At 53.6% G+C, this 57,671-nt stretch carries 51 protein-coding genes (1 of these 51 running past the window's edge); 22 read left to right on the forward strand and 29 right to left on the reverse strand.

What is annotated here, in order from left to right; all coding sequences use genetic code 11:
- Nucleotides 1-241, forward strand: a 241-nt coding sequence (locus KDM89_RS05340) for a hypothetical protein (RefSeq protein WP_212686911.1), incomplete at its 5' end; no start/stop codon positions are given.
- 287 nt (nt 242-528) lie between these two features.
- The gene (locus KDM89_RS05345) at nt 529-765 is read left to right on the forward strand and encodes a hypothetical protein (protein WP_212686912.1); all 237 of its coding nucleotides are present in this window, start codon (nt 529-531) and stop codon (nt 763-765) included.
- A gap of 470 nt (nt 766-1,235) precedes the next feature.
- Here the strand turns inward: KDM89_RS05345 and KDM89_RS05350 are convergent, their stop codons facing one another.
- Complete coding sequence (locus KDM89_RS05350; protein ID WP_212686913.1) at nt 1,236-1,775, reverse strand: carboxymuconolactone decarboxylase family protein; 540 nt, start codon at nt 1,773-1,775, stop codon at nt 1,236-1,238.
- 173 nt (nt 1,776-1,948) lie between these two features.
- Between KDM89_RS05350 and KDM89_RS05355 the strand changes: the two genes are divergently transcribed.
- Both KDM89_RS05355 and KDM89_RS05360 read left to right on the forward strand, forming a co-directional pair.
- Nucleotides 1,949-2,824, forward strand: a complete 876-nt coding sequence (locus KDM89_RS05355) for an AraC family transcriptional regulator (RefSeq protein WP_212686914.1) — start codon at nt 1,949-1,951, stop codon at nt 2,822-2,824.
- A 164-nt stretch (nt 2,825-2,988) separates the two neighbouring features.
- Nucleotides 2,989-3,342 (forward strand): CZB domain-containing protein, encoded by a 354-nt coding sequence (locus KDM89_RS05360; RefSeq protein WP_212686915.1) that lies wholly within the window; start codon nt 2,989-2,991, stop codon nt 3,340-3,342.
- Between the two features lie 118 nt (nt 3,343-3,460).
- Here KDM89_RS05360 and KDM89_RS05365 read toward each other — a convergent pair whose 3' ends face one another.
- The 5 genes from KDM89_RS05365 to KDM89_RS05385 all read right to left on the reverse strand — a co-directional run bounded on the left by KDM89_RS05365 (nt 3,461) and on the right by KDM89_RS05385 (nt 11,512).
- Nucleotides 3,461-4,831 (reverse strand): jacalin-like lectin, encoded by a 1,371-nt coding sequence (locus KDM89_RS05365; protein WP_212686916.1) that lies wholly within the window; start codon nt 4,829-4,831, stop codon nt 3,461-3,463.
- Nucleotides 4,832-5,539: 708 nt separating this feature from the next.
- Nucleotides 5,540-7,084 carry a methyl-accepting chemotaxis protein gene (locus tag KDM89_RS05370; RefSeq protein ID WP_212686917.1) on the reverse strand — a complete coding sequence of 515 codons (1,545 nt, stop codon included), beginning with the start codon at nt 7,082-7,084 and terminating at the stop codon, nt 5,540-5,542.
- 566 nt (nt 7,085-7,650) lie between these two features.
- Entirely contained in the window at nt 7,651-8,538 is an 888-nt protein-coding gene (locus KDM89_RS05375; RefSeq protein ID WP_212686918.1) for an HvfC/BufC N-terminal domain-containing protein, read from the reverse strand.
- Nucleotides 8,520-9,473 carry an MNIO family bufferin maturase gene (bufB, locus tag KDM89_RS05380; RefSeq protein WP_230427693.1) on the reverse strand — a complete coding sequence of 318 codons (954 nt, stop codon included), beginning with the start codon at nt 9,471-9,473 and terminating at the stop codon, nt 8,520-8,522. The genes KDM89_RS05375 and bufB overlap by 19 nt, the downstream gene beginning before the upstream one ends.
- On the reverse strand, nt 9,473-11,512 hold the full coding sequence (locus tag KDM89_RS05385; protein ID WP_212686919.1) for a ferritin-like domain-containing protein: 2,040 nt from the start codon (nt 11,510-11,512) through the stop codon (nt 9,473-9,475). The genes bufB and KDM89_RS05385 overlap by 1 nt, the downstream gene beginning before the upstream one ends.
- A 584-nt stretch (nt 11,513-12,096) precedes the next feature.
- Here KDM89_RS05385 and KDM89_RS05390 point away from each other — a divergent pair.
- Entirely contained in the window at nt 12,097-12,432 is a 336-nt protein-coding gene (locus KDM89_RS05390; RefSeq protein WP_212686920.1) for a hypothetical protein, read from the forward strand.
- A 105-nt stretch (nt 12,433-12,537) separates the two neighbouring features.
- Here KDM89_RS05390 and KDM89_RS05395 read toward each other — a convergent pair whose 3' ends face one another.
- Both KDM89_RS05395 and KDM89_RS05400 read right to left on the reverse strand, forming a co-directional pair.
- Nucleotides 12,538-13,017, reverse strand: coding sequence for a hypothetical protein (locus KDM89_RS05395; RefSeq protein WP_212686921.1), 480 nt, complete (start codon nt 13,015-13,017; stop codon nt 12,538-12,540).
- Nucleotides 13,010-13,354: an NIPSNAP family protein gene (locus KDM89_RS05400; protein ID WP_212686922.1), complete on the reverse strand. Its 345-nt coding sequence runs from the start codon at nt 13,352-13,354 to the stop codon at nt 13,010-13,012. The genes KDM89_RS05395 and KDM89_RS05400 overlap by 8 nt, the downstream gene beginning before the upstream one ends.
- 116 nt (nt 13,355-13,470) lie before the next feature.
- Here KDM89_RS05400 and KDM89_RS05405 point away from each other — a divergent pair, with 116 nt between their 5' ends.
- Entirely contained in the window at nt 13,471-13,929 is a 459-nt protein-coding gene (locus tag KDM89_RS05405) for an Lrp/AsnC family transcriptional regulator (RefSeq protein ID WP_212686923.1), read from the forward strand.
- On the opposite strand, the gene KDM89_RS05410 is transcribed toward KDM89_RS05405, so the two are convergent.
- Nucleotides 13,920-14,318 carry a GFA family protein gene (locus KDM89_RS05410; protein ID WP_230427694.1) on the reverse strand — a complete coding sequence of 133 codons (399 nt, stop codon included), beginning with the start codon at nt 14,316-14,318 and terminating at the stop codon, nt 13,920-13,922. The two genes, KDM89_RS05405 and KDM89_RS05410, sit on opposite strands and share 10 nt — an antisense overlap.
- A gap of 58 nt (nt 14,319-14,376) precedes the next feature.
- The gene (locus KDM89_RS05415; RefSeq protein WP_212686924.1) at nt 14,377-16,290 is read right to left on the reverse strand and encodes a DUF3857 domain-containing transglutaminase family protein; all 1,914 of its coding nucleotides are present in this window, start codon (nt 16,288-16,290) and stop codon (nt 14,377-14,379) included.
- 770 nt (nt 16,291-17,060) lie between these two features.
- Between KDM89_RS05415 and KDM89_RS05420 the strand changes: the two genes are divergently transcribed.
- From KDM89_RS05420 to KDM89_RS05430, 3 genes are all read left to right on the forward strand, one after another.
- Nucleotides 17,061-17,645 (forward strand): O-methyltransferase, encoded by a 585-nt coding sequence (locus tag KDM89_RS05420; RefSeq protein ID WP_212686925.1) that lies wholly within the window; start codon nt 17,061-17,063, stop codon nt 17,643-17,645.
- 63 nt (nt 17,646-17,708) lie between these two features.
- Nucleotides 17,709-18,560: a hypothetical protein gene (locus tag KDM89_RS05425; protein ID WP_212686926.1), complete on the forward strand. Its 852-nt coding sequence runs from the start codon at nt 17,709-17,711 to the stop codon at nt 18,558-18,560.
- Between the two features lie 107 nt (nt 18,561-18,667).
- Nucleotides 18,668-19,162, forward strand: a complete 495-nt coding sequence (locus KDM89_RS05430) for a YfbM family protein (protein ID WP_212686927.1) — start codon at nt 18,668-18,670, stop codon at nt 19,160-19,162.
- Nucleotides 19,163-19,743: 581 nt separating this feature from the next.
- Here KDM89_RS05430 and KDM89_RS05435 read toward each other — a convergent pair.
- The 4 genes from KDM89_RS05435 to KDM89_RS05450 all read right to left on the reverse strand — a co-directional run bounded on the left by KDM89_RS05435 (nt 19,744) and on the right by KDM89_RS05450 (nt 26,257).
- Nucleotides 19,744-20,904, reverse strand: a complete 1,161-nt coding sequence (locus KDM89_RS05435) for a PepSY-associated TM helix domain-containing protein (protein ID WP_212686928.1) — start codon at nt 20,902-20,904, stop codon at nt 19,744-19,746.
- A gap of 81 nt (nt 20,905-20,985) precedes the next feature.
- Entirely contained in the window at nt 20,986-23,142 is a 2,157-nt protein-coding gene (locus KDM89_RS05440; RefSeq protein WP_212686929.1) for a TonB-dependent receptor, read from the reverse strand.
- 16 nt (nt 23,143-23,158) lie between these two features.
- Nucleotides 23,159-24,397: an MFS transporter gene (locus tag KDM89_RS05445; RefSeq protein ID WP_212686930.1), complete on the reverse strand. Its 1,239-nt coding sequence runs from the start codon at nt 24,395-24,397 to the stop codon at nt 23,159-23,161.
- A 3-nt stretch (nt 24,398-24,400) separates the two neighbouring features.
- A complete protein-coding gene (locus KDM89_RS05450; protein WP_212686931.1) occupies nt 24,401-26,257 on the reverse strand; it encodes an IucA/IucC family protein in 1,857 nt (618 codons plus the stop codon).
- 305 nt (nt 26,258-26,562) lie between these two features.
- Here KDM89_RS05450 and KDM89_RS05455 point away from each other — a divergent pair, with 305 nt between their 5' ends.
- The 3 genes from KDM89_RS05455 to KDM89_RS05465 all read left to right on the forward strand — a co-directional run bounded on the left by KDM89_RS05455 (nt 26,563) and on the right by KDM89_RS05465 (nt 30,089).
- Nucleotides 26,563-27,093, forward strand: coding sequence for a hypothetical protein (locus KDM89_RS05455; RefSeq protein ID WP_212686932.1), 531 nt, complete (start codon nt 26,563-26,565; stop codon nt 27,091-27,093).
- A 446-nt stretch (nt 27,094-27,539) separates the two neighbouring features.
- Nucleotides 27,540-29,168 carry a methyl-accepting chemotaxis protein gene (locus KDM89_RS22830; RefSeq protein ID WP_212686933.1) on the forward strand — a complete coding sequence of 543 codons (1,629 nt, stop codon included), beginning with the start codon at nt 27,540-27,542 and terminating at the stop codon, nt 29,166-29,168.
- A gap of 138 nt (nt 29,169-29,306) precedes the next feature.
- Nucleotides 29,307-30,089, forward strand: coding sequence for a DUF695 domain-containing protein (locus tag KDM89_RS05465; RefSeq protein WP_212686934.1), 783 nt, complete (start codon nt 29,307-29,309; stop codon nt 30,087-30,089).
- A 180-nt stretch (nt 30,090-30,269) separates the two neighbouring features.
- Here the strand turns inward: KDM89_RS05465 and KDM89_RS05470 are convergent, their stop codons facing one another.
- Genes KDM89_RS05470 through KDM89_RS05480 form a run of 3 tightly spaced genes read right to left on the reverse strand, consistent with a single transcriptional unit; the run spans nt 30,270 to nt 35,107 of the window.
- Entirely contained in the window at nt 30,270-33,413 is a 3,144-nt protein-coding gene (locus KDM89_RS05470) for an efflux RND transporter permease subunit (RefSeq protein WP_212686935.1), read from the reverse strand.
- Nucleotides 33,410-34,495, reverse strand: coding sequence for an efflux RND transporter periplasmic adaptor subunit (locus KDM89_RS05475; protein ID WP_212686936.1), 1,086 nt, complete (start codon nt 34,493-34,495; stop codon nt 33,410-33,412). Before KDM89_RS05475 ends, KDM89_RS05470 begins: the two co-directional genes overlap by 4 nt.
- Before the next feature lie 42 nt (nt 34,496-34,537).
- On the reverse strand, nt 34,538-35,107 hold the full coding sequence (locus KDM89_RS05480; protein ID WP_212686937.1) for a TetR/AcrR family transcriptional regulator: 570 nt from the start codon (nt 35,105-35,107) through the stop codon (nt 34,538-34,540).
- An 84-nt stretch (nt 35,108-35,191) separates the two neighbouring features.
- On the opposite strand from KDM89_RS05480, the gene KDM89_RS05485 reads away from it, so the two are divergent.
- On the forward strand, nt 35,192-36,631 hold the full coding sequence (locus KDM89_RS05485) for an efflux transporter outer membrane subunit (protein ID WP_212686938.1): 1,440 nt from the start codon (nt 35,192-35,194) through the stop codon (nt 36,629-36,631).
- A 355-nt stretch (nt 36,632-36,986) separates the two neighbouring features.
- Nucleotides 36,987-37,364 (forward strand): hypothetical protein, encoded by a 378-nt coding sequence (locus KDM89_RS05490; protein WP_212686939.1) that lies wholly within the window; start codon nt 36,987-36,989, stop codon nt 37,362-37,364.
- 14 nt (nt 37,365-37,378) lie between these two features.
- On the opposite strand, the gene KDM89_RS05495 is transcribed toward KDM89_RS05490, so the two are convergent.
- The gene (locus tag KDM89_RS05495; RefSeq protein WP_212686940.1) at nt 37,379-37,993 is read right to left on the reverse strand and encodes a hypothetical protein; all 615 of its coding nucleotides are present in this window, start codon (nt 37,991-37,993) and stop codon (nt 37,379-37,381) included.
- Nucleotides 37,994-38,399: 406 nt separating this feature from the next.
- Here KDM89_RS05495 and KDM89_RS05500 point away from each other — a divergent pair, with 406 nt between their 5' ends.
- A complete protein-coding gene (locus KDM89_RS05500) occupies nt 38,400-39,962 on the forward strand; it encodes a phage tail sheath family protein (RefSeq protein WP_212686941.1) in 1,563 nt (520 codons plus the stop codon).
- A 96-nt stretch (nt 39,963-40,058) separates the two neighbouring features.
- Here KDM89_RS05500 and KDM89_RS05505 read toward each other — a convergent pair whose 3' ends face one another.
- The 6 genes from KDM89_RS05505 to KDM89_RS05530 all read right to left on the reverse strand — a co-directional run bounded on the left by KDM89_RS05505 (nt 40,059) and on the right by KDM89_RS05530 (nt 47,810).
- Nucleotides 40,059-40,280, reverse strand: coding sequence for a hypothetical protein (locus KDM89_RS05505; protein WP_212686942.1), 222 nt, complete (start codon nt 40,278-40,280; stop codon nt 40,059-40,061).
- Between the two features lie 88 nt (nt 40,281-40,368).
- A complete protein-coding gene (locus KDM89_RS05510; protein WP_212686943.1) occupies nt 40,369-41,538 on the reverse strand; it encodes a vWA domain-containing protein in 1,170 nt (389 codons plus the stop codon).
- Complete coding sequence (locus tag KDM89_RS05515; RefSeq protein ID WP_212686944.1) at nt 41,535-43,853, reverse strand: DUF5682 family protein; 2,319 nt, start codon at nt 43,851-43,853, stop codon at nt 41,535-41,537. Before KDM89_RS05515 ends, KDM89_RS05510 begins: the two co-directional genes overlap by 4 nt.
- Before the next feature lie 11 nt (nt 43,854-43,864).
- Complete coding sequence (locus KDM89_RS05520; protein WP_212687184.1) at nt 43,865-44,944, reverse strand: ATP-binding protein; 1,080 nt, start codon at nt 44,942-44,944, stop codon at nt 43,865-43,867.
- Nucleotides 44,945-44,952: 8 nt separating this feature from the next.
- On the reverse strand, nt 44,953-46,482 hold the full coding sequence (locus KDM89_RS05525) for a DUF5691 domain-containing protein (RefSeq protein ID WP_212686945.1): 1,530 nt from the start codon (nt 46,480-46,482) through the stop codon (nt 44,953-44,955).
- Nucleotides 46,479-47,810 carry an SWIM zinc finger family protein gene (locus KDM89_RS05530; protein ID WP_212686946.1) on the reverse strand — a complete coding sequence of 444 codons (1,332 nt, stop codon included), beginning with the start codon at nt 47,808-47,810 and terminating at the stop codon, nt 46,479-46,481. Before KDM89_RS05530 ends, KDM89_RS05525 begins: the two co-directional genes overlap by 4 nt.
- A 445-nt stretch (nt 47,811-48,255) precedes the next feature.
- Here KDM89_RS05530 and KDM89_RS22715 point away from each other — a divergent pair, with 445 nt between their 5' ends.
- The 5 genes from KDM89_RS22715 (at nt 48,256) to KDM89_RS05550 (ending at nt 50,604) form a co-directional block, all read left to right on the forward strand.
- Nucleotides 48,256-48,387, forward strand: coding sequence for a hypothetical protein (locus KDM89_RS22715; protein WP_268977846.1), 132 nt, complete (start codon nt 48,256-48,258; stop codon nt 48,385-48,387).
- A 50-nt stretch (nt 48,388-48,437) separates the two neighbouring features.
- A protein-coding gene (locus tag KDM89_RS05535) for an IS3 family transposase (RefSeq protein WP_438947500.1) occupies nt 48,438-49,549 on the forward strand; the annotation gives its coding sequence in 2 pieces (ribosomal slippage) (nt 48,438-48,699 and nt 48,699-49,549; 1,113 coding nt in all).
- A 17-nt stretch (nt 49,550-49,566) separates the two neighbouring features.
- On the forward strand, nt 49,567-49,851 hold the full coding sequence (locus tag KDM89_RS05540; RefSeq protein ID WP_212686948.1) for an EndoU domain-containing protein: 285 nt from the start codon (nt 49,567-49,569) through the stop codon (nt 49,849-49,851).
- Nucleotides 49,848-50,231: a hypothetical protein gene (locus KDM89_RS05545; RefSeq protein ID WP_212686949.1), complete on the forward strand. Its 384-nt coding sequence runs from the start codon at nt 49,848-49,850 to the stop codon at nt 50,229-50,231. The genes KDM89_RS05540 and KDM89_RS05545 overlap by 4 nt, the downstream gene beginning before the upstream one ends.
- 178 nt (nt 50,232-50,409) lie before the next feature.
- Entirely contained in the window at nt 50,410-50,604 is a 195-nt protein-coding gene (locus KDM89_RS05550) for a hypothetical protein (RefSeq protein ID WP_212686950.1), read from the forward strand.
- A 61-nt stretch (nt 50,605-50,665) separates the two neighbouring features.
- Here the strand turns inward: KDM89_RS05550 and KDM89_RS05555 are convergent, their stop codons facing one another.
- From KDM89_RS05555 to KDM89_RS05565, 3 genes are all read right to left on the reverse strand, one after another.
- A complete protein-coding gene (locus KDM89_RS05555; RefSeq protein ID WP_212686951.1) occupies nt 50,666-51,784 on the reverse strand; it encodes an acyltransferase family protein in 1,119 nt (372 codons plus the stop codon).
- A 209-nt stretch (nt 51,785-51,993) separates the two neighbouring features.
- Nucleotides 51,994-53,259: a cation:dicarboxylate symporter family transporter gene (locus KDM89_RS05560; protein WP_212686952.1), complete on the reverse strand. Its 1,266-nt coding sequence runs from the start codon at nt 53,257-53,259 to the stop codon at nt 51,994-51,996.
- Nucleotides 53,259-54,176, reverse strand: coding sequence for a LysR substrate-binding domain-containing protein (locus tag KDM89_RS05565; RefSeq protein WP_212686953.1), 918 nt, complete (start codon nt 54,174-54,176; stop codon nt 53,259-53,261). Before KDM89_RS05565 ends, KDM89_RS05560 begins: the two co-directional genes overlap by 1 nt.
- Before the next feature lie 297 nt (nt 54,177-54,473).
- Here KDM89_RS05565 and KDM89_RS05575 point away from each other — a divergent pair, with 297 nt between their 5' ends.
- Both KDM89_RS05575 and tcuC read left to right on the forward strand, forming a co-directional pair.
- A complete protein-coding gene (locus tag KDM89_RS05575) occupies nt 54,474-55,259 on the forward strand; it encodes a substrate-binding domain-containing protein (RefSeq protein ID WP_212686955.1) in 786 nt (261 codons plus the stop codon).
- 101 nt (nt 55,260-55,360) lie between these two features.
- A complete protein-coding gene (tcuC, locus tag KDM89_RS05580) occupies nt 55,361-56,698 on the forward strand; it encodes an MFS transporter (RefSeq protein WP_212686956.1) in 1,338 nt (445 codons plus the stop codon).
- Between the two features lie 47 nt (nt 56,699-56,745).
- On the opposite strand, the gene KDM89_RS05585 is transcribed toward tcuC, so the two are convergent.
- Both KDM89_RS05585 and KDM89_RS05590 read right to left on the reverse strand, forming a co-directional pair.
- A complete protein-coding gene (locus KDM89_RS05585) occupies nt 56,746-57,213 on the reverse strand; it encodes a DUF3429 domain-containing protein (protein WP_212686957.1) in 468 nt (155 codons plus the stop codon).
- A 1-nt stretch (nt 57,214) separates the two neighbouring features.
- Nucleotides 57,215-57,671, reverse strand: the 3' portion of a protein-coding gene (locus KDM89_RS05590; protein WP_212686958.1) for a MerR family transcriptional regulator. Its footprint extends 542 nt past the window's final position; only the last 457 of its 999 coding nucleotides appear in the window; its start codon lies off the right edge, out of view; the stop codon is at nt 57,215-57,217.

A 57,671-nucleotide genomic window follows, 5' to 3' on the forward strand; every position in this document is an offset into this window, starting at 1 on the left:
GCGGGGGTTTTGCTTTGTGCGGTCGGAAAGCGGGAAAAGAACAAGAACTAAGCAAAGACCAGGTCAAAAACAAAAAGACAAAGACAAAGACAAAACAAACCCGGCTGCCGCCGGGTTTGTGCTTTGCAGATCAGAAAACAGGCAAAATGCGGTGTTCAGCACACCAGCTCCCCGCTCCACGGCAGAAATTCTGGCTCTCCGAAAACAGCCAATGCAGATATCTGCACAAAAAAATCTCTAAAATTGTATCGTCAGATCATCTGAATCAGGCAATGAGCACTGATCCCCTGCTAAAGTGAATTTCGCCGTAAAAGTAAGCCATGGCAACTTCTTCGGTAACGGTAGTTGATCCTCGATATCCCTATATCACAGAATTTGGTTTTACATTGTAGTAGGAGGCTACGCTGATGCCGTTTTACCAACATAGGTAAAAGTGAATTTTTACACGAATTTTGACGACTGGAACCTAATCTCTAAAAATTTCCCTGCGAAATCATCGGCATACTGAAGTTTTTACGGGAGGTCATTATGAGCACACAAGCGATTCACATTATTGGCATTGATCTTGGCAAGAACTGGTTTCACTTGGTTGGCATGGATGAGAAAGGCAAGCCGCTGTTACGTAAGAAACTTAATCGCACTCAACTTGCCGAATTTGCGACAACGGCATCAACGTGCATCGTTGCTATGGAATCCTGTCCTGGCTCGCAATATTGGGGTCGCAAATTTCAGAATGCAGGCCATACTGTTCGCGTGATTCGGTAATCATCCCGAAAATTACCGGGCGATAAAAATCGGAATTTTCTCGTACGATCAACGCATGAAATTCTTGATGAAAACTTGAAATTCAGCGACAGCCGGATATCGCCTATCTTAAAGTCGACAGAAGCAGGTGCACTTGTGCCTGAGCTGGCATTCCACGTGGGGAAACACATCCCGTCACCTCGCGGTCGCACGCATGACTATGAATCAAATGAGTTTTAAGCGCCGGAATTGCCTCAAATGCTGTGTTCTGCATAGCCATCCGGTGATCGTCGGCAGAAAGTCTGGCTCTTAGAAAATGCCAGATGATGATAACTGCACAGTAACTTCCTGCATTTTGGTCGGCGCCGATTACCGCAAGATTGGGGAAACACAGGAAACTTCGCCAAAAAAAGCCGGCTGTGCGCCGGCATTTTATGCGCTAGCCGTTTGCAGACAGATGCCCTGCAAACGGAGCTGTTCAGTACGGCTGATCAGCTGCGGAATGCCACGGCCGGGAAGTCCAGTGGCGTGTTGAAGGCGACGTTGACATAGTTAGTGAAGATATTGAGTGCGACATGTGCCAGTACTTCGACCACTTCCTGTTCGCTGTAACCGGCGTCACGGATTGCATTGATATCTGTATCGCTGACGGCTGCGCGCTGACGTACCAGTTTGACGGCGAATTGCAATGCTGCTGCAGTTTTAGGGTCGTCGGATAATCCCAGTTGTGCTTTGGCCATTGCTTCAGCGCTGACACCTGCATTTTTTCCGAGCAGGGTATGGGCAGCAAGACAGTAGTCGCATCGATTTGCTTCGGCCACCGCAACAGCAATCTGCTCGCTCAGTGCTGCGGGCAAAACGCCATTTCCTAACGCACCAAAACTACCCCACATACTGGCAAGTGCGGCAGGGGAATTGGCAACGGCGCGGAACATATTTGGTACAGCGCCGAATGCGCCATGTATTTGTTGCAGCAGCGCGGAACGGTCGGCGCTTGTTTCGTGCGGATTAATCAGAGAAATTCGTGTCATGTTAAGTTTCCTTTCAGGATATCAGTCAGGGAATACGGAACCACAATCTGAAGAAAGAGTTCCGGTAGCGTCGCTGTGAATTTCTGCAGAGCAGCGCCGACAGACAAAGTATTGCAGTTCGTTCAGGACGAATGGATTAAAATAGTCTTTATTACTTATCTAATCGTCCAAAAATGCCTGATCATGACTTTTCTCCGGATCGCCTTGGCGAGTTGCTGGACCAGTTCCGGATTCGCGCACGCTTGTTCCATGCAGGATCTCTGTGCGGACATCAGCATTTCGCCGCCGAGCCGGGGCGGGCATTTATGCATGTATTGCGGCACGGTGAATTAGAAGTTCAGCATCCCGGTGTGGATGGAAAGCTCACACAAGTACGCTTACAGGAACCAAGTTTGCTGTTTTATGCGAGACCGGTTGCCCATAGCTTCATTCATGCGCCGGAAGAAAGTGCCGACTTTGTTTGCGCCACACTGGAATTCGATGGTGGTGATGAAAACCCTTTGGTTCAGGCCTTACCGCCGGTGTTAATTCTTCCCTTAGCCCAGTGTCGCGGTCTGGAAAAGACACTGGAATTATTGTTCGCAGAAACCGAAGCCGTCGCTTGCGGATCAGCGTTGCTCGCGGGGCGTTTGTTTGAGGTATTGCTGGTGCAATTGTTGCGCTGGCTGCTGCAGTATCCGCAACAAGCTGGCATTCAGCGCGGTATGCTGGCCGGACTGGCAGATCCGCGGCTGGCAAAAGTCATTCTGGCGATGCACCGTGATCCTGCAGCAGACTGGACTCTTGAGCGCATGGCGGGCACGGCAGCGATGTCACGCAGCGCCTTTGCTGCCAGTTTTAAGACGATAACCGGTAGTACGCCGGCGGCATATCTGAGTGACTGGCGGCTGACACGTGCAATCAGCCTGATGCGTAGCGGCAAGCCGCTGGCGGTTGTTGCCGCCGCGTGCGGATTTGCCGGTCAGAGCAGTCTGAACAAGGCATTTCGTCTGCGTTACGGATGCGCGCCCGGCGCATGGCTCAGGCAACAACGTGAGCAGAAAACATGAGTTCGCTGGTTCAGTACAGATGCATTGCCATGAAATTCGCATAGTTTGCTTGAAATCAATCGTTCGCTACGGGAATTCAAAATGTCTGACATTCATGTCGGACATCTTCGATTATGATGAATTCAAATACACAGGCAGCAACTGTTTAACCAAAGGAGCAACCCATGGATTTAGAGCAAGCTATTGCAAAACATGCAGAGTGGAAAGTGAAGTTTCGTAAGGCAATTTCAGCAAAAGAACAGCTGGATGCAGATACCATCGGCAAAGATCATTGTTGTGATCTCGGTAAATGGTTGTACGCTGAATCCAAATCCAGAATCGGTGGACTGACCAGTTACCGCGACTGTGTATCTCGTCACGCCACCTTTCATACCGAAGCCGGAAAGATTGCAAAACTGATTAATAAAGGTTCCTATCAGGAGGCTGAAAAAGCCCTTGACGCGGGTACGCCATACGCCAGCGCTTCCAGTGCGGTCAGCCTGGCCATCAGTAAGCTCAAAAAAGAAGCCGGCACCTGAATATACAGGACGGTGACATTCAGGACTGGCTGATGACGGTAACAAGAAAATAAGCCGTTTTGCAGTGAAAAAAGGAGCGATGTTATGGCATCGCTCCTTTTTTTGCGGATTCAGCGTATCAGTTATAAACCGCTGTCAGGTTCACCACCTGCACGCCTTTTAACACGCCCTTCAGATTGGTGACACGTTCCGGCTGGGACTGATTCTGATAATAGACCAGCGCCGTCGCAGTCCACGGCACATCGTATTTATCCTGTTGTGCCACGCACGATGCAGTGATCGTGCTGTTGCCCGGTACTGTTGCGGAAAAAGTGAAGGCCGAGGTGTTGGTGACGCTTTGTGTCGACTGGGTCGCATAAGTCACACCCAGTTTGTAGCCGACGGTCAGTTCGCTTTTTTCAACGATAAAATTTGCACTCGTTTTAAAGGCAACCGATGCTTCATTGGTAATGCTGATATTGGTGGAGTCGGTATTGGTGTAAGAAATTGTCTGCGTCGTGGAAACCGTTTGCGGCTGGCTCTGATTGTTCGTCATTTTGATCGTTGCCAGTACGGTCGGTGTGGACGGCTGAACAAAGAAATTCTGTGTATCGAATTCCATCGACAGAATTTCGATGCGGGACGGAATCGCTTTGGCGAAGTAAACACCGGCTGCATCGATTTCAGCGCCGGAGCGGCCGAAGAACGATGCAATGACGCCATCAGCAGATTTCAGGCTGAACGGTGAGCCGCCACCGCCACCGTAAGCGATGGATTTACGACCAGTATTCAGGGTGAACTGAATCTGATCCAGACGTCCGCCGGAGCGGCCCGACACTTCTGTGATGAACTCATCGTCATTCAGTATAAATGCCGGATGATCGTCACCGCCATTGCCACCATGACTGTAGGTCACCGGTGAGCCTTGCGGACCCGCATATGTCACTTCCAGACGGTCAACTCGTGCGCCGGAGCGGACTTTTACTTGTTTGATTTTGCCCAGCAGATAACCGCTGACGGCCAGATCATCAAACACAGAGCCACCGTCGCCGCCCTGCAATGTGCTGCGGGTGTAGGTGCCCGGTGTTACCGGCGGTTTCGTACCGTAGGCAAAACCAATCGCATCAATGCGCGCACCGCTGCGACCGAAGAAATATTGCAGCACATCGCTGCCGAAACTGACGGAATGCGGGCTGCCGCCATTGCCACCGTAAGGGCCGTAGGTCACACCTTTGCTGGAGTGCAGTGTGATCTGATCCAGACGTGCACCGGAGCGCAGGTCAACGGAGGTGATGAATTCATCATCGCGCAGGGAAATAGTGGTCAGTGTGCCGCCGGTTCCGCCGTGGCTCAGATACTGGCCGTTTGCATAAGTGGTTGCAATTGCATCGACTTCCGCACCGTGGCGGATATGGATTTGAGTAATGCGTCCCCAGCTGGCGACGTCATGAGTATCTGTAAATTCGCTGCCGCCGTGACCACCAAAAACATCCGTATTCTTCGTTGTCATTTCATATTCCTCAGAGCAGTATCAGTAATCGGATAACTCCGGAGCGGAGTCGTATGCGAAAAGAATGCCCGGACCAGCGGCCCGGTCTGCCATGCCTCAACTCATGGCGAAGGCATAGTAGTTTATGAATTTTACTAATTCAATATAATTTGAGTTCGAAAAGAAAAATAATTTTTATTTACATATGATATAAAAAATTTTATCTGTAAATAGCATGTAAAGAAGGCCGCTTGAATGTCCGGTACTGCTGATGTCGTCCGGAATCATGTAAGCGCATACAGTTTTCTTGTTAGCGGGAGAGAAGAGGAAGGCAGCACAATGTTCCCATGTGCGACATGCGAAAACCGAAGAAAACGGAAGAAGAGGGGAAATGAGGGTGAAAACTATGCAAGGATCGCCATTCATTAAAACCGGAACCCCGGACTTTATGCCGACGACAGCCAGATCCCTGTGCAGAACACCGCATTTGGCGTGTTTTTTGCGTTTTTTATAGTTACCCGTTGTTGGTACGCTGACAACGACAGGCACTGGCGTTTGCCAGGCTTGCCGGAGGAAAGCTGATTTCGGAGGGATGAAACGAAAGGGGAAGGGATGCGGTGGGGATGAGGAAATATTCAGGCTATCGGCTGCAGTCAGACAGGCAGATAGCCAGACAGCAGCAACCGGATGCTTGCGTGCCGGACTGCTATCCGGCGACGCGATGCAGGCTTATCGGAAAACGGAAAGGGCATCGACCAGATAGCGCATCTGCGCATCCAGACTGGCAGCAGCGGCTGCGCTTTGCTCCACCAGTGCAGCGTTTTTCTGGGTAACGTCATCCATCTGGATCACCGCATCATTGACTGCGCCGATACCATCACTTTGCTCCCGTGTCGCGGTACTGAGCTGGGCGATCAGTGCGGAGATTTCTTTTGTCTGACGGATCATTTCCCGTATCGTATCGCCTGCCTCGGAGACCAGTCTGGTGCCGTCATCCACGGTGCTGACAGTATTTGAAATTAACTCTTTGATTTCCTTGGCAGCACCTGCACTGCGTTGTGCCAGCGCACGGACTTCCGATGCGACGACTGCGAATCCTCGTCCCTGCTCACCGGCGCGGGCGGCTTCAACTGCGGCGTTCAGCGCCAGAATATTGGTTTGAAACGCAATTCCATCGATGACGCTGATGATGTCGACGATTTTTTCAGATTGCGTTGAAATTGTTCCCATCGTGGCGATGACTTTTTCCATCGACTGACCGCCATTGGTCGCTGCGTTAATAGCGGTGGATGAAAGGCCGGTGGCATGGCGGGTTGTTTCGGCATTGCTCTGAATGGTGGCGGTCATCTGCTCCATCGATGACGCGGTCTGTTCCAGACTGGTTGCTGCCTGTTCTGTGCGGTTGCTGAGGTCCATATTGCCCAGCGCAATTTCATTGACTGCTTCACGGGCAGATTCGGCCTGAGAATTCACGTCATCCACCAGCCAGCGGAACATCAGCCCAAGCTGGCTGACGGTGCGCATTGTGATGCCCAGTTCATCGACCCGGTTAATATGAACGGCGCTCCGGTTGTTACCGGTGGCTACATCCAGTGCCAGCCGGTGAATTTTTTCAACCGGTGTGGCGATTTGCGCTTCCAGTGCGGCCGACAAGCCAGCGGCCAGCAGGCTGATCACTGCGATGAAGCCCGCCTGTGCCGTGTTAAAACCGTAAAATCCCAGCGAAGTCAGTACCATCAGCACCCATCCGGCAGCGATATTCAGGCGCAGGCGAGTCCGTAATTTGACAGTACGGAATGCGGACAGCCAGGCTTTCGCTCCGGTTCTGACCAGAATGCCTTTGTGCAGGCGAAAGCCGGTATCTTTGCCGCTGCGCATGTCCGCATAGAGTTTTTCGGCCTGCTGTACTTCTTTATCGCCGGGTTTGGTTCTGACCGACATATAGCCCTGATGCACGCCATTGCGGATCACAGGCACTGCGTTCGCGCGCACCCAGTAGTAATCGCCGTTTTTACGCCGGTTCTTTACCAGCGCTGTCCAGGGTTCACCTTGCTGTAAGGTTGCCCACATATCGGCGAATGCGGCAGGTGGCATATCCGGATGGCGCACCAGATTATGGGGCTGACCCCGCAGTTCTTCGAGTGTGAAACCGCTGGCGGCAACAAAGTCGGTGTTGGCATAGCGGATAATGCCTTTAGTGTCGGTGGTGGACATCAGCGTGGCTGCTTCAGACAAGTGATATGCCTGATTGGTAACTGGCTGGTTGATGCGCATGGTGTTTCCCCTGTTAGTACAGCTGTGATACGTGGCAGGAACAACAAATACGTGTGCAATCGAAAAGCATGACCGCCGGTGTTGCTGCAAATGTGGCAGCAAGTACAGCGGACAACCGGCTCAGAAACCTGATCTGCATCGCAGCAAGTCAGAAATAGCCGGAAAAACTGAAAATTATTAATATTAAAATTATTTGCTTCCTTACTTACGCCGGACTGACGAGGCGCAGACGATATGTAACGTATTGCAACGCCTCGCATTACGTCGCATCGCTTCAGCCAGAACTTCGACAGTCGCCGTGAACGGCTGGTCATATTTTCAGCCTAGTACAAGGGAAAAAATCAGAAAGGTCTTTAGTGAGCGGAATTGACGCTGGTTAAAAATGTGACAGGCAGGCCGTGCAGAAATCGTCATCCGGCATTTCCGGAGCGCCGCAGAATTCGCCGACGACCGCCGGATGCCTGTGCTGAATGCCGCATTCAGCCCATTTTCAGCGGGTTCCGGGGCGTTTTTAAGGAATGTTGCTGGTGTTATGTGAACCGGCTAACGGGGGCAAGCATTCACCGTTATGCCACCCGTGGCATGATCAGCGCCTGCGCTGCTGCGGTTGCACTCCACACGGCGATTTCCGCTTCCAGCTCCGCTGCAGAATGTTGCTCAGACAAATCCTGCAAGCTTAATTCCTGACCCTTATTTGCTGATAATGCTTGCAGATACAGATATTGCCAGCGCTCCAGTTCAAGCACCTGTACGCGGTAATGCTGACGTGTCAGCGCGATGCAGCTTGGTTCCGGTGCAGGTAAGGGAGGACAAGGAATCGCATCCGGATCAGACAATTGCATTTGTCTGGCAGCGATCCAGTAAGCACGTAAGGGGAACGGGGATTCCATCAGTTGCAGGCAGGGCGTGACTTCCCAGTCTTCAGGGCGGCGCAACAGGCCGGACAATGCGCCGAACGGCGTAATGTCTGGTTCAAAGCCAGCGGCTGATGCCGCAGTCTCGTTGATCAGACCGGCGGCGGTCTGACTGGACGGTTCCAGCCCCGGCGCACGCATCACGCGGTGCAAACCACGCTCCAGTCTGGCCAGCGCCACCGGAAAGGCCAGCGCGGGATCGGGTTGCGGCGCATTCTGCGGTTGCGTACGCTGCAAAAAATCTGCAAATCCTTCGCCGAAATCGTACAGAGACGGAGAACGGGAAGGGGATTGGCGGATATAGCGGCCGCAGAAGAAAGAAAAAAGCTCCGGCCCCATCAGCGCTGCTGTCAGCGGGTAATCGGCTTCCAGACATTCCTGCAAACGCAGCACATAAGCCCGCGAGTAAATGCTCAGCCGTTCGACTTCCTCACCCTCCGGCAAAATCAGCTGTTGCGGCGCAAATTCCTGCAGCGGCAGGCCGGAACCCAGTGCGTGCAGAAACCAGCTTTGCAGTACGGCTAAGGGAGGCTGGTGCATGCCGTTTCTCCGGTAATGGCGAATAATCCCTGCAGAGGATGAGAAACCCCGGCTGCCGACTGAATGCCCGTTGCCGGAATCTGCCCTTTCAGTACATGCTGCGCTTTACCCAGCTCTTCCAATATTACGGGATACGGCGGAATCGTGGCATCCCATTCCAGCAGCGTTGATACGCCACCAGTGCGCTGCATGGCCTGTGCATACAATTTCCACACAGCTTCCGGTACTGGCTGGTCATGGGTATCGATCAGGTAATCGCCGCAATCGGTCGGCCCTGCCAGATGAATTTGTACGATATGTTCAGCAGGCAGCGTATCGATGTATTCCTCTGCATCAAAACCGTGGTTATACGCAGAGACATACACATTGTTAACATCCAGCAGCAATCCGCAGCCGGTTTCAGCACACAAGCTTGCCAGAAACTGCGCTTCACTGAAGGTGGAATGGCGGAACTGCAGATAGGTACTCGGATTTTCCAGAATCAGCGGCCGCTCCAGAATATCCTGTACGGTATGGATACGTCGTATCACATGCTGCAGACTTTCTTCGTTCAGCGGTAAAGGCAGCAGATCATGGGTATTGATGCCTGCCACGCCGGTCCAGCATAAATGATCCGACACCCAGACAGCGTTTAATTCGCGCGACAGTTCTTTCAGTTTTTGCAGATACAGCATATTCAGCGGATCGGTGCTGCCGATCGACATCGATACGCCATGCATCACAATCGCACATTGTTCACGGATCTGATCCAGCACGTAGCGCGAGTGTCCGTAGTTATCAATATAATTTTCAGAAATAATTTCAAACCAGCCGACACCCGCACCATGTTCCAGAATATGGGCGAAGTGCGGATGCCGCAGCCCCACGCCGGGGCCCAGGTCAGGCAGACCCAGGCGCGGCGGGGCAAAGTCGTGTGCAGACTTTGCAGTCATCATCAGGTGGATGGCGGCATGGCGATACGCAAATCAGTCGGCGCGGGTTTGTCCGCAACCGGCAGGCCACGCTCCTTCATTACCCGCTGATAAGCTGCCCAGGCAATGTCATATACCGCATCACCGTTTGCAAAGTTCAGATTATCGGATGCCGGTAAAGGCTCTGATTTGTGTTCCGGTGTATCGGCAAAGTTATACAACTGCATAGCGCCGGACGACGGGAACAGTTGTGATGCGGAGATTGGCACCGCGCAGCCACCGAAGGATTTGCATTTGTTATCGCTGGGCGCACTGTACAGGCTGGCTGGCGGTTTCGGGCCGCCGCACAGATTTTGTCCGTGGACCGCTGTTGGTGCGGCTGCTTTTGCAGATTGCCCGCAACTGCTGCCGCCGCATGAACCGCCACCGGAATCCGGCTGGACGAAGCCACAGCCACCCTGTGCGTGACAACCATTGGAGCCGCGACAAGTGTGATACACCGCAATCGCTGCGCAATTCTGATCTTTCGCACCGGCATTCAGATCCATACCCTGACATGCGTGGTACAAGACAGCCGGATCAGGCAAAGGCACATCCACACTCAGATCCGGTGCTTTGCCGGTAATCGCCCAGCAGATCGAAATACGGTCACCCGAACCCACCATGGATGGATACGGGAAATCCTGTTTTTGATTTTGCCAGTAAGTATTCAGCACTGATGTGATGCCATAGATTGATCCGGCGGAAACCTGACTCAGGGTCTGATAGGTGGCTTTCGCCAGTTTCAGCCGGTTCAGCGCGCCTGCCACGTCTTCCGGTGCAGGAATATTCTTATGCGCAGTCTCTGCATGGTATTCATGGTTGGTCAGCATTTCTTTTGTCCATACATGACCGGCAGCATGCCATTGCTCCCAGGTGATCAGACGCTCACCCACGATCTCGCTCGTCGATTCGAGAATCGCTTTCACGGTCATAAACCGTTCATAGTGATCATATGCCGCACTGTCGAAACGGGCGACGGCTGTGGCAGATTCCACAGGCTTACCATCACCGTTGTAGGATGGATAATCCACTTTCAGTGCGCTGTCAGATTCGCGGTAATCCGGCTGAACCACTTTCAGTAAATGATGACGGCGGTAAAAGCCGATGCCGGTGGCGTTGCCTTCGCCCTGATCGGTGATCGCACACATCATATCAATCGCTTTGGTGTGCTGGTCGCTGAGTTTATCTTCCGGATCGAACAGGGTTTTGAATTTCGGATATTCCGCTTCAGGATGGGATCCGCCCGGGCCGGAACGCACGTTGAACATATCCTGTTGCACAGCGGTACGCACAAACAGTTTATCCCACAGCGTTTGTCCATCTGTGTATTCGATACTGATGTACTTTGCGTAGCATTCGTACATATAGCCGATTGTGCCGAACATCGGTAAATCTGTGAAACCCTTGGCCGGCGTCCAGCCAGCAAACGGGACTTGCGGAAAGTATTTGTGCGCATTGGCACGCAATTGTTCGCGTGCCTGTTTTTCCGGTTGTTCGATGGCCAGAAATAAGTCTGCCTGATTGTGATTCAGCGCTTCCAGATTGACGCGGACATGCTGATAGGAGTGCGTATCTTTCAGATTTACGATGCACGGAATTACAGAATTGTTTTCGCCGTAACAGGTCCAGCCGCGATTCTTATTTTGCAAACCGGAGCCACTGGTAAAGTCCGGCGTCACACCAATCGCCGTCGCCAGATTGGCTGCCATTTGCAAATGCAGCATTTCCTGAATGAACACGCTGAAAATGATATTAAAAGCTTTCTGGTTTGCGGTATGCGGACGCGCAGTCGGTGCCAGACCGGGCCATTCGCGGCCTTTATAGAACGTGTTGCCTTTGGAATTGATCTGATGCGTTCCCTGTATCGAATACATCGATGTCATATACAGCGGAATCGTAAACAATTCCACGCTGACCGCTGCCTGCGCAATCGCGCGCACAGCTGCTGTATCGGTGGCCAGTAAATCCAGCGGCCGGTTCTTGATCGCTTCCTGCGGTGCTTCGGGTAAGGCTGCGTACATAGAGTGTCTCCTTGACTGGCAAAAGGTGAATACAGCTGGCAAGACGTCTTAGCGATGCTTCAGCAACAGCGGATCTGAGTGTAATGTACACAGAAAAAAACTTTGTTAATTCACAAATTATGCGATTTCACATGCGTGAAATCTGTCATCATAAAACATGAACTTATTTTTAATTTACACGTTAAATAGTAAAAAAATCCGGATCAGAACAATCCCGTTTTCCTTGCAAGTGTTGTTTTGAAAAAATAAAAAATGAGAGCGTCCGGCACCCTGAAAGCAGATAACTTTCAGCATCCGTCTGTCCGGAAAATCCGGCAAATCCTTGCCGCTTACTTGCGGTGTTTAACGTGTCGCTTACGTGACAGAAAGCGGAAATATCCGTTTTCAAAACTGAGCTGGCTGCATAGCAAGTGTTGCGCGGCTTCGACAATCAAGACGGATTATGTTTCTATTGTGCAAGTTATAGTGAAATTTGATTATAAAATGCACAATTCGTGAATCAAATGATAAGGATGCAGGACATGAAGCGAATTTTTCAGGCAATCGCACTGACCGGCTTGTAGTCAGCGACTGCACAACTGAGTATGGCTGCGGATAATTACACGGATGCAATGGCGCAGGGAAAGGCCGATGCAACCAATCCGGCTACCCGCGCCTGGTATCTGAATGAAATGCGTCCGGCGTTTTCGCGTCTGGTCGGGCCTGCGCTGGTGGAATGTGTCGGAAAAACGAATTATTCGATGGCGAACGGCATTGGTCTGGTATTCAGCGTTACCCCGACAGGGGATGCAAAGCAGATTTTCTGGAAAGCTGAAAATAACTTTACCGGTTGTGTTGGTGAAAAAATCAAAACCCTGAAATTTCCGGCGTCCCCGGTGGATGAATTCTATTTCGGACTGGAAATCGGTGCTGCACAGTAAGCACGAATTCTCACCAATAGAAATACAGTAAGCTCCGCGCTGATGACTGGAAATTTATCTGATCTCAGCGCGCAGTGAATTTAAGGTGAGACAACGTGCGGCAGCTCAGTCCGCGCGGCTCATTTGCATAATCCAGTTGGTTTCCCAGTTTTTTCCCTGATCGTCAGACATCGCCTGTTCCCAGCGCGGTGTGTCGGTGTGGGTATCCGACCAGGTATAACGCACCAGTATCGGTTTACCGTCCAGGGTATCTTCACCGGTGAAAACACCTGTGCCATTCTCGAAGCGACCAACCACCGGTGGCTGTAAATAGCCGCGTGCATCCAGACCACCGCTCAGATTATCCAGCCAGTAAATTGACCATAACTGCGTGCGCGGATCAAAAATTCTCAGAGACATACCGGTAAAACCGGGTCGCCAGTCATCTGCCACAAAATCATCGTAGTTGCCGATACCGCCGGGCAGCGCCTTGTTGTGCTGCACTGCTGTGAAGCTTTCCCATTCCTGACATCCCTGCAGCCGCGCTTTCAAACGCTGGTTTTCCACCTTCCAGCGGCCAAGATAAAAATCGAAGTCTTTATTCATGATTTACCTTTGTAAAGATATTTGTTAACACTGAGCGCTGCTGCAAAAAATCCACCGAAGATTCGATGCAGTCAAGAATCGCAGCGCGTGGCCCCTCGCGCCATGCAGCACTGCTGTAAAACGCTTGCTGGCTTTGCTCACGGTCTGCCAGATCCTGATAAGCGCGTATCAGTACATAGTGTTCCGGCTTATCGAGTGATGCACCGACATAAACAACTTCGCATCCGCTGCTGCGCAGTAAAGGTAAGGATTGCTCCTGCATCAGTTTTTCAAACGTTTGTGCTTTGCCCGCATGCAGCCGGTAGCAACGCATTTCTATCAGTGGTTTTTCATGCATAGATGCTCCCTGTGAAAGCAATCATGGTAAAGTCAGCAGCGGTTTTCACCCATAGAAAAACCAAGGTTTTCGGCGGGTGCTGGCCGCAAAAATGAAAGAAAAACAGGAGACAGACTTTGAATTTTGAACTGGACGCGTATGACCGCAAAATTCTGGCGCTGATGCAGGAAGATGCGCGGCTCAGTTACTCAGAACTGGGGCGTCGCATACATCTGACTTCGCCGGCCGTAGCGGAGCGGATCAGACGACTGGAAGAGCAGGGTGTGATACGCGGTTATGGTGTGCAGCTGAACTTGCGTAAGCTGGGGTACAGCTTTGAAGCGCTGATTCAGGTCACGGTGCGCTCGCATGCGGAACTGGACAGCTGGGCGGAAAGCCATCCGGAGGTGCTGGCGGTACATGCCACCACCGGCACTTATTGTGCCTTGCTGCATGTGGCGCTGTGTTCGCCGGAACATTTACAGGCCATCCTGAAAGCACTGGGTGAGCTCGGAACCAGCACTACCTCAGTGGTGTTGTCCAGCCAGCATGAAACGCGGCCGCGTCTGCCTGCCGATCAGATTCGCTACGAATGATGTTCCACATCGCCGGGTATCGTCACCCAGCGATGTTTGCGCTCTTCATATACGGAAAACGCCGGTGGCGGAAATGCCGGATCGGCAAAAGCGCCAACCGGAATCGCGATATGCGGATCATCTTCCTGCCCGTGATAAAACACGGTGGCACCGCACTGCGCACAAAAATGAAAATCCACGGCATTGCCGTCATCTGAAATGCGGGTGTAGACGCGGCTTTCACCGCGAATCTGCACCTGCGCACGCGGAAACCGTGCCTGCATCCCGAACACGCTGCCGGTACGGCGCTGGCAGGCTAAGCAGTGGCAAACAGAAATCCTGACCGGATCACCGCTGGTGGTCGCTTGCAATTGCCCGCAACTGCAGGCAGCGTTTCTGGTTGTCATCATCGTTTTCCTTTGCCGGATTCAACGCCACGCCGTATTGCGTATTTGCATATGGGTATGCTTATGAGCTCTGCGGTTTTGCCGCTTTGGTCTTGATTTTATCTACAGTGCCGGAGCGCAGATACAGCACTCTTGCTTCCAGTGCTTTTTCGATCTGTTTCATGGCTTTTTGAAAGCGCGGATATTCTTCCGCAGCACACCATGAGCGATCTGAATCAATACCAAAATGGCGTTTCGTTACTATGGTTTGTCCGCGCTGTTCGTAACGAATATCTGCAAATACCGGGCCGCTGTTCAGGCGCACATTTTTCGGCAGATAAATTGCTTTCAGCGACGGTGCCAGCACCATTTCCGTTTCATCCCGGATTTCAAATGAATTGCATTTGAAGTCGGTGGAGCGCTGGCTTTCATTGTAGCGTTTCATAATGCCATCCAGATTCACCGGACCATCCAGTGCAGGCAGCATTAATACGGCGGCGGCTTCCGGCTGAGAAATCATATTATTCAGATTTTCTTCGAAACGATAATCAAAGCCGGATTTGTCCGCAGGCGCTTCGGCAATCAGTTCCGCCGAACCGGACAGCGTATTACTGTTCAGATAATTGCGCGCCCAGTTCGCCTCATTGCCGCGTCCTATGCCATCCAGAAATTCACGGTTAATCACAGCGGCAAGTCCTTTGCCGCCGATACGGGTTACCCGCTTCCATTCACCGTTAACACCAACAGTTGTTTTTGTCTGGCGAATCGCACTCAGATCGGCTGCGCGTAAGGCTGGAGTTTCTGTGACTTTTTCAAAGCCCTTGGTGATCAGTACCGGATGGCCACGGTCAAATTCCGGCAGCATGCCGAAAGGCGTGGTATCCGAGGTCGAATCCAGATACATATGCAGACCGGGCAGATAATTGATCGCGTGGTTAAACCAGAACACTGGTAGCGGTGGCAAGGTGTAATTGTCATTATCGGCATCGATCATGACCTGAGATGCTTCAATACCGGCGGCACCGAGCATTGCTTCCAGCAAAGTCGCGTGGTCTTTGCAATCACCGTATAAGCGTTCAAGGATCGTATCCGTGTCATTCGGCACCATGCCACCGTCACCGATATAACTGGCGACATAACGGATGTTTTTGCGCACCCAGTCATACAAAACACGGGCTTTTTCACGGTCTTCCGTGATGCCCTCCGTCAGTTGCGCGGTCAGTTTTCTGACCTTTTCACTGAGGATGGTTTTTTCGGCGGCGCCCTGCTGATACGCCTGGGCAATCGCTTTCCAGTCCGCGAAAGTCGTCATCATCAGATGCGGCGTGTACTGCCAGTTATTGATGACACCAAAATCACCCTGCGTCACTTTGGTATTTTCAAACTGCCATACCAATTGACGAGTGCCGTCTTTGGTCTGATCCTGCACCGGCTGCAGTTCATGTGCCACGAATTGCAGTTTCAGCGCCGCCGGAAACTCCAGCGTGAAACGGGTGTTTTCACGAATCACGTCACGCCCGAAGTAATAGGCTTCGGAATGACCGCCCGGCAAATCAGTTTTTGAGCGCTGATACACATAATGCAAATGAATCGCATCGCCCACCGCCAGCTTGGGAAAGGTCATCTGTGTCAGTTGTTGCTCCGGATAAGAAACACCACCCAGCATACCCTGTTGCACCTTCCGGTCGGCATCCGCTACCGGAATCACCGTGCCATCCGCTTTCAGCGTTTCTGCCGCTGTAATCGTGAGCTGGTTTTTATCCTTGTTTGCGGTCAGATACTGCTGGATTAACTGCTTGACGCCCGTGTCATCAATCGCACGGATAATGAAATCCCTTTCGGTACGCGGCAGGCCATCGGCATTCATTCTGACCGTGTAATGATCTTTCAGGTAGCGGATGTGGCCCTGATCTGCAACCTCTTCAGCGCAGGCAGGATGGATGGCGGACAAAATGATGTAGCTGGCGACAAGGGCCGTGACAGGGCGAAAATGCATGTTCAGTGGACAGGTGAGGCGATGTAAATAGTAGCGGTCATGTTGCATTCGCCGTTTGTTACCGTTGCGCGAGCGAATGATGAAACAGACTCTCTTTTTTTACCCAAGTTCATAGGCTCGCAGTAAAAAGTGTGTGAATGGTATCAGAGATGCAATTATTTTTGCATTTTGCTGAGTATCGCTGCCAAGTGCTGTGTAAATGGCGGCTTTTTTCGTCAACAGGACGTCCGGTACGGTTCCGTTTTTTTCAGGAAAAAGACGGTTTTCCCTCTGAAGGTGAGGAATTTGAATAGCTTACTTTTTCTCGGGTGAGGAAAAAGAATACGCTGGCGCAGGATGTGATTTCTGGCTCATTCCGCGCCGGAAAGCGGCATTCCTCTCCTCTCGATGGCCGTGAAACCCCGATTTAAACGATTGCGCGGCCCTTTTCAGGATTGATGAGCGGCTTTTACCCTGCGATTTATTTGCAAAAGGAAGGGAAAGGTTGCGCAGATTTTTTCAAAGGTGAGGAATTTGAATAGTCCGGCGGCCTACTTTTCACCGGAAACCCTGTTGAATGCCTCAAAACAGCCGGAATTTAGCCGTTTTGCGGATTCCGGCATAGCGATCCGGCGGTCGTCGGCAGAAAGTCTGGCTCTGCGGGAATGGTCGATGCGGTGTTCTGCATACTGTGTGGTCAAAAATTGCGCGGCTGTTACTGTTTTTTTAAGTGATTTTCAGGCAAGGTGGATAGCGGATTTGTTCTCACCATGAAAATGAAGGAGCCCGCGATGGATCAGAACCTGAAAGACTTGTTGTCGGAACTGGAGCAGTTTGGCAAAGATAATGATGCGCAACACAGCGAGCGCCCGCGTCGCATGCTGAACATCACCCGCGATACCGGCGAACTGCTGGCGGTGCTGATTCGTTCCACCAATGCGAAACGGATTCTGGAAATCGGGACGTCGAATGGCTATTCCACCCTGTGGCTGGCGTGGGCTGCCAAAGCGAACCACGGCAGTGTGACCACGCTGGAATATTCCGACAGCAAAGTCGCTCTCGCCGCCGCCAACTTCCGGCGCGCCGGTTTGCAGGACCTGATTCAGCAACAGCACACCGAAGCCGGAGCATGGCTGCGGGACATGGCGGATCACAGCGTCGATTTGCTGTTTCTGGATTCCGAACGCAGCGAATACACAGGCTGGTGGCCGCAACTGAAGCGCGTGCTGCGCCCCGGCGGTTTACTGGTGGTCGATAACGCTACTTCGCATGCTGCCGAAATGACGGAATTTTTTGCGCTGGTCACTGCCGACACCGAATTCACCTGCTGCACCGTGCCAGTGGGGAACGGGGAGTTTCTGGCGACGCGCGCATAGTTGCAAGCCGCATTTGTTTGCAGCAATGGCATAGGTACGGATTCTTATTATTTTCATGTCCCGATGAATACTTTAGACAAACGCGCCACCAAAATCCTGTTCAACAGTTTCTGGAAGAATGGCTGGATTGATCCTGCGTCCAGAATCACAACACCCGAAGACTTCGCGTATGCAAAACAAAAAGGGCTGATGTTTGATGCGCTCGATATCTCGCATGACGCGCTTGTTGAACAAATTCTTTTGCTCAGAAAACAGATACCCGAAGAAAAACCTGCGGCTGCATTTCTGAGCAGTTTTTCTGCGCAACGTGCAGACTGGCGCTCCGGCATTGCATCCTGGCATTTTGCAGCAAAGCTGACAGCGCATGACTACCTCGAAAAGAACGCTGCCGGTGCAAGTCCCGCGCAGTCCGTGTTTCGGAACGTCTATACACCGCATCATTGTGTGATTTGTGGCGCTGAGCGGGAGTATCAGGCTGAAGATCTGAATGTTTTGAATTTCGAACGCGTGAAGTGGGGAGGCGTTCGCCATGGCGAATTAATGTATGTGTTACTTGACTTGCAGTTACTGAGTCAGTGCGACATTCCGGAACCTTCTGCTGCTGACGTGGAAATTTTCAGAAAAATTCTCGCTGAGATCAAGGCCAGCCCACCGAAAGATCAGCCCGGTGCTTTGCGTAACCGCCTGACAGATATTATCGCTTTGAGTAAAGATCAGCGCTCAGTATTACTCGAAATACTGGCAATCATCGGCGTCCTGAAAGCCCAACGTGCGGACAGGCCTGCACGCGGCAGCGGCGGCGACTGGATGTATGTGGCGGACTGGCGTGGTGAGGATGGATACGATGCTGGTGCGGTAAGCCAGTACTTCGCTCGCTGGGGTTTTGCGTCAGATGAAGCGGTGTCACCGGTTTGATGTATTCTGGCGCCTGCTTCGCTGAAAAACTTGTTAACGTAACTGATCATTGTTTGATCATTATGTGACGATTGCAGCGTGTATTAACAAAACTATTGGAGAATTTTATGGGCATGATTGCCTACTTTACTGCGGCAAATATCACGCAACTGAATGCATTGCGTGAGCATCCTGAGTCGGTCGAAGATTTTCTTTTTCCAAATGACGGGGATGATGAACCTGAAAATACCGTTGATATTGATAAGGCCTGGCACGGCATACATTTTTTGCTGAATAAGTTAGCGGACAACGAAGAAAGTCCGTTCAACAAAACAGTATTCGGTGGTGAAGACGTGGGTGAGGATCTTGGCTACGGGCCTGCCCGATTGATGGCGCCAGATCTGCTTAAAGAAGTCGCCGCACTGCTTGCTTCTGTCACACCAGAAACACTGGAGGCTGCATATGATCCCACGGCAATGACTGCAGAAGATATTTATCCGGGCTTCTGGGAGCGTGATGGTCGTGAGGCTTTCGACTATCTTATGCATTACTTTACTGCGCTTTCAGAGTTCTATCAGGCAGCAGCGGAGCGCGGTGACGGTGCTGTGCTCTGGATGGCGTAATACAAGCGCAGTTCTTCTGAATATCTGACAGCGCCTGCAACGGGCGATGTCACAGCCTGTTTTTGCCCCAAATGCGGCATTCCGCACAGCCATGCGCCTGTCGTCGGCAGAAAGTCCGGCTCTCAGGAAATGGCAGATGCGGATTTTTGCATAGAACTCATTTCATAAATAGCCACGAGTGCGAACGCGAGGTGCCGGGATGCAGTGCGCGGCGGCGTAGCAGGACAAATGGATTGCACCGCAATCCACCTGCGAAGCGACTTCCGCATATTTGCGGAAGGCTACACTCAGCAGCACAGGCTGGTGCCTGTGCAAGCGACGCAACAAAGCAATGCGCCCGGCACCTCCGTTCCCGGAGGGTTTGTCTCATAGCGCACGCTGGACAGCGTTGGACGCGTTGTGAATAGCACCGCTATTCACTGCCTTGTCCCCTTGCAGGGCGCATGTGCGCTGGTAAGCGCACATCGTTACGCAGGCATGCAGCTTTGCTGCATGAATTCCCTGCTGCACCCTTGCCAGCCCGCGCTATGAGACAAACGCATCTCGCGGGTATTTATGAAATGAGTTCTAGTCAGTGATGCTTAACGGCGTGGTTTGCGGCGCTTCCACCACAGAAACAGGCCGGACAGAACCAGAAAATTCAGTGCGATGCCGCTGATGGAAATCAGGGTTTTTCCGGCCAGCCCGAAGGCTTCGCCGCTATGCAGCGGGTAGAACCAGCTGACCACGGCTTCTGCGCCGCTGGCGAGCTGAGGGTCTTTGATCGCGCTGATGCGCTGTTCTTTCAGACTGTAGCTGATGCGGGTATTGCCTTCGTGCAGGCGTGGTTCTGCCGCTTGTAATACGCGCAATTCGGCTTTACCGCTGGCGCTGGCGGGCAGTTGCAGGCGGGTGATGCGGCCTTGCGGGTAGGCTTGTTGCGCGTTTTGCAGCCAGTGTTGTATGTCACCGGTATTCCAGACGGGGACCGGCTCTTTCTCTTTTTCTTTGCCGCGTTTTTCTTTTGATGCGGCCACGGGTTTATCCGGCAGGATGCCGGCGAACCAGCCGGGTTGATTGAAGTAACAGCCGGTGATGCCCAGCATGACCAGCACCACAGTCACCAGTGCCCCGCTGCTTTTGTGCAGCGAATACAGCAGGGCGTGTGTGGAGCCGCGCCAGTGTACGCTGAGTGCGCGCCGCCATGCCGTCAGCGAACGGCGCGGCAGCCATAACATCAGACCTAACAGACTACTGAAAGCCAGCACCAGTCCGCTGACCGCCATGATGGTTTTGCCCGTATCGCCGAGCAGCAGATAGCGGTGCAGCGCAAATATGCCCGGCATCCATTGCGCGCTATGCCAGCCGGCTTCTCCCCAGATGCGTTCGCCCAGTATCTGCTGCCGGTATGGGTCCAGCATCACTTGTCGTTGTCGCGGCAAACCGGATTCCGATGATGGCAGTTTGTACCACGCCACCATGGCCTGATCGGCATGCAGTGGCAAGCTTACCATAGACGGCGGGCCGTAGCCGGATTGTTGCGACAGCCACGCGATGCTGGTTGCCTGACAGCGCTGATCGCAGATTTGTACAGATGGCGGCGGCTGCACTGTCATCAGCGCCGGATTCAGCAAGGCATCGAGTTCATGCCGCCATGCGAGCACGCTGCCCGTTAGTCCGGCCAGTAACAGTATCAGGCCGAATATCAGCGCACTCCATAAATGCAATTGCCGCAGGATGCGGCGCAGGGTTGCAGAAATCATAGAAAAAAAGGCCGGCATGACACCGGCCCAAGAGTCAACAGAGTAAAAAACCGATCAATACGGCGCGCACGATGGCTGCGCTCAGAAGCGGTAACGCAGGCTGGCAGTCAGGCTGCGCGGTGCGCCGGGCATGTTGTAATCATTCGCACCACTGTGGGCGGCAACGAAGTATTTGCGGTTCAGTACATTGCCCAGCGTCAGGCTGACATCCAGTTTTTCTGACTGGTAACCGGCACCGAGTTGCATCACACCATAACCCGGCAGCGTCAGCAGATTATCTGCCGAGGCAAAGCGTGCAGATTCAGCACGGCCACCCACCGCCACATACCATTGTGGCGTCAGCTGATGGCGCAGCCACAAATTCATGCTGTGCGTCGGTGTCAGCGAAGCGGTATTGCCCTGAAACGGCGTTTTCGCCGACGTCAGTTCGGTAGACTGATCAATGCGGCCGCGCATCCATGCGTAACCGGCCAGCACTTGCCATTCCGGTGTCAGATAGCCGGTGAAGCTGAGTTCCACGCCGCGCGTACTCTGACGGCCTACCGGCAGCGAGAAGTTAGCGTTAGCCGGATCTGCCACCTGAATATTTGTTTGCGACATATCGAATACCGAAGCGGTGATGCTGGCTTGTGCATTCCAGTCGTATTTGACACCGGCTTCTTTGTTAACTGTTTCTGACGGTTTCAACTGATCTGAATTATTGCGCAGCGTGAACAGATCACTGACCGGCTGGAACGAACGGTTCCATGTTGCGTACACCGACGTGCTGATCTGCGGTTGCCAGATCAGGCCGATACGCGGCGATACGGTTTTATCGGTGCGGCGTAAGTCCTGATTTTTCGGGGTCAGATCGTCACGCGACTGGCGCAGCTGATCGTAACGCAGTCCCGCCATGACTTTCCATTCCGGTGTGATCGTCATCAGGTCTTGCAGATACACACCGGCGATATCGACTTTGTTGATCACACTGGTGCTGACTGGCGTGTTATCCGGCAAAGCAGGCAACGTCACCAGTTGCGGTGCGAACAGGTTATAGGTCGCGGCATTGGCGCGGCTGCGCAAAAATTCGCCTTTATTCTGATAGCCGAGCTCCACGCCGTACAGCATCAGATGTTTTACGCTGCCGGTTTGCAGTTTCTGTGTGAGTTCGTTTTGCCAGTAGGTGCCGTTCTCATTACGCTGGCGGCTGGCGTGGGCAATGGTCAGCGTTGGCGTCACACCGTCTTTGATGGTGTTTGTGGTGTAGTTACGGTTCAGCGCAAAATCATAACTGCGTACCACGCTGTGCCATTGCCAGTTGTCATTGAATTTGTGATCGAGGGTCACGCTGGCGCTGTATACATCCGACTGAATGAATGCGCGTTCTTTTCCATTGGCGGCACCAAAGTAGGTTTCCACCGGCACATCCACAGGACGGCCACGATAGCCGGGAATACCCTGATCGGCTAAGCGTTTATCGTGCAGATAATCTGCCTGCAGCAAAACTTTGGTATCCGGAGAAATCTGATAGCTGAACGATGGTGCAATCGCATTGCGTTCCAGAAAATACTGATTACGGAAATTTGAAGAATCTTCCAGCGCGCCGGTTAAGCGGAATGCGGTGCCTTTTTGTGAAGACGGAATATTCAGATCCAGTTCTGTGCGGCGTTGTCCGGCCGTACCGGCAGTTAACCCTATTTCTGTGAGTGAGGTATCAAACGGCTTTTTGCTCACGCGATTCACCAGACCGCCGGAAGAACCGCGTCCATAAAGCACTGATGCAGGGCCTTTCAGTACTTCTATCCGTTCGGTATTCGATAAATCACGGAAGTACATAGCATCGTCACGCACGCCATCGACGAACTGATCCAGAATCGCGGAGAAACCGCGGATCGTGACCTGATCACGCTGACCATCACCGACAGAAAAACTTAGTCCCGCCACATTCTGCAAAGCATCCTGCACAGAGGAGGCATTTTGCTCACGCAATACCGGCAGATTCACGATATTCACCGTTTGTGGTGTATCACGCAGCGCGACCGGAATTTTAGTCGCGGTGCGAGTCTGGCTGACTTCGTAATCACGTTTTTGTTCGCGTGTGGTGCTGACCTTAATTTCTTCCAGTACCTGATCTGCTGCATGGGCGGACGGCAGAAAACAGCTGGCCAGTAATAATGCCAGCGGGCTGAGTCGCAGTCCTTTGTTGACGGAGGATGTGGTTTGTCGCTGATGATCAGCAGTATTCTGAAGCGTGGACATAATCATAAAAAACAGGTTAAGAAAAATGGAGATGCTGTTGTTCTTCGTCGCTGATTTGCACTACAGGCAGATATAGCAAGCAGACAGCAGTCAGCAGATACGCTGCCGCCACGGCGTAAAACAAAGCATGTAATGGAATCAGTAACATCATCAGTGCACCGGCAGCTGTACCAGCCAGTGCACCGGCTTTGGCGGCCGAGTTTCCGAGTGCGAGTGCGAGTCCTTGTGCGGAATGCGGTGAACCGGCGGAAATCAGGCTGTAAAACACGGGCAGCAATGCGCCGAGCAAAACACCCCATAACAGACGGCAGGTCAGAAAGACCAGTGGTGTCAGCCACAGACTTTGCACCAGCATCAGCGTTGCAGAAGCCAGACACAGCAGCACCAGTCTCTGGCGGATTTGCGCCTGATTCCAGCGCGCAAATGCATCGGCCCATAGTGGTGCAGCCAGACAAAGACCTGCTGCCGTCAGCCCGTAGGCAAGGCCGGTGAAACGGGTGTCCTGATGCAAAACCTCGCTGACGTATAAAGCAAAGTAACTTTGCGGCAGGGTTTTGGCGCTTTGTATCAGAACGATGCCAGCCAGCAAACCGGGCAGGGCGCTGTCACGCCATTGCCATGCAGTTTGCGGTTGTTGTGGCTCATGCACGGATGTCAGTGAACGGGCTGGCGGACGGATATCCGGTAAACAGAACCAGGCAGCCGGAATACATAACAGGCACAGTGCAGCGGCCAGCCAGTTGACGGCGGCCAGACCAAGCTGACCATACAGCAGACCACCTGCCAACGGGCCGAGTACCGATCCGGCTGCGGTAGCAACTTGCAGCGCGGCCATCAGTGGCTGCCGCTGTGCCTTTTGTGTGATACCACTGCCATAGGCTTGCGAGGCGGCAATAAAACCGGCGATCGCGCCCTGCAATAAGCGAATGGCTGCAATCCAGAACGGGTCCGTGCAGATTGCCAGCCAGGCCTGTGTCAGTACCAGCGCCGCCAGTGCGCGCAGCAACATCCAGCGGTGTCCGGTTTTGTCGCCGAGTTTTCCCCACAATGGTGTACACAACATCGCGGTGATCACCGGCCCGGCATACACCAGTGCACTGAACAGGCTCAGTGCCGTGCCGCGCAAACCGCTATGCTGCTGCAGATGCAAAGTCCAGAACGGGCCACTCATTTCCATCGCCGCCATCGACACCAGTTGTATCAGCCACAGCCAGCGCAGCGCCGGATAGCGCCGCAACAGTGAAAACATCGCCATTGTTTATGCTGTGCCTGTGTTTGCCAGCGGATTCGGCATACTGCCGACCAGATCGTCGACGGTATCCGCCAGTCGCATACGCAGCAGCGATTTCACCGGCCATGGCGCATGCAGGATTGCTTGTCGTTCCGCTTGCCAGAAGTCTGCATCGCAACGGGGTTTCAGCTGATCGAAAATGCTTTCTGTTTCGCTGCGCAGAATTTCCCAGAATGCAGATTCCGGTAACTGGTAGTGCCGTGACAGCAGCAAAACAAACTCCGCCAGTTGGCAAATCATGGTGGCATGCAGAATTTTTTCGCGTACCGGCTGAATATCGGTAAACACAGAATGCCCCTCGCGTACTGCATTCAGTACAAAACCATTTGCTGCCAGTACTGGCTGATACACACGCAGATCACCGAAGTCGCGCACCTGCAGCTGAACCGGACGGAACTGCGGGTCGAGGCGTAAATAACTGTTTTGCTGATGCGCTTCAAATGCAATGCCGTACAGCAGATAGGCCGACAGGGTAGCGGTCAGTACCACGCGGCTGTATTGGCGGAAATATTCCAGCGGTGCCTGTGCCTGATCGCCGCAAGCGAGTCGTATCAGTTCACAGATCAGCGGTTCGCCGTCGAATGGCGAGTCAGCGTACAGGCAGGCAACCGGGACTGGCATCAGTGCGTTATCCGCACTGTGACCCGGGTTGCTGCGGTAAATCACCGATAAGTGACGGGCTTTATCGTCGTCGTCATCCAGAAAATACGCGCCGGTGATTTCGGCGGCGATATCCAGCGTCTGCGCAAAGGCATGTTCGCGCTGCAGAATCTGACGCAGCAACTGGCTGATACGCGGCCCCATGATGACGGATTTGGGCGACACCGTACGCTGAGCCGAAGTCAGTCGCAAACCGACCGGTAATTTAATATGCGGTGCTGCCTCATCATTCAGTGTGCAAACGGTGCGGAAGGACATGGTCGGCGCAACCGCCATGCTGACATCGTCCAGCAGCACAATATCGCCGCGCTGAATTTCAGTGGCAAATTTTTCCGGCAGCACGCGCTGCAACTGATACGGATGCACAGGCAGCGGATACCAGTCTTCCACCTGCATCCCCTGTTTTTGCAGTGACAGCCGCCATTGCAGGGCTGCTTCCGGATAATGGTGACGGAACCATTGCAGATAATCCTGCACGCCCATGCCATCAGCGACGTATAAACAAGACGTTCTGACAGCGATCACCGCGATATGCAGAACCGGATGAAACTCCGGCGACAGCGCACGTACTTCCTCATCACTGAGGCCGGACTTGGTTTTAAACGTCGGATGATTCGGGTGGCCTATGCAACCCCATTGTTCCAGTAATAAGGCGCTGTGCGGCTCCTGCAGGGTCCGCAATGCGCTGAGGAAGGTTCCGCCATGTGGCCGGAATTGCGCGCGCAGCTGCAATCCCCAGTGGCGGCGAAAAGTCTGACATTGCAGATCATTGTGCAGACTGTTTTCCAGTTCTTCGCTTAAGCGTTCCAGACATGCCTGATCAACCGCGAGCGGCAGGGCATTCGCTACAGCACGCAGTAATTCACTGCCGCTGTGCAAAATGCGCGCCGGCTGGCTTTCACGGAATAAGGTGACAGCACCTTGCAGGCTCCATGCACCGGCACCGTGGCTTTGCAAGCCTTCCATACGCAGCATGGTTTGCTCGCCCCATAAGGGCAGCCAGCTGACATGGTGGTCACGGATCAGTTGAGAGGGGTTCAGTAAGCCTTCCCGCAGTAAGGCTTGTAAGGTCCTGGCTACGCTCCTGTGCTGACACACAGCGGCATCGCGCCAGACTTGTGTCATTTCAGGATCTTGCTGAGAGAAATAGCGGAGGGGCGTCATTGCATTCATCGTCAGGCCTTTCCAAAAAGTTCACAGCGATATTATCGCAAATGAGAATCATTATCAATCGCATTTTCAAGAAAAGTCCGGATTCTTGTCCGACATCAGGAAACAGTGGTTCTGCACATAAATCGTCTCTTCAGCAGAAATGCTGTTCCACAAGTTGCAGATATGCGGCATGAATACGCACCGTAGTGAAGAATTTGGCAAATAACGACGCAACTACCTGCCGTTCATACCATTTGATTTGTTATGAATATGTTAAAAACATCACAATCGCGTTTTTATATTCAGGAGAAATCAGCATGCAGCAGGCAGGTCAGCGTGAAATCAGCGCTCAGGAAAATCAGAATGAAGTGATCGAGTACCGTTACAGACCAAGCTTGTTGCTGAGTGCAGCTTTCCTTGCAGCATCGCTTGCCGGTGCCTACTTCTTATTTCTGGATGCATCGACCAATACCCGGGGCATTGTGATTCAGCGTGCAATTCATCTCGACGTGGAAGCTGCTACCTGGTTTTTATGGGGCTTGTGTGCCTTCTGCGTGGTCATGGCACTGATTTTTGGGACCTTGCTGTTCAAGAGTCTGTTGATGGGACAGAAACTGATACTGAATCATGATGTACTGCGTTTCCCTGCTTCGCCATTGCGCAGCCAAACCACTGAAATCCCGCTGGCAGGTATCGAAGCAATGGAAGTCAGAACTGAAAACAAAGACACCTTCCTCGCGATCTGGCATGCAAACGGCTATGACGTGGTGTATCAGGATCGCTTTCCCGGCAAGGCTGCGTTTGAGAGCTTTGTCAGCGCGATGTATGACCGCGCACCAGCCTTATAAACCAACTGAGTTGACACAGAATGGCCAGCATGCTGAAGCTGCTGGCCATTTTTCATTTTAATGTGTGCGTAAAACGCACAATGCGTTCACTCTGTATGCTTTCTGACAGCTGGCTGTTGGTATTGTCCGCAGAAGTGCTGTTTTTCCGATGATCTGCGGATGAAAAAGCAACGAAGTTTCCGTTTTTATATGATGTGTATGCACTATTCATGATGTGCCACAAGTCCGCGGCACACACTGATCATTATTTCCGATGTGCAATTCACAGTCTGCAGATGCGCTGCTATGCTGGACTTGCAGGCTGTGCCGTATGGGCATGGCTGTCGTGATTAGCAAGATTTGACGCAATGCTGACAGAGATGCCGTGCAGACAACAGACGCTTCAAAACCTTTGTTGTCAGCGTTATTGCCGGTCTGCATTGCGTTTGTTTTTACCTGGAGAAAGTATGAAGTTAAAGCAAAGATTATTTGCGTTGTGCATGGTTGCGATTGCCGGTTTGCTGATATCCGGCGGCATTTCGTTGTACGCCATCAAAAAAATCATGGTGCATGAACGTGAAGACCAGATCACAGAACTGGTGGAGCTGGCGCGCGCAGCCACTGAGAAAGCCTATGCGCTGGAGCAATCCGGCAAGCTGAGCCGTGAAGCTGCGCAGGCGCAGGCAAAACTGGCAATCTCTTCATTTCAAAAAGGTGACAAGTACTTTTTTGTGCGCGATAACACCAGTGATGTATTGCTGGTGCATGCGAAACCGGAGCGTATCGGTAAAGCCGATAAAGATGGCAAGGCATCCGGCGATGCTTATCGTGAAGCATTGAAGAGTGTTCCTGAAGGCGGCATCACGGTTATTTACAAACCGGGCACGCGTCCCGGCGTGGAAGGGAAAGTCAGTAAGGCGTACGCCGTGACACAGTTCACCCCGTGGCAATGGCTGATGGGTTTCGGTACCTATACCGATGATATCGAAGAAGAGTTTATCCATAAGCTGATTACTTTTCTGATGGTCGGTGGTGTAGCTGCGCTGACGATAGGGTTGGTCGCATGGCGTCTGGCTAATTCCCTGCTGCGTCAGATCGGTGGTGAACCGGACTATGCAGCCAGTGTGGTGAGAAATATTGCGCAGGGTGATCTGAGTACGGAAGTGCCGGTCAGCAAGGGTGATCAGGAAAGCCTGCTGCATGAAATTGAAGAAATGCGTCAAAAGCTGGCGCTGCTGGTAGAGCAGGTGCGCACCGGCGCTGAATCAATTACTACCGCGTCCGGCGAAATCGCCAGCGGCAATCTGGATTTATCGCAACGTACCGAACAACAAGCGGGTGCGCTGGAAGAAACCTCGTCGACCGTGGAACAACTGACTGCGACTGTACGCCAGAATGCAGATAATGCACGTCAGGCCAGCCAGTTAGCGATGAGCGCTTCCGGTATCGCCAGCGAAGGCGGTACGGTCGTGAATGAAGTGGTCAGTACGATGGCGGAGATCAGCAATTCCTCCGGCAAGATCGTTGATATCATCAGCGTGATCGACGGTATCGCGTTCCAGACCAATATTCTGGCGTTGAATGCGGCCGTGGAAGCTGCCCGTGCCGGTGAGCAGGGACGCGGTTTTGCCGTCGTAGCCAGCGAAGTGCGCAGCCTTGCTCAGCGTTCTGCGGCAGCGGCCAAAGAGATTAAAACCCTGATCGATGCATCGGTTGTGAATGTCGAAAAAGGTGGCGAGCTGGTGGAAAAAGCCGGTAAAACCATGCATGAGGTGGTGCAGGCAGTACAGCGTGTGAACGATATCGTGGCGGAAATCAGTTCAGCCAGTCAGGAACAGGCCGACGGTATTGTGCAGGTCAATCAGGCTGTTATCGAAATGGATAATATGACGCAGCAGAATGCCGCGCTGGTCGAACAGGCATCGGCAGCAGCGGAAGCCCTGCATGATCAGGCGGACAGTCTGGTTGAAACCGTCAATATGTTCCGTGTTTCGCAACAGCACCTCAGCGCTGCACCTCACTCTGCACCACAGCCTGCGCGCAAAGCCAGTGCAGCAAGCCCGCGTGCCGCTACCCGCGCGCTGCCGCGTCACTGATCTCCAGCCCGTTCGCCGCATCCTTGCTAAAGGAATGCAGGTAGCAGCGAACGGGCCTTCCTTTTTTACACGATAAATGGCACTGCCAGTCCGGCAGAGCTGTGCTATCGTGCGCGCTGATTTGTGACGGGAGGCTATATGCAGGAGCAATGGGACTTTTATTTTTGCCGTGTCGATGATGCACCGGCGTCGATCAATCTGAACCTCGCGCTGGCGCAGACCGCGCCGCTGGAAGAATGTGCAGTGATGGCCTGGGTCAGCCTGGAAATGCGTGCGCCGCGCGAAGACGGATTTTCCAGCGCGGAAGAATACCCGGTGCTGGAGCAACTCGAAGATGCGCTGATGCGTGGTCTGGGTGTGGGCAACGCCACCACGCCGGATGCCGGTCCGCTGATGTTTGTCGGACGCAATACCAGCGCCGGTCGCCGCGACTTTTATTTCTATACCGGCAGCGGATACGCATGGCAAAACCGCGTTGCTGCCGCACTCAAAGCATTCCCGGATTACCGTTTTGAAACCGGCACGCAGGACGATCCGGAATGGCAGACTTATTTTGAATTTCTGTACCCGGGTGAAGATGATTTGCAGCGTATGCAAAACCGCCGTGTTTGTCAGCAACTGGAACAGCATGGCGATCCGCTGACGCAGGAACGTCCGCTGTATCACTGGGTCTACTTCGCCACAGCAGATGCCCGCGCTGCTTACATTGATCAGATTCTGCAAAACGAATTTGAGATCGAACAGGAATGGGAGGCAGATACCGATGAATACCGGTTCGGTCTGCAATTCTGCCAGACCAGCCTGCCGCACTACCGCACGATCGACAGCATTACCCTGCCTTTGTTCTTTGCAGCCAGGGATTACAACGGCCACTACGATGGCTGGGAAACCGAAGTCATCGCGCCGGACCAGACACACTGAACGGTAGCTGGTTTGCTGGCAGCATTCAGTCAGCAAGTAAAAAAGGCCGCTGAGATGCCCTCAGCGGCCTTTTTTTGCCTCAAATGCGGCGTTCTGCACAGCAACCCCGCTGTCGTCGGCAGAAAGTCCGGCTCTCACAAAATGGCTGATGCGGATATCTGCACATGCCGGTACCCATCCTCAGCCCGGTGTTACCAGTTTGTCCGGCATTGCGTTCGCCGCTTCCGGTGTTTTCGCACTGCCAGTCAGGCGATCGGCCCAGTTGGCAATGCGTCCGCTGAACAGTAATTCATACAGCACCGGTACCAGACCCAGCGTAATCAGGGTTCCCAGTAATAAGCCACCCATGATCGTCACTGCCATGCCTGTCCACAGTGAGCCCGCAAACAGCAGCAGCGGAATCAGGCCTGCGATACAGGTCAGTTTGGTCATCACAATCGGACGCAAACGCGCAACCGCTGCCGCCACCACGGCTTCACGCATACTCAGTCCGCTTGCCAGTTCGACTTCAATCCGTTCCAGCAATAACACGGCGTTGTTGACGATAATGCCCGCCAGCGAGAGTAAGCCGAAGTTCGCCATAAAGCCCAGTGGCTCACCGGCAATCACCAGCGCAGGACCCGCACCGATCATTGCAAACGGAATGATGCCGACGATCAGTGCCAGTTTCCGGAACGAGCCGAACTGCCAGATAAACAGAATCAGCATGGCAATCACGGCCACCGGCAGATACGTGTTCAGGGCTGCGTTCGACTCAGCCGCCTCTTCAATCTCTGCGCCGAGTTCAATCCGGTATCCGGCTGGCAGAACGATTTTGGCGACGGCAGGTGCAGCGTAATCGACGGCTTGCTGAGCGGTGAACTGGCTGCTGCGTGCCTGTATGGTCAGTGTCCGTTCCAGATTACGGCGGCGTATGGTGGAAGGCTCGGAACCCAGACGGATTTGCGCAACGGCAGACAAAGGAACCGGTGTGCCGTCCGCCGCGTTTTGTATCAGGGTATTCGCCAGCTCTTCGGGACGCTGTCTTTCAGCGCTGCCACCGCGTACAACCAGTGGCACCAGCGTATCGCCGTCACGCAGCACGGAGACATCGGTTCCGCTGTTGCGCATCGCTAAAGCGGTGGCAATCTCTTCACTGCTGATACCCGCGCGGCGTGCTTTGGCCTGATCGACGTCGACATCCAGTCGCAGTAAACGCGGCCCCCAGTTATCCTGAATCTGCACTACGCCGGGAACCGTATGCAAGGCTTGCTGTACTTGCTGACCAATCTGGCGTAATACCGTTTCGTCGCTGCCATAGATGCGGTAAGCAATCGCACCGGCATCATTACTGCTGCGTGAAAAGCGCTTGGCATCGACGCGGATATCCGGATGACGCTCGGTCATGAATTGCTGAGTCCGCGCAATCATGCGGTCAAGCGCTTCGGCTTTGTTCACAGTCACGGTGAAATACGCGATATTCGATGCAGGCAAGGGCGGATTCAGCACCAGTACGACACGCGGTCCGCCATCGGCAACATAGCCAATGCTGGTGCTGACATCCGGATTGATTTTGCTGTCGCTGAGCCAGGTACTCAGTTCACGCACCACTTGCTGGGTGCGGCGTGCATCGCTGCCCGGCTGCAATTCAATTTCTACCTGAAACTGCGGACGATCCGAGGCCGGCAAAAATCCTGCCGGACGACTGCCGAGCACCGACAAAGCAAGCACCAGCACCACACACATCACGCTCAGGAAGATGGCTTTATGATCCAGCAAACGGCGGATTAAGTGCGTATAAAACCGGTAGAAACCACCTTGCTTTGCTTCTTCCTCATGATGTGCCGCACCCAGAAAGTGATAACACAACAGCGGTGTGATGGTCAGACACAGCAGCCAGGATGCCAGCAGGGAAATCGCCAGCACCACGACCAGTGGCCGCAGGTATTCGCTGATGGTGGTATTGCCGAAGAAAAACGGTGAGAACGCAAAAATAATCACCAGCGATGATGCCAGCAAAGGAATCGCCAGCGTACGGCCCGCGTCGATACAGGCTTGTTTGCGGTCTTCACCGGCCGCCAGACGGCGTTCGATATCTTCCGCAATCACAATACCGTTATCCACCAGCAAACCCAGCGCAATGATGATTGCAGCCATCGATACGATATGCAGCTCGATCTCCATTGCGCGCATGACCAGCAAGGTCGCCAGTATCGTCAGCGGTACGATGGAACCCACCACAATACCGGCGCGCCATCCCAGAAATAACACCACCACAATCATCACGATGATGACGGTTTCCAGCATTACCTGATTCATATGCCCCATTTCGGCGGCCACGACATCCGGCTGAAAGGTGACGTAATCCAGTTTAAAACCGGCCGGTAACTGTTTTTCCAGTTCACTGACGCGCTGCTTTAATTCCGCGCCAACCGCTTTGATATTTTGTCCGGGACGCATGGAAACACCCAGTACCACAGCATCCTGACCACGGTAAATGGCGGCACTTTCCGGCGGATCGGCTTTTTGCACGCTGAGTTGTGCGATATCGCCCAGCCGGATACTGGCTGGCTGCTGCGCATCCGTGGTTTTGCGCGCTGCTGCCGGTAAGGTCAGCGTGAAGTCGCGTAATTCCTGCAGCGTGCGGATTTCGCCCGAGGTGACGACCGCATTATTCAGTCCGGCAATCACGGTTTGTCCGCCGGACTGCACCACATTCTGTTGCTGCAATTGCTGTAAAACCGCGCTGCCTGCGATACCAAGTGCATTCAGTTTTGCGCGGTCAAATTCGATATAAATGCGTTCTTCCTGCAAACCGTGAAAACTCACACTCTGTATGCCGGGCAGACGCAGAATGCCTTCGCGCAGAAATTTCAGCGATGTCCGCATTTCTGACATCGAAAAATCCGGTGCAGTCACCGCGATGGATGCGATGGCGACACGGCCGAAATCATCGTCAATTTGTGGTGGCAGCGTACCAGCCGGAAACTGCAGGGCTGCTTCCGCAACTTTGGCGCGGACGCGCTGCCAGATCGGTGCGAGATTCTGCAATTCTTCACGCAGCGTCAGCTGAACCATCACGCTGCCACTGCGCACGGTGGTGCTGACTGTTTTGATTTCATGTAACTGGCGTAAGCGTTCTTCCAGAGGCTGGGCCACCAGTTGTTCCATCCGTTCCGCAGGCAAACCCGGATTGCCAACAAACACGATGCCGTCGCGCATGGTGACAGACGGCTCTTCCTGCGACGGGAAACTGAGGAAAGTCAGGCTGCCCGCCAGCAAGATCAGAAATGCGATGAAAAAGCTGAGCCGGCTCGACTGAAACGCGGCGGTGGTCAGTTTCATTTGCTGGCTCCTTGCAGAACACTGCGGTTGGTATATGCAATCGCGGCTTGGCCATCATGCAGCGTTGCTGCACCCGCAACCACAACTTTTTCACCGGCCTGAATACCGGTAACCGCAATCCGGCCACCGGCTGACAGTGCGCCTTCGGTTTTCACAGTACGTTTTTGTACGCGGTCACCCTGCAAAATCATCACTTCGGCTTTCTGCGCTTCTGCAGACGGGAGCAGTGCGGACGCCGGCACTGTCAGTGCGGTTTGTTTTTCCTGCGGCAAAGCCAGTGTGACGACGCTGCCGCTGCGGATGGTTGCCGGTACTTCGCTGACAGCGAACACCGCCTGTACCAGCGAGCCGTTTTCGCTGCGCCGTGACACGCGCTCCAGTCGCGCCGGGAATTGCAGATCACCGCTTTGCGCAGTTGCACTGCTGCCGGTACGGAGCTGACTTGCCAGCTGTTCCGGTAATTGGGCAACCAGTTCCAGTGCTTTGCCGGATTCCAGTTGCAGGATGGCTTGTCCCGGTGTGATGTCGTGATGCGCCTGCACCAGACGCGCGACGATTTCGCCGTCAAACGGTGCGGTAATGCGGGTTAATCCGAGATCGCGGCGGGCACTGGCAAGCGCAGCTTCGCTGGCCGCTAACTGACTTTGTGCCTGTTGATGAGATGCCTGTGCAGCCTGCAGGGCAGTTGCGGAAATGATGTTTTCACGCGCCAGTGCCTGTTGCTGTTGCAGCCAGTTCTGGCGCTCTGCCAGTGTTGCAGCAGCCGAATCCCGGTCTGCCTGCGCACGCATCGCGCGCCAGCGAGCCGGTGCTTCATCCAGCTGCGCCAGTACTTGTCCGGCGCGGACTTTGTCGCCGATATCGACCAGCACTTTCTGAACCCGGCCAGCCGCTTCAAAACTTAAATCTGTACGCTGACGCGCTCGCAAAGTACCGACAAAACTATCGGCATGACCAGTACCGGTGCTGCCGGCGACTTCGATTTTGACGGGTTTAGGGCTGACTTGTGAGACCGGCTGGTCTTGTGAGCAGGCAGCCAGCAGCACGCTGGTGACAGCCATACAAAGCAAACGACGACGCATACAAATACTCCTGAAGAGTGATGGGTGGTGAGAGGGCGGAACTTATTCCGGCATTTCGCTGATCGCCTTTTCAAAGGCACTGCGCAGCGATTGCCGCTGTTCCGGCGTGAACTGATAAAAATTCAGTAATTCCAGCAATGTCATACCGTCGAAAGCTGCGGCCAGTAGCATGGCCTTACCGCCGTGCTGGCCGGACGCATGCATATGCTGATAAACCGCGCCGTACATTTTTTGTACCGGGCCGATTAACTGCGGATACAGCGATGCGGCCGCCAGCATGTTGGTCAGGAACTGACGCTGACTGTCTGACATGTCGAAAGCGTCATTGCAGAGTTCTGTCAGTGTGGATTTGACGGACGGGTTTGTGTCCTGCGAGTGACGGTTACGCTGCATGACGTCGAACTGCTCAATGATGCGTTCCACCAGTGCAGCGACCAGATCGTCGCGGGTTTTGAAGTGGTAGATCACACCGGCTTTACTGATACCGGATTCCTGCACCAGTGCATTAATGGTCAGGTGGGCGAGGCCTTGTCTGGCAACGATGTCAGTGGCGACATCCAGTAACAGATCACGTTTGCTGGTGCGGCCGAGGTGTTTTTCAGTTTGAGTCATTGGATATCCGGAGTTGTATATATACTGTACGTATAGTATAGTAATTCAATCGTTTCCCACTGTCAAATTAAAAAGGTTGATTCTATGTCGCATATATTTCCGCCAGATTTCATTACCCGTCCCGGTTTTTTCAGTGCAAAACAGGGCGTTACGGCTGCGCTGATCGCGGCTTGTATGCTTGGTGCCGTCTCTCTGCCGACTGAAGCGCAGACAGCAGAAAACCAGCCCCCGGCACAGCGGAGCAATACCAGTGATTCCGCAAAAGCAATGCCAGCGGACGCGGACCAGCATTTTCCTGCCGCGTGGTGGCGTGATTTCGGCGATGCGCGTTTAGACACGCTGATGACTAAAGCGCTGACCGCGAATCAGGATCTGAAGATAGCTGCCGCACGTATTCAGCAGGCACAGGCTTTACTGAATGGCGCAGACGCCGACTTCAAACCGCAACTGAGTGCAGGTGCCGAGGCGAAGCGTTTTCGTGAAACCGGCAGCGTACCGATGAGCCGCCGTGGTGCGCTGGGATTGCGTGCCTCATGGGAGCCCGACTTTTTCGGACGTGGCAAGCTGTTGCAGATGGCGGCACAAGCTGATGCACACAGTCAGCAAGCGGCGCTGACGGCGATGCAAATCGCACTCACTGCCGATGTGGCAAGCGCGTATTTTGACCTGAAGCTGCTTGTGCAGCGACAGGCATTGCTGACGCAGGCAATTCAGCTGGCACAACGCCAGCAGGAAGTTGCGCAACGTAAATTTGAAGCAGGTGCGGCAACGTCGCTGGATGCAGACCGCTGGCAAGCCGAACTGGCGCAGGACCGTGCCAGTGCTGCGCAAATGCAAAGCCAGTATCAGTTGCGCCTGCATCAGCTGGCCATTTTGCTCGGACAACGTGAATTGCCGGTATTCGGCCATCCGTCACCGTCGACAGCCCAGCTGCAGGAACCGGTTGCGCCAGCCGCAAAACTGGATGTCAGCCTGATTGAACGTCGCCCCGATGTGCAGCGTCAGGCCAGTCAGCTCGATGCGGCACTGGCGCGCGCAGGTCTGGCCCGCCGTGATTTGTATCCGAATCTGAGCATCAGCTGGGCGGGAAGCAAGGACAGCCTTAAAACCGGCAGTGACAGCGCCGTTACCGGATTTTCTATCGGTTACGGACTAACGCTCAGTTTGCCGATTCTCGATGGCGGCCGCATCCGGTCTAACATTGCGGTACAGGATGCACGGGTGCTGGAAGCACAGGCAGAATACGACAAAGCCTTGCTGACGGCGCTGAACGATGTCGACAGTTGCTGGCAGCAATGGGAAGACAGCAAGGCTGTCTATCGTCAATGGATTAACGCCAGTCAGGCCAGTGAAGTTGCCGCGTCAAAAGCCGAACGTTTGTATCAGGCCGGTGCAAGCGATGTCAGTGCGGTGCTGGACGCACGCCGCGCCGATCTGAAAGCGCGTGATGCGCTGGCGCAGGCCGATGCCGCCCGCTGGCAATCTGCGATCGCCTTACGCCGCGCAGCCGCAGGCGCAGTCTGAGCCCGTAAAGCCGCTGTTCACCCGAACCGGCAATCGACCAAAGGCCGCTGAGTTACCCTCAGCGGCCTTTTTTTGCCTCAAATGCGGCGTTCTGCACAGCAACCCCGCTGTCGTCGGCAGAAAGTCCGGCTCTTACAAAATACCGGATGCGGATAGTTGCATAATCAGTGTTCCCTCCGCACAGCTATTCGTCAAAGTAATGACATCAGTCTGATCCGCCCGTTTCCGTTAGTCGGTATTCCTGAGCGGAGTGCGTGCATCCTGAAATATAGTGTCTTTTGCATCATGTCAGCATCCGGTGCAAACCACCGTGGCAGAAAAACCGTTGATCTGTAATCCTGAAGAGAGGCTCTGAATGTCCGCAACCATCCGCTATTTTCATATCACTCCCGTCGAAAATCTTCCGGCTATTTTGCGCGAAGGATTGCAGCCGCGTTTGGGAGAACGCAGTCAGATTCTGGGCGAACCGGAACCGGCGATCTATTTATTTACCAGCGCCGATGCGGTTGATGACGCGAGTATGAACTGGTTAGGCGATTACTTTGATGAAGAAGAGGCTCTGGCCGTGCTGGCAGTAGATCTGAGCGAGGATTTTCCCGGCGATGCTGAAAATGGCTTTGAATTTGTCACGACCCGGCCTGTGCCACCGGACTGCCTCAGTGTCATGACAGAAGATGTGCTCGGTGAAACCCAGTATTTTTCCAGCTTACCGCAGGTGTGCGGTACAGCCTGAAATGATGAAGATTCTTAAGACCGGATAGCCGGATAGGCAATCTCCGCAGCCTCTGCATACACTTGCGCCGGAACAGCATCCGCGTTCAGCGCAAGTATCATGGCTTCGGTTAGTGGCTGATGACGGAAAATCGCTTCCGTGATCTCTGCGGAAACCGTAACTTCGTAATACGCTTGCGCCCATTCCTGATAGGCGGACGGGCCGCCGGTCAGCAATAGCAGTAATTCGTCAGCACCATCCTGAGCCAGCATGCCGGAGACTTTTGTCCACGCATCATCACTGCTTCGTCGCCAGTAACAAAAACTGGCGACGTCCATCGAGAATGCGGGTTCACGCAGGAAAGCAGCAAATGCGGGCGGAACCTGTTGTTGCAGACGTGCAGCGAATGTTCCGTCGTCTGCATATTCATGCGCAAAGCCTTTCAGCGCCGCACCTGCGCTATCCAGCAGCAAAAACCAGTCGTCACCCTCACCGTTGCGCATCGACGCCATTTCCTCACCCGGCCCCCACTGGCTGTTAAAGCTGTAATAGCGATATTCCCATTCAGGACACAGAATCGCATCCAGCATCGCCAGCGATTGCGTTACGCGGCGTAATTGCGGAATAGCAGGAAGCAGATCAGGCGACATCAAAGATTTCCCGTTAAGTAAATGGAGGTTTGTACCGGCAAACTCACGACGTTTCGTACACGCTTACACAGCAAATTGCAGACCGGCTGCCGTACGTGCCGTCAGAGCCAGTTTCAGCGCCGAATGCGGATTTTCGCACAGTAACCCGGCTGTCGTCGGCAGAAAGTCTGGCTGTCAGAAAATACCGGATGCGGATGGCTGCATAGTCAGCGGTTGCAATTGGCGGACTTCAATGCACGTACGCGGGATGTTGCTGGTCAGAAATGTGGTCATGGCAGTGGAAAATTTCACGAAATGTGTTATTTGTTCAAGTAATATGTGGGATGCATACAAGCGAAAATAATACACGTATAAAAATGACTCGGTTGCTGAATCGGGAAATGTCGAAGATATACAGGAGAATGTCATGAGTACCTTTAAAACACCGGGAGTTTATATTGTTGAGTTAAACGTATCTCCTGCACCAGTTGTGGCTGCTCCCACGTCGGTGCCGGTATTCATTGGCTATACCCCGCGTGCGGTGGATGCACTCGGACGCGATTGTACGAACCGAGCGATGAGAATTGCATCGTATGCTGAATTTGCGGCAATGTATTTGCCGGAAAACACCACCGATTTTTCAACTCATTATGCGGTTCTTCCGAAGTCTGAAGTTAAAGGAAACGCACCCGTCCTGAAGCTTGGCGGGCAAGCTTTTGTGGTGACGCCGGATCCGGATACGGTGTATTACACAGTTAACAGCGTAAAGATGTTTTTCCTGAATGGTGGCGGTCCGGCTTATGTGATCTCTCTGGGCAATTACGGACCTGCCTCAGGCCAGTTTCAGAAAACATTTGATGATCCGATTATCAATAAAAATGTTCATAGTGAAGCATATCTGAAGGCGATGGCTTTACTCGAAAAAGAATACGAACCGGCTGTCTGTGTAATGCCGGATGCGGTTTTGTCCGATAGCGATGGCTACGCGCAGGTGATCAATGCAGCGCTGACGATGGCGCAGGATACAGGGCGCTATTTCTGTTTGTTTGATATCCGGTGTCCGGTGCCTCCGGTTCAGGACAATTATCAGGAAGCGATTACGCAATTTCGCGCAGCGATTGCGCCACAATCAGATCGCAATGCACGCAGTTACGGGGCCAGCTATTTTCCGTGGCTGAATTCGACTTTGTATCAGGACGATGTGCCGGACTACCGGAATATCGGCGACGGTGAGCTGACTTCGCTGGCTGAGCTGCTGGCGCCGGAACTGCAGGAAAATCCGGCGCTGGCGGCTTTTCTGCAGCAAACTGCGATAGCAACGACGCTGGCACCAAAGGAAATTCATCAGAAATTGCTGAGTATGAGCACGGGTTATAGCGCCATTATCGCTGCGGTACGCCAGCAGGCTTTCCTGGTGCCGACTACAGGTGCGATTGCTGGCGTGTACGCGACAGTCGATCAGAACAGAGCAGTGTGGAATGCCCCTGCCAATGTTGCTCTGCAAGGCGTCAGCAGTTTACCGCTGGCGATCAGCGACACGCAGCAAGCTGATTTGCTTGATATGCATCATCAAGGGATAGCGGTGAATGCGATCCGGTCTTTTCCATCGCTGGGGCTGCTGGTATGGGGAGCCCGCACGCTGGCCAGTAATGATAATGACTGGCGTTACATCCACACCAGACGCACCCTGATTATGCTGGAGCAATCCATCAAAGCAATAGCAATGCAGTATGTGTTTGAACCTAATGATGCAAATACCTGGACTGCGGTGAACGCTTCAGTTTCGAATTTTCTGACAGGTATCTGGCAACAGGGGGGATTGTTTGGTCAGGGACCGCAAGATGCATTTCAGGTAAAAATCGGGCTTGGCAGCACCATGACAGAAGATGATCTTCTGAACGGCAATATGTGTATCTTAATTGAAGTCGCGTTGATTCGTCCGGCAGAATTTCTGGTCATTACCATCCAACAGCAAATGGCAGCGGGCTGATTGCGCTGTAAAAAATGGCGGGCGTTTACAGTTTGTTCCCATATGCCCCCATTTTCTGACTTACTGTGATTCCATGTTACAGATACTGGATGCGGGTTAAGTGCTGAAGCTGGCCAGCACAGGATAAGCAATCTCCGCAGCCCCTGCATATGCTTGCGCCCATTGCTGACAGGCGGACGGACCGCCAGTCAGCAATAGCAGTAAATCGTCGCCACAATCCTGAGCCAGCATGCCGGTAACTTTTGTCCACGCATCTTCACCGCTTCGTCGCCAGTAACAAAAACTGGCGGCGTCCAAAGAGAATGCGGATTTTCGCACAGTAACCCTGCTGTCGTCGGCGGAAACTCCGGGCTTCAGAAAACAGCGCATGCGGATCGCTGCATATTCTGTCCCGGAATTATTTTGCTCAGCTGCCTGAACGCTGGGTGATGAGTCCCTGCCGTGATGCCCACAATGCGACATCCTGTTTCTGAATGGCTGCTGCCATCAGCGCGGGAAACTGATCCGGCGTACAGGCAAAGGTAGGGATATCCATCGCGGCAAAGCGCGCGGCATTACGCGGATCGTAGCCGGGTGTGCCATTGTCAGCCAGTGCCAGAAGGCAGATCAGATTGACGCCGGAGGCTTTCAGCTGCGCCGCGCGCTGCAGCATGCTTTCCTGATTGCCGCCTTCATACAAATCGGTGATCAGCACCATGATGGTTTGTTCAGGCCGCGTAATCACTTGCTGACAATAACCGAGTGCCAGATTGATATCGGTGCCACCACCCAGTTGTACGCCGAACAGTAAATCCACCGGATCGCCGGCAGTTTCAGACAAATCTGCGACAGCGGTATCAAACACCACCATGCGGGTTTTGACTGCACGCAGCGAAGCCAGCGCAGCGGCGAACACACCGGCATACACCAGCGAAGCGGCCATTGAGCCACTCTGATCCACGCACAGCACAATATCGCGCAGTGAGGATTGTTTGCGCCCGTGTCCGACCAGTTTTTCTGCAATCACGGTTTTCTTTTCAGGCAGATAGCGGCTGAGATTAGCCTGTATCGTTTTGTGCCAGTCGATTTCATTCAGACGCGGCCTGTGATTCCGCTCCGCGCGGTTCAGGCTGCCGCTGACCGCTTGCCGCATGGGTTCACGTAAGCGTTTTTCGAGTTCTGTGACGACCTTGCGCACGACCTGACGTGCGGTTTCTCGGGTGCGGGCCGGTAACACACGGGACAGTGACATCAGACTGGCGACCAGATTCACGTCTGCTTCCACCGACTCCAGTAATTCCGGCTCCAATAGCATTTTGTGCAGTTGCAGGCGGTCGAGCGCATCTTTTTGCATGACCTGCACTACCGAAGATGGAAAAAATTCGCGGATATCGCCCAGCCAGCGCGCCACATTCGGGCAGGACGGGCCCAGATTGCCGCTGCGTTCCTGATCGTACAGTGCAGACAGTGCAGCATCGGCACGCTCCAGCTCGGGTGACAATGATCCGGCGCCGCAACTGTCCTGTGCCGGTGCGCCGAGGATCAGACGCCAGCGCTGCAGACGGTCGGTGGCCGGTGCAGAGTTCGTTTCACTCATAAAATACTTTCTTCAAACAAATGCTGCAGGAAAGGCAGAACGGCGCTGGCTCTTTCAGTATCAACATTGATTTCCTGCGATGCCTGACGAGGCTCGCTGCTGCCCAGATGCCGGACTTTGTCACCCATCTGGCGGCGTTCCGACGGTGTAAATCCGGAAAATGCACGCCGTAACAGCGCAAGACGTTCCATGAAAATGTCGTCCGGCAATGTGCTGAGCCACTGATCAATCACTTGCCACAATGCATCCTGATGCAATAGCAGCAAACCGCTGCCGCATAACAAGCCGCCCAGCCAGGTCGTGGCGATCGCTGCCGGTGAGCCGGAAGAGAGCATACGGTGGGTTTGCTGCGTCAGTGTTTCTTCATCAATGCGCTGCTTATCGTAGCAAAGGCGCAGCGCGTAACCCTGCACGCCCGGTGCGATACTGTCCTGCAGATAGAGTTTTTGCAGACAGCCGGACCAGCCATCGGCCAGCGCCTGTTCACCCAGTGTATCAATGGCTTTTTGTACGGCTTCAATATGCGACACCATCTGTTCAGCCGCTTGTTCATCGATACCGGTGCATGCCAGTGGCAAGCCGAGCATGATGCGTTCGGTCAGGGAATGGATGATGGGCAATACGTGCAAATGGCTGGTGCCACGGACATCACCATAGCGTGCGACGCTGACCAGCGGCGGTAATGCCCGCATCAGATGGGTAATATCGTTTGCCAGCGCAGCCTGATTCTGCAGTAACAGCAATAATTCCGCGCTGGCTTGCGGCAGCTCTGCCAGTACGGCGACATCCAGCAGACTGGTCAGTTCCGGTAAGTCGGCATTGCGGGCGGTTTCACTCAGGCAGGCAGCCGCTGCTTCGGCAATGCGATTACCGTAACGGCTGGTTTCGATCAGCCGTATCGCCATCTCCGGCCTCCACTCCAGCAGCCAGCTTTCGCGGAAAGTGCCCTGACGATTGGTATTCGCCTGACGTTTACCCCAGTGAATACCGAGCACCGTCAGCTGATGCAGCAGGCGGCTGCGCGCGCGGCCATTGGGTTCGCGCAAATCCAGTTCGATCACTTTACTGAGCGTTTCCGGTTTTAAGCGCAGACTCTTTTGCTGCATTTCCAGATCGCGCTGCAGTGGCGCGGCAGCGGCCGATGCCGGCACGCTGCCTAACTGATGGCCGATTTCCAGCTGGTCGCGTATCAGTTGCAGCGGCGCTGCATCACCGTGACACAACACGGCCAGCATCGCTTCACGCAGTTCGCGCAAACCTGCCATCGGCAAATCGCGCATGGCAGCAGTCGCCTCCGCGAGGCGCACGGTCTCAATCACGCTGGCTGACGAAGCATCCAGCCCTGCGCTGCGCATCAGCCTTGCTGCTTCAGTTACCCAGCGCAATCCTGCCTGATCCGGACTTTGCCATAAATGAGCGTACCAGCCGGGTGAGCTGATGCCTGCGCCGTAACCGCTTTCATAGGCCAGCCGGTCGCTGCTCCACGGGACCCAGGTCGCACAGGTTTTTGCTTTACCCAAACCTTTCAGCAGCGCCTGATCCTGCTTCACACTGCTTTTACCCGCCAGCGCCGGTACATGCCACGCGCCGCAAACTACGGCAATGCGCTGATATCCGGCTTTTTCTGCTTCACGGATTTTCTGGCGCATGGCGGCTTCGCGCTGCTGGTCGCGCAGCGATTCCTGCGGTGCGTGTTCACGCAATGCTGTCATTGCTTCCTGAATCGCCAGAAACAAATCGTTGCTGTCGCTGCGTTGTTCAACTTCACGCTCCCACCAGCTTTCCTGATCTTCATAACCGGCAGCACGCGACAATTCAGCCAGCGGATCCATACGCAACGCACTGATCCAGTCCGCATCGGGAACACTGTTCTCACCGGTCGTGACGCTTATTTCTGCGTCAGCGCTTTGTTCAGTATTCAGCCCGTCACCATCAGTGCCTTCAACTGGTTCGCTCACTTCTTTGTCAGCGCGTGCCTGCAGATCTGCTTCCAGACAAGCGGCAAAACGATACGTCAGCGGTAAATCCATCAGACGCAGCGGAATTTGCCTTAGTAAGGCATAACGCATGGTGATCCATTCCGGTGAAAAACCGGCAAACGGATAAAACACGCCATGCTGCGGTGCTTCAGCGGGATACACCAGCATGGCAATCGGTGGCACCATGGTTTCATCGATAGCCAGTGGCAGAATGTCTTCCGCTTCCGGCGGGCCTTCCAGTAACACGATATCCGGTTCCAGTGTCTGCAGCGCGCTGTCCAGAGCGCGTGCGCAACCCGGGCCGTGATGGCGTATTCCAAAAAAATGGATACTCATCCGTTCAATCCTCAGGCCACATCCATACAGGCGCGGTATAAGTCTTTCCAGCCATCGCGTTCTTTCGCGATTGTTTTCAGATACTCCATCCAGACCAGCTTATCCTGCACCGGATCTTTGATAATGGCGCCGGTCAGGCTGGCAGCAATATCAGCTGCATGCACAACGCCGTCGCCGTAATAGCCAGCAACTGCCATGCCGTGCCCGATAACGGAAATGGCTTCTGCGGTTGATAAGGTTCCGGAAGGCGATTTCAGTTTGGTTTTGCCATCTTCCGTTAAACCGTTGCGCAATTCGCGGAAAATTGCGACCACACGGCGTACTTCTTCCAGCGCCGGTTTCTCGGTTGGCAATTCCAGTGCGCGGCCGAGTTCGTTGACACGGCGGCTGACAATGGCGACTTCTTCATCGAAGCTGTCCGGTGTCGGCAGAATCACGGTGTTAAAACGGCGCATCAGCGCAGACGACATTTCATTCACACCTTTATCACGGTTGTTCGCGGTGGCAATCACATTAAAGCCGCGCTGCGCCTGCACTTCCATCCCCAGCTCCGGTACCGGCAGCGTTTTTTCAGACAGCAGCGTGATCAGCGTATCCTGTACTTCGCTTGGTACGCGGGTCATTTCTTCCAGCCGCGCAATCTTGCCTTCACGCATCGCCACCAGCATAGGGCTGGAAACCAGTGCAGCCTGACTAGGTCCTTCAGAAAGCAAACGGGCATAGTTCCAGCCGTAGCGAAGTGCGTTTTCATCGGTACCGGCTGTACCCTGAATCAACAGTGTGGAGTCGCCGGCAATCGCGGCGGCAAGATGTTCGGATACCCAGCTTTTGGCGGTTCCCGGAACACCGTAAAGCAAAAGGGCACGATCGGTTGCCAGTGTGGCGACCGCGATTTCAATCAGTCGCGCCTGACCAATGTATTTCGGTGTGATTTCAAAACCGTTTTCCAGCGTGGTGCCGAGCAAATACTGCTTCACTGCCCACGGCGACAGTTTCCAGTTGGCCGGACGCGGCTTTTGATCTTGTTTTGCCAGCTCATGTAATTCTTCAGCGTATTGCTCTTCGGCATGCTGACGTAAAACGGCGTTCAGGGATGCATTCACAGGAAAATCTCCTTCATCAGATATTGTTTGAACTCAGCCTGCATCAACAGACGCACTATGCGCTCGGTCAGGCTGCGGTAGTACCAGTTTTCACTTTCGCTGAAAATATTCAGTCGCTGTATCAATTGCACGATGGCGGGAATCGTCTGATCCGCGCATGCGGGAATCAGTTGTTCCAGCAAATTCAGCAGTTCATGCATGTCCTGAGCACGTAACTGCTGGTTTTGCAGCTCTTGCAGAAGGGCCGGTGTCAGCAGACTGTCCAGTTTTGCCGTTATTGCCTGTGCCACATCCTGCGTAACGGGCGTTTGCAGCGCAGACAGATACCGCACGACAGCGCCGAAGTCCGGCTGCCCGGTCTGCGCCAACAGTTGCAGTAACACTGTGGTTTGCCTTTCTGCAGGAAGCAGGGAAAACAGCGTGATGCAGTTTTGTTGTATGTAACTTGCTGGTAAGCGGGTGAAAATCGCACTGGCCCATGCAACATCGTTGTAACGTAGTACGGCATCGCACAGCCCTGCAGTCAGCGATTCGGACCAGCTGTGTCCGGTCAGTATTTGCCAGCTTGCATCGTCTTCAGGGCCTGCGCACAGCCATTGTTGCGGATGCATCAGGGCAATCAGCTGGCGCAGCCACCACGCTTTTTTACCGGTACCGGCCGGTGGCACAGGATTCCAGCCATCTTTTTCCCAGTCGCGCGGCAAATCATCCGGCAGAGTGATCTGCAGTGCTCCGTTGTCGTCGAATTGCAGAACAGTGCCGGCGCGCTGCTGTATCCGCTGAGCAAGATTGCTTGCCGGTTGCTGAGCCAGCCAGCCTGCAATACGCTGACGTACCGGCTGGCTGCGGTCGCTGAGTAAGCTTTCCACCCAGACCACATCACCGGCACCAGATGCAAACGGCAGCCAGATGTCCAGTAAGCTGAGACGCTGCTCCGCTTTTTCCCGGGATAAATCCGCTTCCAGCCATTGACGTGCAGCGGCGGGATTTGCCTCTGCCTGTATCCGCAATGCCTTGCAGCGCAAAGCAAAACTTTCTTCCTGCCAGATACGTAAGCGCGCATCAGCATCCTGCCATTGCTGTTCGTTTTCCGACTGATCACGCCAGTCAGGATGTTGCTGCCGCAGCCATTCCGCACGTTCGCCCATGACACAGGACCAGACCGCAGAATCTTTGCGTGCCAGTATGGCGGGCAGCATGGCATGTGGCAGACGCCAGCCACGTTCAGCGACACGTTGCAAAGCCCACGGACGGAGAGCATCAAACACGGATTCGCACAGCCTTGAAAATACCTGCTGCAACGGCGCCGGAGGATGATTCCGGATTTCGGTGGTTGCCTGCGGCGGCAGTGTTATCTGCACTGGCATCCGGCCAGCACGCTGATAGGCATGTAAAGCACCTGCCTGCAGCAGTAAGTGTTGTTCCGCAGATGCAGCACGAACCAGGGAATCAATCGCATCAACTCCGCTGGGCGTAGCAGGATGATTTGCTGTACCGGTCAGGGCGGTTTGTATCAGGGGATTCATGCATGCACCTCATTCAGCAGGGTGTAACAACCGTCAGCCATGCAAGCCAGTGGCAGGAAATGTTTGCCATCCCATTCACCGGCGACATCCAGCGGCGCACCGCCGGAAACGGCCATCCATACCCAGTGTTGCGTACCCAGCAGCGCTAATGCTTGCCCTTGCTGATCGGCGGCAAACCAGTTGCCAGCGGCATCTCTGAACGGAGTTAAGGCTTGCAATACGGCGGGGATTCTGTCTGTCCAGGGATTTTGTGCCAGTACCGCACTCATACGCGCCAGCATCTGCGCAATGCTTTCGCTGTTGTAAAAAGCAGATTCTGCCGGCAATGCGGCAGGCGTACCGCACAGTAAGGCACGCTGACTTGCGGCACCCGGCCAGCAGGCCAGTTCTGCAGAAAAACAAGTGCCGGGAATATAGTTGGCAGGCATAGGCTGTGAAGGCGCCGCGAATTGCAGCAAGAGTGCAAACTGGCCGCTCTGTCTGCCCTGCAGCCAGTTACGCTGAACGCGTATATGCCCGTCATGCACCAGTGTTTGCGCCACCAGCATCCAGCTGTCTTTGCATCGCGTACCGGACAGCAGGACTTCATCTTCTGCTACGGTAAAGCCCATGTACTGCCGCAGACTGGATTGCACTTCATCCGGTAATCGCGGCAATTGCTGCCACGCATGTATCGCCAGTGCGATACTGCCCAGTTCGCTGAGGACTTGCTGCGGCCAGTCTGACTCTGCACCCACCAGATCAGAAATTCTCCTGACACGCGCAGCCAGCGCGGGAGCCTGCGCATCCACCAGACGCGCTGCCTGTTGCTCCCAGACTGCGGGACCTTCTGCCGGTAAGCCAGCGATTCCCTGCCTGATTACATCTTCCAGCCATAACCGGAATGCTGCCAATCCGTCGCCGACACGCTGTTCACGCTTGTCCTGACGTTTCCGGCGCGCCTCTTCATCGACTGGCTCAGCAGCTTTTTCGGCTGCTTTTTCTTCTTTTTTTGCGGCAGTCGCGGTGCGTTTATCCAGCCACGCACTAACCCATTCCGGCGGTGCCGACGCTGCAATCTGACCGCTATCCGATGCCGCAAACAGCAATAAGCCCAGCGCATGTTTGCAGGGGAATTTACGGCTGGGGCAAGAGCATTTGCTGGCAAAGTCAGTCAGGTCAATCTGTGTCTGATACGGCTTACTGCCGCTACCCTGACATTCACCCCATAAAGCTTGTTCATTTTTGCCGGAGCTGACCCACTTGCTGGCGGACATCAGCTTTTTACCATTCGCAGCAGAACTGCTGTCCGGTGCCAGTGCCAGCACCTGTTGTTCCGTCAATTGCATGTTGATGTTTCAATTCCAGAAACTGAAATCGCAATTATAGAACTTAATTTATGCTAATTGCCTGTATGTCCGGTTTAACGGTATATGCATATTGACCAGTCTTGGAGATGTCGTCCGGGCGGGGTTCTGGAATTGCTTGTCGCGTGAGGCCGGTACATGCTCTGCGGAGCTATTTTTTGCCTCAAATGCGGAGTTCTGCACAGCAATCCCGCTGTCGTCGGCAGAAAGTCCGGCTGTCAGAAAACACCGGATGCGGAGAATGGCATAGTGAGAAGTCTTCGCAGCTAAGCTGCCTTAACGCCAAAGGATATGTACCCGGACAGGTTTGCAACGGTGACAGCACGGCACGGTATCATGGCGGCTTGCTTACCGTCAGCATTCGTATGTTCGGCCGGGTATGTGCGGAGCTGAAGTCAGAATCAACCAATATGCGCGAGGACAAACGATGGAAAATATCAACCGTGAAACCGTTCTGGCGATGAGCGCACAGGCTCATGCATGGACAGAACAGGCGTACCGAGAACATCCGGCAGTGCGCGGCGATGCAGAGTGGGCGGGTAATCATCCCGAAAATTAACAGACGCAAAAAGTAGAATTTTCTCGTACCATCAACGCAGGAGATTCTTCATGAAAACATCAAAATTCAGTGACAGCCAGATTCTGGCTATCTTAAAGCAGGCAGAAGCAGGTGCACCTGTACCCGAACTTTGCCGTGAACATGGCATGAGTTCTGCTACTTTTTACAAATGGCGCGCCAGATTTGGCGGAATGGATGCATCCATGATGGCGCGTCTGAAAGAGCTTGAATCAGAAAATGCCCGGCTGAAAAAAATGTATGCCGAAGAGCGGCTCAAAGCGGACATTCTGAAAGAGGCCATTGAAAAAAAGTGGTGAAGCCGTCGGGCCGGCGGGAGCTGGCGCAAAAGGCGGTGCAGGATAAATCCATTCCGGTCAGGCTGGCCTGTGCGATGTTTGGTATCAGCGAAACCTGCTACCGGTATCAACCCCGGCTGGCAGACGAAAACGCTGAAATTGCAGACTGGCTGCTGCAGTTGACCACAACTCACCGTAATTGGGGTTTTGGCATGTGCTTCTATTACCTGCGTAACGTCAAACGCTTTGACTGGAACCATAAGCGCGTACGAAGGATTTATCGTGAACTGGAGCTGAATTTACGGATCAGGCCGAAGAAGCGGCTGAAACGCGAAACGCCCGATGCACTGTTGGTACCTGAATCCATCAATCATTGCTGGTCGATGGACTTTATGCATGATCAGCTTGAAGATGGCCGCAGCTTCAGGTTACTGAATATCATTGACGACTTTAACCGCGAAGGACTGGCGATTGAGGCCGACTTCTCGCTGCCGTCAGAGCGGGTCGTCCGCACGCTGAATCAGGTGATTGAGTGGCGCGGTAAGCCAAAACAGATTCGCAGTGATAATGGCCCGGAATACATCAGTGCGTTACTGGCCGAGTGGGCAGCCAGGCTTGCTATTGAACTGAAGGTTATCCAGCCTGGTAATCCGCAGCAAAATGCTTATGCAGAGCAGTATAACCGTACAGTTCGCGGAGAATGGCTGGATCAGTCTTTATTCAGCAGTATTGCAGAGGTTCAAGAGCATGCGACAGAATGGCTATGGTTTTACAATAATGAACGTCCGAACAACGCAGTTGGTGGCGTACCACCGAAATATAAAAAGACTTTAACAACCCCGTCTTCTACTTCTATCGTCCATTAATAAGGGGATGATTACCAGTGGACAGACATGGTATCTACGAAGCTAAAGTTGAAGTGTTGAATGCTGAAACGGGTGAGTGGATACCTAAGAAAGCATCATCCACTTTCTTCCCTAAAGAGTGGACACCTGAAAGACTCAATGCCGAAGTATTGTCGGCGTTTGAGAATAAGACGTGGGTTGAACCGAAAGTAGCTGGTATGCCACGCTCATGGATAGGTATGAGTGAAAGCGGTGTGAGAATGAAAGGGCATTTCCTGAATGGGAAAATTGATACGGTATATCCAATTCTGGGAGGGAAATGAAAATGAATGCTTGTGTACGTATGTGGAAAGATAAAATGTATGGAGTTCTTGTTGAGGTAAATGCTAACGGGGGGCATTTACTTGCGCAACTTCTGCGGGGAAATTTGCATTACGCTGAAAAATGTAAACCCATTTTGGATGCGGCTCAAGAAATCGCTCAAGCCCCCCGTGTAGAAGACTGGGGTTTTTATGATTCAGTCGGTGTGTACTTCAACAAAGACATAGTGACCTTAGATCATGTGGTCGAAGAGTATGGTGAATTCTCAATGCCGCTGACTGTGTTTATCGAGGTGCTTAAAAAGTGGGTAGCATTTTTGGAGAACGAAGCGGTGAATGAGGAAGAGTTTTTGATTGATTTGGATGAGCAATCGACTCTGTAAGTTATTCGATGCTGGTTAACCTCTTTCTTCTTTAAAGCAAAAACTGACACGCAATATGGGTGCGCCTCGCAGGCCAATAGTTGGCCACGAAATATAAAAAGACTTTAACAACCCCGTCTTCTACTTCTATCGTCCATTAAAAAGGGGATGATTACCGGCGGAAAAGCAGCGCCTGCTGATGGCGGATATGGCGCTGCATTTGTTGCAGACAGCATTGAAAAAGCCAGCACTGGAGTCGCAGGAACTGCAGAAAAATCTGTATTCGATACTGACGATCGCCGACGGCTTTTTACCGGATCAGGAATTAAAATCTTTCGCTGACCGGCTGTACCTGCACACAGAAGTAACTGCAGGCGAGATCGCTACCGTTTAGCAAGTCCCCCTCATTGCCCGCTTCTGGTGCGCAGTGAAGGGGAGTACCGTACAGGCCGGATTCAGATGACTTTTCTGACCAGAGGCAGGCGACGTAAAACCGCCGCCAGATTAAAACTGATCACAACGCTGGCGCTGCCAGCCAGTGCAAACATGGCCAGCGGATGGAGTTGCAGTGGTTGTATGCACAGGCCAACTGCCACCACGACCGGCGCGTGGACGATAAAGGCGCCCAAGCATTGCGGTGCCATGACTTTCCACAGTGCCGGGGGCGCTTTCGCGACGCGGGTGCGCCATAGCAGAGTCAGCATGATGCCGGTGCCGACGAAGGCTTCCCAGTAGGCATAAAACAGTGCAGGCAGTGTCCAGCCGCCGTGGACATCGAACTTCACACCACGCAAGGCGCCGCTGACGACGGCATATATCATCAGCGTCGGAATCGTCAGCAGGCTGATGAACAGCCACGGGCGGGCGAGTGCCGGTGTGATTTTTTCCAGTAAGCGGTGTTCCGCGGCAGCGCAGCCGCCAAAAAACAGCAGAATGTAAGAAGAGAAAAAGCCAATTTGCAGATAGGCGATTTCCTGACCCGTCGGCACCCACAGCCGCAACAGGAAGGCTCCGCATCCCCACGCAGCGATAACGGCCAGCAGATTCCGGTGCGTCAGGCTTTGTTCATTACAGGTTTTACCTATACCCCGAATCACCGGATGGATCAGCAAATACACCGCGGAAAAAATCAGTAAAGCAAATGCAAACCACAGCGGTCCGGGATTGATGACACCATCGGCGATCAGTTGCCCCCAGCGCTGCCAGACTTCACTGCTGCCGCGTGTATCTGCCAGTGCGATCGTGAATGGTCCCAGCAATAGTGTGAATATCAACAGCGGGATACCCAGACGTATCAGCCGGTCACGGATAAACCCGGAGATCCCTTTACGCATCAGCGAAACCGGCGTGAAGTAACCGGCCAGCAGGAAAAACATGCCCATAAAAAAGGACTGATCGGTCGCACACAACATGGTCAGCAACACTTTGCTCAGTTTGTCGTCATGCGGAAAGCGCAGATACCAGCCACCATCGCCACCGTACATGATGGAAGTGTGGTGCAGTATCACCAGCGAGGTCAGCATTATGCGGATGCGGTCCAGAAAATCGGTACGGCCAGTTACTGAAGCAGACAAGGTGAACTCCTCGTGAGTACTTGAACCTGGTGATGGCGGCTGCCACAGAAAAGGCGGGCAGGGTGTTGTCAGTGAATGGATGTGCCCGATGTGCGATCAACACGGGTAACCAGCGGGCGACTGGCAAATCATAGTTGAAACGGAGATAACTGCAAGCCAACTGTTGCAAGAATGAGAACGGATGTTTTGTTTATTTTCTGGCGGGAATATCAGGAAAATGGCTGAAGTTCACGCGCCAGCATGTCGCGGTCGCAGGCATTTTCATGCATAGACAAAACCAGACACAGAACCACGTTACTGATCGTACTGGTGAGCGCTCTGGCTTCTGACATAAACCGGTCGATGCCTACCAGCAGTGCAACCGCAGGCAGGGGCAGGTCAGGGACGATGCTCAGGGTTGCAATCAGTGTCACCAGTCCGCTGCCACTGACACCGGCGGTTCCTTTTGAGGTCACCAGCATAATGCCAATCAGACTCAGTATCTGACCGGTGCTCAGTGTGATATCACAAGCCTGCGCAATAAACATACTGGCCAGTGTCAGATAAATTGCTGTGCCATCCAGATTAAACGAATAGGCCATAGGCAGCACCAGACCTGCAACTTCTTTCTTGCATCCCAGTTTTTGCAGCTTTTCCAGCAGTGCCGGCAGCACGGGTTCTGATGATGATGTACCGATAATGATCAGCCATTCATCTCTGAAATACCGCAGTATCGCCATCAAACGCAGGCCATGCAGCCGCGCTAATCCACCCGCCACGATGACGGTGAACATGCCGCAAGCCAGATAAAAACTCAGGATCAGATAAGCAAAGCGACCAATGATTTGCCAGCCTTGTGTGGCAACAGTGAAGCTGATCGCAGCGAATGCGGCCAGTGGCGCAAAGCGGGTCAGAAAAGCAAATATCCGGAAAAAACACTGACTGCAGGCTTCCATCAGCGGCAGCAGCACGGCAGTGTCGGGCTGGGTACGGGCAGTGGCTACGCCGGTCAGTACGGCGAGCAGCAATACGGGTAATAAATCATGTCCGGTAAACGCACTGACAAAGCCGGAGGGAATCAGATGCAGTGCAAATGCAGTGAAGCTGCGCTGACCAGTCGGTGTGCTGAGTCCTGCAATTATGTCAGCATCGTGTGCGGATGGCTGGAAATGCCAGTTTGCACCCGGATGTGTCAGTGTTCCGGTCAGCCAGCCGCTGATTAATGCCAGTAGCGTCATCAGATAAAACAGCGCAAGCGATTTGAGTAAAAGGCTGCCGAGATCTCTTTGCTGCCCGATGCTGCCGATGCCGGTTACGATGTGAAAAAACACCAGCGGAGCGAGCAACATACGGATCGCTTTAATAAAGGCGATGCTTAGCGGCTGACAGGCTGTACTCAGTGCAGGCCAGAAGTGGCCCGCAACAATTCCCATTGCTACGGCAATCAGCACTTGCCAGTGTAAATGTCTGGCGTGAACGGGAAACGTATTCTGCATCAGGACGGAGAGCCTTTTCCGGTGATGAGGGCTTGTTGCAGCATGGAAAACAAGGTCTGTGCAGCAGGTGGCGTGACGCGACCGCGTTTGCGGATCAGGCCAAGTGTACGGTAAACCGGCGGATTGACCAGAGGCACGCCAATGACCGGAGCACCCGGATGCTGCGGCAGTGACAGGCGCGGTACCGCCGCAACTCCCATACCTGCTTCAACCAGAGCCAGTATGCCGCTGACATGGTTTACTTCGTAAAATACGGCGGGATGTTTTTCAATACCTGCCAGAGCATTATCAATCAGACTGCGATTACCGCTGGAGCGCGACACAGAAATGTGCCGTTCTTTTGCCGTTTCTTTCCATGATAATTTTTTGCGCTTTGCCAGCGGATGCTCCGGCCGCATTGCCAGCACATAATCCTCGCGGTAAATCGGCAGAAAATCGATTTCCGGATCTTCTGAGCCGGCGAAGTTAATGCCGAAATCGGCTTCACCTGCCAGTACCAGATTCAGCACATCCTGCGCACTTTCATCGTGAATACGCACACGGATTTTCGGAAAACGTTCTGAAAAACCGCGCAATACATCCGGCAGAAAGTAGCGCACTGCAGTCGGCACACATGCCAGTGTCACAATACCGGTGCGATGGGCTGCCAGATCAGAAACACCGAGAATCGCCCCTTCCAGTTCATCCAGCGCAGTACGCACATTCGCCAGAAAAACTCTGCCGACATTCGTCAGTTGCACGCGCCGGGTTGTACGCTCAAACAGCTTAACGCCCAGCGTTTCCTCCAGCTTATCAATACGCCGGCTCAGTGCAGGCTGAGACAAAAACAAGTCCTCCGCCGCCTGGCTGAAACTACTGCGGTCAGCAACAGCGACAAATGCCTGCAATTCCTGCAAATCGAAATTTATGCGTCCCATGCATCAATACTGAGAAATATTGCAATTCACAAATTATGCCATGTGCGGGAAGATTCTGCGCAAATCCCGTTTGCTCCGGTCTTTTCAGTCAATGACGAACCCGGTGCAACAACGTTGAACCTGATCTGCAAATGCCTCGGTAAGAAGGCAGCAATTCGTACCGGAGACACCATGCCGACTTCCCCTCCGGGCAATCTGACTGTTCAGTGCCCGCATGTATCTGATGACGCCTCGTCCGTCACTGGTGCGCTATGCACCGGCTTTATTGCCTGATTCTTATTTCTGAAAGGCGAACCGATGTCTGATATCGCATTTGTATTGCGCATGATGTGCGTAAGCACTGTGCTGGCGCTGATTAGCCTGACCGCTTCGGCAGCCGATTTACGTGTCGTGGTTTCCGGCGGTTTCGCGCAAGCCTATAAAGACTTAACACCTTCCTACGAGCAAATCAGTGGCGATCATCTGATTTCCGGCTGGGGGCCTTCGATGGGGAATACCGTCAATGCCATCCCTGCCCGTCTGGCACGCGGCGAGGCGATTGATGTGGTGATTATGGTGGGCGATGCGCTTGACCGTTTAATGGCGGAAGGCAAACTGGAGCCAGGCAGCAAAGTTGTACTGGCGAATTCGCTGATTGCCTGCGCTGTACGCACCGGCAGCCCGCAACCGGATATTCGCACCGTGGAAGGATTGAAGTCCGCATTTCTGAATGCCCGTAAAGTCGCTTACTCCGACAGCGCCAGTGGTGAATACATCAAACATCGCTTAATGCAAATTCTGCAGATCGAAGCGCAGATGCAAGGAAAGGCCGCGCAGATTCCTGCAACGCCGGTCGGTGAAATTATTGCGCAGGGCGAAGCTGACTTTGGTTGTCAGCAGCACAGTGAGTTACTGCCTGTGAAAGGGATCACGATTGTGGGTCTGATACCGGATCAGGTACAGCTGACCACGCCGTTTGCAGCAGCGATTGTGAAAGGCAGTCCGCATGCACAGGAGGCCAACAGGCTGTTGCGATTCCTGAGGTCGCCCGCCAGCGCTGCCGCAATCGGGGCGACCGGACTTGCACCGGTAAGTACACCGTAATTCAACGTAAAGATTTTCCGCTGACTGTGAGGCCGGGTATGTCGGGCAACACAGCAGCATCAGGCAGTAACAACAAGCAGATGAAATAAAGGGTTGGAGAGATGACGCAAACAAATACAGCGCACCGGGATACCGGTGCTCAGGATGCGCAGGCACCGGTCAAAGCGCAGTCGAAATTTTCATCGGTGATCCGCGTAACCAGCGGTAACTTCATCGAAATGTATGACTTTTTCCTGTTCGGGTTCTACGCAACGCATATTGCGAATGCGTTTTTTCCGGCCAGCAGTGAATACGCAGCACTGATGATGACGTTTGCGACTTTCGGCGCCGGTTTCTTCATGCGTCCGCTGGGCGCAATTATTCTCGGCAGCTACATAGACCGCATCGGACGCCGTAAAGGTCTGGTACTGACGCTGGCAATTATGGCCTCCGGAACAGCGCTGATAGCATTCGTGCCGGGGCACAGCACCATCGGCTTGCTGGCACCGTTTCTGGTACTGATAGGACGTTTGCTGCAGGGCTTTTCTGCCGGTGTGGAGCTTGGCGGTGTTTCCGTGTACCTGTCTGAAATGGCGACGCCAGGACGTAAAGGCTTTTATGTCAGCTGGCAGTCGGCCAGTCAGCAGGTAGCGATTATTTTTTCAGCAGGACTGGGGTATTTCCTGAATCAGACCTTCAGCAAAGAATTTATCGCTGACTGGGGCTGGCGCATTCCGTTCTTTATCGGCTGCCTGATTATTCCGGTGGTGTTTTATATCCGCCGCTCGTTGCAAGAAACAGAAGCGTATCTGGCGCAAAAAAATCATCCGACTTTCCGCGAAATGCTGCAAACGATAGGACGCAACTGGCCACTGGTCGCATCCGGCATGATGCTGATCGTGATGACCACCGTTTCTTTCTATCTGATTACGGTGTACACACCAACCTACGGCAAAACGGTGTTGAAGCTGTCGACCGTCGAAAGTCTGCTGGTCACACTGGCTGTCGGCGTATCGAACTTTATCTGGTTGCCGGTCATGGGCGCGCTGTCTGACCGTATCGGTCGCTGGCCGCTGATGGCATTATTCTCAGGTCTGACCATCGTTTCTGCCTATCCGGTGTTGTCGTGGCTGATTGCCAATCCGAGTTTCGAGCACATGGTTTACGTAGAACTGTGGCTGTCTTTCCTGTATGGCAGCTATAACGGCGCAACCGTTGTTGCCCTGACAGAAATCATTCCGGCCCGGATTCGCACGACTGGTTTTTCACTGGCATACAGTCTGGCAACCGCTTTGTTCGGTGGTCTGACACCGCTGGTATCGACCTGGCTGATTGAAACCACGGGCGATAAAGCTGCACCCGGTTACTGGATGGCAATGGCAGGCGTATTTGGTCTGGCTGCGACGATTCTTGTGTATTCCGGTGTCGTGAAAGAGCGCAAGCTGGTCAGCATCGTCTGACGCTCTATGATGAAAATAAAAAAGGGCTTGTACATACAAGCCTTTTTTTATGCAAAAACAGCGCTGTGCAGGATGGCTGCGGCGAGGCAGCAAGTCGCCACAACGCTCAGTTGCCAGCGTAATGGTAAGTACCATTCAGGTAATCCGCCGGAGCCTGCAAGTTTGTGATCCTGATACAACTGCATCCAGAATCCGGCAATCAGCATCACCCCCGCAATGCTGTGATCAGTGAAGGTGGCAGGCCAGCCTATCAGCGCCGGAACCACGCTCCAGATAAATGCCTTACGCCGCATCAGGCGTCCCAGCATGGGCGAACTCATCGCAACACCCCAGTGCAGCGCACCGACGAAACTCAGAATCACCGCACCGTAGCCGTATAAAGCACGCGTCCAGTGGCTGGCGTGTTCCGGTTGTATCCAGAGCAGCGTTGCCAGTCCGGCAAAGGGCAGTAAGCCACCATAACCAAGCAAGGCAATGTGGCAGGGCAGATCAGATCCGGCAGAGGAGTGCAGCATGTCATTCTCCTTTCGCAGCGTTCACGGGAAGTTGTATGCCTTCATGCCGCATCAGTTGTGTCATCGCATCTTCAAATAACATGCGGGATGCCATGGCAACCTGATGTAAATACCTGTGCATTGCTGCATCTTCCGCATGCCGGTTGGTGCAGTTCGCACTGTATTGCTCGAAGCTGTGCAACTGCATCAGCAACTCTGCCATGTGCGACGGGCACTCGCAGGCCAGCGAGCCATTCAGTCCGGCAATTTCCGTCAATTGCTGTTCCGTGTAACGCGGACCAGCCGGTTCGCCGGACATCTCTGCATCAGCCACCAGCGCTGGTTCATTGACCGGCTCCGCATTCATTTGCTCAGCCAGCGTTGCCAGCCAGTCACCCAGTGCCTGATCGTCGCCGCTGTCACGCAAAGTGCGGATATCACGCTCATGTAAGGTTTGCAAAGTCGCCGAACCGGCGAAG

The organism is Cognatundibacterium luofuense, from assembly GCF_018139685.1.
In the GTDB taxonomy this organism is placed as follows: domain Bacteria; phylum Pseudomonadota; class Gammaproteobacteria; order Burkholderiales; family Burkholderiaceae_D; genus Undibacterium; species Undibacterium luofuense.

What these genes read in the sequence shown, in the direction of transcription:
- KDM89_RS05345 (WP_212686912.1), top strand. Translation starts at nt 529, where the DNA reads ATGAGCACACAAGCGATTCACATTATTGGCATTGATCTTGGCAAGAAC.
- KDM89_RS05350 (WP_212686913.1), bottom strand. Translation starts at nt 1,775, where the DNA reads ATGACACGAATTTCTCTGATTAATCCGCACGAAACAAGCGCCGACCGT.
- KDM89_RS05355 (WP_212686914.1), top strand. Translation starts at nt 1,949, where the DNA reads ATGCCTGATCATGACTTTTCTCCGGATCGCCTTGGCGAGTTGCTGGAC.
- KDM89_RS05360 (WP_212686915.1), top strand. Translation starts at nt 2,989, where the DNA reads ATGGATTTAGAGCAAGCTATTGCAAAACATGCAGAGTGGAAAGTGAAG.
- KDM89_RS05365 (WP_212686916.1), bottom strand. Translation starts at nt 4,831, where the DNA reads ATGACAACGAAGAATACGGATGTTTTTGGTGGTCACGGCGGCAGCGAA.
- KDM89_RS05370 (WP_212686917.1), bottom strand. Translation starts at nt 7,084, where the DNA reads ATGCGCATCAACCAGCCAGTTACCAATCAGGCATATCACTTGTCTGAA.
- KDM89_RS05375 (WP_212686918.1), bottom strand. Translation starts at nt 8,538, where the DNA reads ATGCACCAGCCTCCCTTAGCCGTACTGCAAAGCTGGTTTCTGCACGCA.
- bufB (WP_230427693.1), bottom strand. Translation starts at nt 9,473, where the DNA reads ATGATGACTGCAAAGTCTGCACACGACTTTGCCCCGCCGCGCCTGGGT.
- KDM89_RS05385 (WP_212686919.1), bottom strand. Translation starts at nt 11,512, where the DNA reads ATGTACGCAGCCTTACCCGAAGCACCGCAGGAAGCGATCAAGAACCGG.
- KDM89_RS05390 (WP_212686920.1), top strand. Translation starts at nt 12,097, where the DNA reads ATGGCTGCGGATAATTACACGGATGCAATGGCGCAGGGAAAGGCCGAT.
- KDM89_RS05395 (WP_212686921.1), bottom strand. Translation starts at nt 13,017, where the DNA reads ATGAATAAAGACTTCGATTTTTATCTTGGCCGCTGGAAGGTGGAAAAC.
- KDM89_RS05400 (WP_212686922.1), bottom strand. Translation starts at nt 13,354, where the DNA reads ATGCATGAAAAACCACTGATAGAAATGCGTTGCTACCGGCTGCATGCG.
- KDM89_RS05410 (WP_230427694.1), bottom strand. Translation starts at nt 14,318, where the DNA reads ATGATGACAACCAGAAACGCTGCCTGCAGTTGCGGGCAATTGCAAGCG.
- KDM89_RS05415 (WP_212686924.1), bottom strand. Translation starts at nt 16,290, where the DNA reads ATGCATTTTCGCCCTGTCACGGCCCTTGTCGCCAGCTACATCATTTTG.
- KDM89_RS05420 (WP_212686925.1), top strand. Translation starts at nt 17,061, where the DNA reads ATGGATCAGAACCTGAAAGACTTGTTGTCGGAACTGGAGCAGTTTGGC.
- KDM89_RS05425 (WP_212686926.1), top strand. Translation starts at nt 17,709, where the DNA reads ATGAATACTTTAGACAAACGCGCCACCAAAATCCTGTTCAACAGTTTC.
- KDM89_RS05430 (WP_212686927.1), top strand. Translation starts at nt 18,668, where the DNA reads ATGGGCATGATTGCCTACTTTACTGCGGCAAATATCACGCAACTGAAT.
- KDM89_RS05435 (WP_212686928.1), bottom strand. Translation starts at nt 20,904, where the DNA reads ATGATTTCTGCAACCCTGCGCCGCATCCTGCGGCAATTGCATTTATGG.
- KDM89_RS05440 (WP_212686929.1), bottom strand. Translation starts at nt 23,142, where the DNA reads ATGTCCACGCTTCAGAATACTGCTGATCATCAGCGACAAACCACATCC.
- KDM89_RS05445 (WP_212686930.1), bottom strand. Translation starts at nt 24,397, where the DNA reads ATGGCGATGTTTTCACTGTTGCGGCGCTATCCGGCGCTGCGCTGGCTG.
- KDM89_RS05450 (WP_212686931.1), bottom strand. Translation starts at nt 26,257, where the DNA reads ATGACGCCCCTCCGCTATTTCTCTCAGCAAGATCCTGAAATGACACAA.
- KDM89_RS05455 (WP_212686932.1), top strand. Translation starts at nt 26,563, where the DNA reads ATGCAGCAGGCAGGTCAGCGTGAAATCAGCGCTCAGGAAAATCAGAAT.
- KDM89_RS22830 (WP_212686933.1), top strand. Translation starts at nt 27,540, where the DNA reads ATGAAGTTAAAGCAAAGATTATTTGCGTTGTGCATGGTTGCGATTGCC.
- KDM89_RS05465 (WP_212686934.1), top strand. Translation starts at nt 29,307, where the DNA reads ATGCAGGAGCAATGGGACTTTTATTTTTGCCGTGTCGATGATGCACCG.
- KDM89_RS05470 (WP_212686935.1), bottom strand. Translation starts at nt 33,413, where the DNA reads ATGAAACTGACCACCGCCGCGTTTCAGTCGAGCCGGCTCAGCTTTTTC.
- KDM89_RS05475 (WP_212686936.1), bottom strand. Translation starts at nt 34,495, where the DNA reads ATGCGTCGTCGTTTGCTTTGTATGGCTGTCACCAGCGTGCTGCTGGCT.
- KDM89_RS05480 (WP_212686937.1), bottom strand. Translation starts at nt 35,107, where the DNA reads ATGACTCAAACTGAAAAACACCTCGGCCGCACCAGCAAACGTGATCTG.
- KDM89_RS05485 (WP_212686938.1), top strand. Translation starts at nt 35,192, where the DNA reads ATGTCGCATATATTTCCGCCAGATTTCATTACCCGTCCCGGTTTTTTC.
- KDM89_RS05490 (WP_212686939.1), top strand. Translation starts at nt 36,987, where the DNA reads ATGTCCGCAACCATCCGCTATTTTCATATCACTCCCGTCGAAAATCTT.
- KDM89_RS05495 (WP_212686940.1), bottom strand. Translation starts at nt 37,993, where the DNA reads ATGTCGCCTGATCTGCTTCCTGCTATTCCGCAATTACGCCGCGTAACG.
- KDM89_RS05500 (WP_212686941.1), top strand. Translation starts at nt 38,400, where the DNA reads ATGAGTACCTTTAAAACACCGGGAGTTTATATTGTTGAGTTAAACGTA.
- KDM89_RS05510 (WP_212686943.1), bottom strand. Translation starts at nt 41,538, where the DNA reads ATGAGTGAAACGAACTCTGCACCGGCCACCGACCGTCTGCAGCGCTGG.
- KDM89_RS05515 (WP_212686944.1), bottom strand. Translation starts at nt 43,853, where the DNA reads ATGAGTATCCATTTTTTTGGAATACGCCATCACGGCCCGGGTTGCGCA.
- KDM89_RS05525 (WP_212686945.1), bottom strand. Translation starts at nt 46,482, where the DNA reads ATGAATCCCCTGATACAAACCGCCCTGACCGGTACAGCAAATCATCCT.
- KDM89_RS05530 (WP_212686946.1), bottom strand. Translation starts at nt 47,810, where the DNA reads ATGCAATTGACGGAACAACAGGTGCTGGCACTGGCACCGGACAGCAGT.
- KDM89_RS22715 (WP_268977846.1), top strand. Translation starts at nt 48,256, where the DNA reads ATGGAAAATATCAACCGTGAAACCGTTCTGGCGATGAGCGCACAGGCT.
- KDM89_RS05545 (WP_212686949.1), top strand. Translation starts at nt 49,848, where the DNA reads ATGAAAATGAATGCTTGTGTACGTATGTGGAAAGATAAAATGTATGGA.
- KDM89_RS05550 (WP_212686950.1), top strand. Translation starts at nt 50,410, where the DNA reads ATGGCGGATATGGCGCTGCATTTGTTGCAGACAGCATTGAAAAAGCCA.
- KDM89_RS05560 (WP_212686952.1), bottom strand. Translation starts at nt 53,259, where the DNA reads ATGCAGAATACGTTTCCCGTTCACGCCAGACATTTACACTGGCAAGTG.
- KDM89_RS05565 (WP_212686953.1), bottom strand. Translation starts at nt 54,176, where the DNA reads ATGGGACGCATAAATTTCGATTTGCAGGAATTGCAGGCATTTGTCGCT.
- KDM89_RS05575 (WP_212686955.1), top strand. Translation starts at nt 54,474, where the DNA reads ATGTCTGATATCGCATTTGTATTGCGCATGATGTGCGTAAGCACTGTG.
- tcuC (WP_212686956.1), top strand. Translation starts at nt 55,361, where the DNA reads ATGACGCAAACAAATACAGCGCACCGGGATACCGGTGCTCAGGATGCG.
- KDM89_RS05585 (WP_212686957.1), bottom strand. Translation starts at nt 57,213, where the DNA reads ATGCTGCACTCCTCTGCCGGATCTGATCTGCCCTGCCACATTGCCTTG.